This window comes from Vibrio sp. T11.5 (genome assembly GCF_027587155.1).
In the GTDB taxonomy this organism is placed as follows: domain Bacteria; phylum Pseudomonadota; class Gammaproteobacteria; order Enterobacterales; family Vibrionaceae; genus Vibrio; species Vibrio neptunius.
In genome coordinates this window covers 57,672-115,342 of sequence record NZ_JAPPTP010000006.1, presented here as the reverse complement: position 1 = coordinate 115,342, position 57,671 = coordinate 57,672, and the positions used below count along the sequence as shown (strand labels likewise).

General features: G+C 45.1%; 52 protein-coding genes (2 of these 52 cut by a window edge). 35 read left to right on the top strand and 17 right to left on the bottom strand.

Features of this window, described 5'->3' with window-relative positions; genetic code table 11:
* Positions 1-76 carry the 3' portion of a PilZ domain-containing protein gene (locus OH455_RS08745; RefSeq protein ID WP_269981106.1) on the top strand. Its footprint begins 704 nt before the window's first position, so only the last 76 of its 780 coding nucleotides appear in the window; its start codon lies off the left edge, out of view; it ends in the stop codon at positions 74-76.
* Between the two features lie 36 nt (positions 77-112).
* Here the strand turns inward: OH455_RS08745 and OH455_RS08740 are convergent, their stop codons facing one another.
* The 5 genes from OH455_RS08740 to nagB form a co-directional block, all read right to left on the bottom strand.
* The gene (locus OH455_RS08740) at positions 113-1,591 is read right to left on the bottom strand and encodes an Lcl domain-containing protein (protein ID WP_269981105.1); all 1,479 of its coding nucleotides are present in this window, start codon (positions 1,589-1,591) and stop codon (positions 113-115) included.
* A 132-nt stretch (positions 1,592-1,723) separates the two neighbouring features.
* Entirely contained in the window at positions 1,724-2,563 is an 840-nt protein-coding gene (locus OH455_RS08735) for an energy-coupling factor transporter transmembrane component T family protein (protein ID WP_269981104.1), read from the bottom strand.
* Positions 2,560-4,251, bottom strand: a complete 1,692-nt coding sequence (locus OH455_RS08730; protein WP_269981103.1) for an ABC transporter ATP-binding protein — start codon at positions 4,249-4,251, stop codon at positions 2,560-2,562. Before OH455_RS08730 ends, OH455_RS08735 begins: the two co-directional genes overlap by 4 nt.
* Before the next feature lie 6 nt (positions 4,252-4,257).
* Positions 4,258-4,806: an ECF-type riboflavin transporter substrate-binding protein gene (locus tag OH455_RS08725; protein ID WP_045974917.1), complete on the bottom strand. Its 549-nt coding sequence runs from the start codon at positions 4,804-4,806 to the stop codon at positions 4,258-4,260.
* Positions 4,807-5,060: 254 nt separating this feature from the next.
* Positions 5,061-5,861 (bottom strand): glucosamine-6-phosphate deaminase, encoded by an 801-nt coding sequence (gene nagB, locus OH455_RS08720; protein ID WP_269981102.1) that lies wholly within the window; start codon positions 5,859-5,861, stop codon positions 5,061-5,063.
* A 349-nt stretch (positions 5,862-6,210) separates the two neighbouring features.
* Here nagB and OH455_RS08715 point away from each other — a divergent pair, with 349 nt between their 5' ends.
* Together OH455_RS08715 and OH455_RS08710 are read left to right on the top strand one after the other, a co-directional pair.
* Positions 6,211-7,362 (top strand): tetratricopeptide repeat protein, encoded by a 1,152-nt coding sequence (locus OH455_RS08715; RefSeq protein ID WP_269981101.1) that lies wholly within the window; start codon positions 6,211-6,213, stop codon positions 7,360-7,362.
* A 294-nt stretch (positions 7,363-7,656) separates the two neighbouring features.
* Positions 7,657-8,553, top strand: a complete 897-nt coding sequence (locus OH455_RS08710; RefSeq protein ID WP_269981100.1) for a DMT family transporter — start codon at positions 7,657-7,659, stop codon at positions 8,551-8,553.
* Here the strand turns inward: OH455_RS08710 and OH455_RS08705 are convergent.
* The gene (locus OH455_RS08705; protein ID WP_269981099.1) at positions 8,510-9,019 is read right to left on the bottom strand and encodes a GNAT family N-acetyltransferase; all 510 of its coding nucleotides are present in this window, start codon (positions 9,017-9,019) and stop codon (positions 8,510-8,512) included. The genes OH455_RS08710 and OH455_RS08705 overlap by 44 nt on opposite strands.
* A gap of 278 nt (positions 9,020-9,297) precedes the next feature.
* On the opposite strand from OH455_RS08705, the gene OH455_RS08700 reads away from it, so the two are divergent.
* A complete protein-coding gene (locus OH455_RS08700) occupies positions 9,298-10,728 on the top strand; it encodes a methyl-accepting chemotaxis protein (RefSeq protein ID WP_269981098.1) in 1,431 nt (476 codons plus the stop codon).
* Positions 10,729-10,798: 70 nt separating this feature from the next.
* Here OH455_RS08700 and OH455_RS08695 read toward each other — a convergent pair whose 3' ends face one another.
* On the bottom strand, positions 10,799-11,536 hold the full coding sequence (locus OH455_RS08695) for a flagellar brake protein (RefSeq protein WP_269981097.1): 738 nt from the start codon (positions 11,534-11,536) through the stop codon (positions 10,799-10,801).
* A 172-nt stretch (positions 11,537-11,708) separates the two neighbouring features.
* Here OH455_RS08695 and OH455_RS08690 point away from each other — a divergent pair, with 172 nt between their 5' ends.
* Together OH455_RS08690 and OH455_RS08685 are read left to right on the top strand one after the other, a co-directional pair.
* Positions 11,709-11,996: a GNAT family N-acetyltransferase gene (locus OH455_RS08690; RefSeq protein ID WP_045974910.1), complete on the top strand. Its 288-nt coding sequence runs from the start codon at positions 11,709-11,711 to the stop codon at positions 11,994-11,996.
* Positions 11,993-12,967, top strand: coding sequence for a phosphotransferase (locus tag OH455_RS08685; protein ID WP_269981096.1), 975 nt, complete (start codon positions 11,993-11,995; stop codon positions 12,965-12,967). The genes OH455_RS08690 and OH455_RS08685 overlap by 4 nt, the downstream gene beginning before the upstream one ends.
* A gap of 19 nt (positions 12,968-12,986) precedes the next feature.
* Here OH455_RS08685 and OH455_RS08680 read toward each other — a convergent pair whose 3' ends face one another.
* Positions 12,987-13,490, bottom strand: coding sequence for a GNAT family N-acetyltransferase (locus OH455_RS08680; protein ID WP_206369272.1), 504 nt, complete (start codon positions 13,488-13,490; stop codon positions 12,987-12,989).
* Positions 13,491-13,702: 212 nt separating this feature from the next.
* Here OH455_RS08680 and OH455_RS08675 point away from each other — a divergent pair, with 212 nt between their 5' ends.
* Positions 13,703-14,881: an MFS transporter gene (locus OH455_RS08675; protein ID WP_269981095.1), complete on the top strand. Its 1,179-nt coding sequence runs from the start codon at positions 13,703-13,705 to the stop codon at positions 14,879-14,881.
* 136 nt (positions 14,882-15,017) lie between these two features.
* A complete protein-coding gene (locus OH455_RS08670; RefSeq protein WP_206369270.1) occupies positions 15,018-15,755 on the top strand; it encodes an RNA methyltransferase in 738 nt (245 codons plus the stop codon).
* A gap of 65 nt (positions 15,756-15,820) precedes the next feature.
* On the opposite strand, the gene fdxA is transcribed toward OH455_RS08670, so the two are convergent.
* Positions 15,821-16,144, bottom strand: coding sequence for a ferredoxin FdxA (gene fdxA / locus OH455_RS08665; protein ID WP_045974905.1), 324 nt, complete (start codon positions 16,142-16,144; stop codon positions 15,821-15,823).
* A gap of 205 nt (positions 16,145-16,349) precedes the next feature.
* On the opposite strand from fdxA, the gene OH455_RS08660 reads away from it, so the two are divergent.
* Positions 16,350-17,957 carry an NAD(P)/FAD-dependent oxidoreductase gene (locus tag OH455_RS08660; protein WP_045974904.1) on the top strand — a complete coding sequence of 536 codons (1,608 nt, stop codon included), beginning with the start codon at positions 16,350-16,352 and terminating at the stop codon, positions 17,955-17,957.
* Between the two features lie 222 nt (positions 17,958-18,179).
* Here the strand turns inward: OH455_RS08660 and OH455_RS08655 are convergent, their stop codons facing one another.
* Entirely contained in the window at positions 18,180-19,091 is a 912-nt protein-coding gene (locus OH455_RS08655) for a LysR family transcriptional regulator (RefSeq protein WP_269981094.1), read from the bottom strand.
* A gap of 105 nt (positions 19,092-19,196) precedes the next feature.
* On the opposite strand from OH455_RS08655, the gene OH455_RS08650 reads away from it, so the two are divergent.
* From OH455_RS08650 to OH455_RS08630, 5 genes are all read left to right on the top strand, one after another.
* Positions 19,197-20,411 (top strand): argininosuccinate synthase-related protein, encoded by a 1,215-nt coding sequence (locus OH455_RS08650; protein WP_269981093.1) that lies wholly within the window; start codon positions 19,197-19,199, stop codon positions 20,409-20,411.
* A gap of 12 nt (positions 20,412-20,423) precedes the next feature.
* Positions 20,424-21,167 carry a 2OG-Fe dioxygenase family protein gene (locus OH455_RS08645; protein WP_269981092.1) on the top strand — a complete coding sequence of 248 codons (744 nt, stop codon included), beginning with the start codon at positions 20,424-20,426 and terminating at the stop codon, positions 21,165-21,167.
* Between the two features lies 1 nt (position 21,168).
* Positions 21,169-22,074, top strand: coding sequence for a DMT family transporter (locus tag OH455_RS08640; protein WP_269981091.1), 906 nt, complete (start codon positions 21,169-21,171; stop codon positions 22,072-22,074).
* A gap of 258 nt (positions 22,075-22,332) precedes the next feature.
* Positions 22,333-22,761 carry a MarR family winged helix-turn-helix transcriptional regulator gene (locus OH455_RS08635; protein WP_269981090.1) on the top strand — a complete coding sequence of 143 codons (429 nt, stop codon included), beginning with the start codon at positions 22,333-22,335 and terminating at the stop codon, positions 22,759-22,761.
* A gap of 13 nt (positions 22,762-22,774) precedes the next feature.
* Entirely contained in the window at positions 22,775-23,773 is a 999-nt protein-coding gene (locus tag OH455_RS08630) for a succinylglutamate desuccinylase/aspartoacylase family protein (RefSeq protein WP_206369264.1), read from the top strand.
* Positions 23,774-24,002: 229 nt separating this feature from the next.
* Here OH455_RS08630 and OH455_RS08625 read toward each other — a convergent pair whose 3' ends face one another.
* Both OH455_RS08625 and OH455_RS08620 read right to left on the bottom strand, forming a co-directional pair.
* Positions 24,003-26,516: a hybrid sensor histidine kinase/response regulator gene (locus OH455_RS08625; RefSeq protein ID WP_269981089.1), complete on the bottom strand. Its 2,514-nt coding sequence runs from the start codon at positions 26,514-26,516 to the stop codon at positions 24,003-24,005.
* A 1-nt stretch (position 26,517) separates the two neighbouring features.
* A complete protein-coding gene (locus OH455_RS08620; protein ID WP_206373932.1) occupies positions 26,518-27,705 on the bottom strand; it encodes an acyl-homoserine-lactone synthase in 1,188 nt (395 codons plus the stop codon).
* Between the two features lie 414 nt (positions 27,706-28,119).
* Between OH455_RS08620 and OH455_RS08615 the strand changes: the two genes are divergently transcribed.
* From OH455_RS08615 to OH455_RS08595, 5 genes are all read left to right on the top strand, one after another.
* Positions 28,120-29,007, top strand: coding sequence for an ABC transporter six-transmembrane domain-containing protein (locus OH455_RS08615; protein WP_269981088.1), 888 nt, complete (start codon positions 28,120-28,122; stop codon positions 29,005-29,007).
* Positions 28,997-30,139, top strand: a complete 1,143-nt coding sequence (locus tag OH455_RS08610) for an efflux RND transporter periplasmic adaptor subunit (protein WP_269981087.1) — start codon at positions 28,997-28,999, stop codon at positions 30,137-30,139. The genes OH455_RS08615 and OH455_RS08610 overlap by 11 nt, the downstream gene beginning before the upstream one ends.
* Complete coding sequence (locus tag OH455_RS08605; RefSeq protein WP_269981086.1) at positions 30,136-33,225, top strand: efflux RND transporter permease subunit; 3,090 nt, start codon at positions 30,136-30,138, stop codon at positions 33,223-33,225. The genes OH455_RS08610 and OH455_RS08605 overlap by 4 nt, the downstream gene beginning before the upstream one ends.
* A 71-nt stretch (positions 33,226-33,296) precedes the next feature.
* Positions 33,297-34,196, top strand: coding sequence for a helix-turn-helix domain-containing protein (locus tag OH455_RS08600; RefSeq protein WP_269981172.1), 900 nt, complete (start codon positions 33,297-33,299; stop codon positions 34,194-34,196).
* Between the two features lie 293 nt (positions 34,197-34,489).
* A complete protein-coding gene (locus tag OH455_RS08595; RefSeq protein ID WP_040121942.1) occupies positions 34,490-35,863 on the top strand; it encodes a YjiH family protein in 1,374 nt (457 codons plus the stop codon).
* Between the two features lie 194 nt (positions 35,864-36,057).
* Here OH455_RS08595 and OH455_RS08590 read toward each other — a convergent pair whose 3' ends face one another.
* The gene (locus tag OH455_RS08590; RefSeq protein ID WP_269981085.1) at positions 36,058-37,905 is read right to left on the bottom strand and encodes a M3 family metallopeptidase; all 1,848 of its coding nucleotides are present in this window, start codon (positions 37,903-37,905) and stop codon (positions 36,058-36,060) included.
* A 389-nt stretch (positions 37,906-38,294) separates the two neighbouring features.
* Between OH455_RS08590 and thrS the strand changes: the two genes are divergently transcribed.
* Complete coding sequence (gene thrS / locus OH455_RS08585; RefSeq protein WP_333482724.1) at positions 38,295-39,572, top strand: threonine--tRNA ligase; 1,278 nt, start codon at positions 38,295-38,297, stop codon at positions 39,570-39,572.
* A gap of 60 nt (positions 39,573-39,632) precedes the next feature.
* Here thrS and OH455_RS08580 read toward each other — a convergent pair whose 3' ends face one another.
* Entirely contained in the window at positions 39,633-40,598 is a 966-nt protein-coding gene (locus tag OH455_RS08580; RefSeq protein WP_269981084.1) for a helix-turn-helix domain-containing protein, read from the bottom strand.
* A gap of 121 nt (positions 40,599-40,719) precedes the next feature.
* Between OH455_RS08580 and OH455_RS08575 the strand changes: the two genes are divergently transcribed.
* From OH455_RS08575 to OH455_RS08530, 10 genes are all read left to right on the top strand, one after another.
* Positions 40,720-41,133 (top strand): rhodanese-like domain-containing protein, encoded by a 414-nt coding sequence (locus OH455_RS08575; RefSeq protein ID WP_269981083.1) that lies wholly within the window; start codon positions 40,720-40,722, stop codon positions 41,131-41,133.
* Entirely contained in the window at positions 41,124-41,726 is a 603-nt protein-coding gene (locus OH455_RS08570) for a glutathione S-transferase N-terminal domain-containing protein (protein ID WP_269981082.1), read from the top strand. The genes OH455_RS08575 and OH455_RS08570 overlap by 10 nt, the downstream gene beginning before the upstream one ends.
* A gap of 124 nt (positions 41,727-41,850) precedes the next feature.
* A complete protein-coding gene (locus OH455_RS08565) occupies positions 41,851-42,033 on the top strand; it encodes a hypothetical protein (protein WP_084720196.1) in 183 nt (60 codons plus the stop codon).
* Positions 42,034-42,042: 9 nt separating this feature from the next.
* Positions 42,043-43,260, top strand: a complete 1,218-nt coding sequence (locus OH455_RS08560; protein WP_269981081.1) for an MFS transporter — start codon at positions 42,043-42,045, stop codon at positions 43,258-43,260.
* 75 nt (positions 43,261-43,335) lie between these two features.
* Positions 43,336-44,658: a DASH family cryptochrome gene (locus OH455_RS08555; protein WP_269981080.1), complete on the top strand. Its 1,323-nt coding sequence runs from the start codon at positions 43,336-43,338 to the stop codon at positions 44,656-44,658.
* A gap of 1 nt (position 44,659) precedes the next feature.
* Positions 44,660-46,204, top strand: a complete 1,545-nt coding sequence (locus OH455_RS08550; protein WP_269981079.1) for a cryptochrome/photolyase family protein — start codon at positions 44,660-44,662, stop codon at positions 46,202-46,204.
* 112 nt (positions 46,205-46,316) lie between these two features.
* A complete protein-coding gene (locus tag OH455_RS08545; RefSeq protein ID WP_269981078.1) occupies positions 46,317-47,045 on the top strand; it encodes a sulfite exporter TauE/SafE family protein in 729 nt (242 codons plus the stop codon).
* A 39-nt stretch (positions 47,046-47,084) separates the two neighbouring features.
* Positions 47,085-47,378: an antibiotic biosynthesis monooxygenase family protein gene (locus OH455_RS08540; protein WP_045974882.1), complete on the top strand. Its 294-nt coding sequence runs from the start codon at positions 47,085-47,087 to the stop codon at positions 47,376-47,378.
* A gap of 28 nt (positions 47,379-47,406) precedes the next feature.
* On the top strand, positions 47,407-47,832 hold the full coding sequence (locus tag OH455_RS08535; RefSeq protein WP_269981077.1) for a YccF domain-containing protein: 426 nt from the start codon (positions 47,407-47,409) through the stop codon (positions 47,830-47,832).
* Positions 47,833-48,089: 257 nt separating this feature from the next.
* Positions 48,090-48,860 carry a substrate-binding periplasmic protein gene (locus tag OH455_RS08530; RefSeq protein ID WP_269981076.1) on the top strand — a complete coding sequence of 257 codons (771 nt, stop codon included), beginning with the start codon at positions 48,090-48,092 and terminating at the stop codon, positions 48,858-48,860.
* Between the two features lie 30 nt (positions 48,861-48,890).
* On the opposite strand, the gene OH455_RS08525 is transcribed toward OH455_RS08530, so the two are convergent.
* Positions 48,891-49,664: an ABC transporter substrate-binding protein gene (locus OH455_RS08525; RefSeq protein ID WP_206373947.1), complete on the bottom strand. Its 774-nt coding sequence runs from the start codon at positions 49,662-49,664 to the stop codon at positions 48,891-48,893.
* Positions 49,648-50,766, bottom strand: coding sequence for a histidinol-phosphate transaminase (hisC, locus tag OH455_RS08520; protein ID WP_269981075.1), 1,119 nt, complete (start codon positions 50,764-50,766; stop codon positions 49,648-49,650). Before hisC ends, OH455_RS08525 begins: the two co-directional genes overlap by 17 nt.
* A 157-nt stretch (positions 50,767-50,923) precedes the next feature.
* On the opposite strand from hisC, the gene OH455_RS08515 reads away from it, so the two are divergent.
* Positions 50,924-51,799 (top strand): LysR family transcriptional regulator, encoded by an 876-nt coding sequence (locus OH455_RS08515; RefSeq protein WP_269981170.1) that lies wholly within the window; start codon positions 50,924-50,926, stop codon positions 51,797-51,799.
* Positions 51,800-51,807: 8 nt separating this feature from the next.
* On the top strand, positions 51,808-52,788 hold the full coding sequence (locus tag OH455_RS08510; RefSeq protein ID WP_269981074.1) for a ribonuclease Z: 981 nt from the start codon (positions 51,808-51,810) through the stop codon (positions 52,786-52,788).
* On the opposite strand, the gene OH455_RS08505 is transcribed toward OH455_RS08510, so the two are convergent.
* Positions 52,766-52,951: a hypothetical protein gene (locus OH455_RS08505; protein WP_269981073.1), complete on the bottom strand. Its 186-nt coding sequence runs from the start codon at positions 52,949-52,951 to the stop codon at positions 52,766-52,768. The two genes, OH455_RS08510 and OH455_RS08505, sit on opposite strands and share 23 nt — an antisense overlap.
* A 545-nt stretch (positions 52,952-53,496) precedes the next feature.
* Between OH455_RS08505 and OH455_RS08500 the strand changes: the two genes are divergently transcribed.
* The 3 genes from OH455_RS08500 to OH455_RS08490 all read left to right on the top strand — a co-directional run.
* Positions 53,497-55,836, top strand: a complete 2,340-nt coding sequence (locus OH455_RS08500; RefSeq protein ID WP_269981072.1) for a M4 family metallopeptidase — start codon at positions 53,497-53,499, stop codon at positions 55,834-55,836.
* Positions 55,837-55,920: 84 nt separating this feature from the next.
* On the top strand, positions 55,921-57,465 hold the full coding sequence (locus OH455_RS08495; protein ID WP_045974874.1) for a M28 family metallopeptidase: 1,545 nt from the start codon (positions 55,921-55,923) through the stop codon (positions 57,463-57,465).
* A gap of 18 nt (positions 57,466-57,483) precedes the next feature.
* On the top strand, positions 57,484-57,671 hold the 5' portion of the coding sequence (locus OH455_RS08490) for a hypothetical protein (protein ID WP_269981071.1). It continues 19 nt past the right edge of the window; the window shows 188 of its 207 coding nt (coding positions 1-188); it begins with the start codon at positions 57,484-57,486; its stop codon lies beyond the right edge, outside the window.

The following is a 57,671-nucleotide window of genomic DNA, read 5'->3' as shown; positions in this document are numbered from 1 at the left end:
AAGTAGCCTCGACCCCGTTGCTAGCCTAATTGAGGGACTAAACTTCTGTCAGCTGAGTCAAAAATTCACATTATGACTGAATGGGCTTCTGTACAACAGAAGCCCAGCTTTACTATCGTTTAGGCGGAATCTCGTCTGGAGTGAGATAGCCATCATTATTGCTATCTAATCGACTGAAATCTTGGGCGAGTTTACCCTTAACCTCATTTCGAGAAAGTTTGCCATCACCATTGCGGTCCATCCTAGGGGGTAAACGCCCTGTGGTAATTGGCATTGTATTCATGTGTTTCGCCTTCATTGAGCTTGTACTTTGTTCTTTGTTAATGAAGGCCTTAGCACTACGCTGACTCTGGATAGGGCTTTGTACAAACTCAACGTTACCTCCTGATACACACCTAACCATGTTCTCTACACGCACTGCATCACCTTGGGGGCCATGACCTGTTGGATACATGTTGGTGCTGCCAGACTTAGGATCGCTTCGTTGAGAACCCGCACCATGAACATCTATCCACTGATTATTCATGTATCCCATTGAACGGCCAAATGCGATATAGGCAGCGTTGGCACCATTACGCAAATTTTGGTGAGTAGTACTGCTCCAATAGTTGGCGTAGTCTGCTTGTCCTGCCTCATTGCTAATCATAGTGGCTTCGAAAATCGGGTCTATTGCTCCAGAATTGGATGTATTGGGAGAACGAGAATAATCGACAATGGACTGCAGCTCTTTGATGTTCGGCAAGCGCCAATCACTTCGACCTGCGAGTGATAAGTTTTGACAGTAACTCAAAGCTTCAGGGAATTTGATATTTTTTCTACTATCACTTTGTTGCCATAACAGTCCAGTTGCTGTGTCTTCTATCGTTCCGTTTGTATTGTCAGAGAATTGATTTTGTCCATACATTTTATTGCCACGTACCGCCAAAACGTAGAAGGTCTTTTGGCCACCACGTGGGTTTTCAATCCCATAGCCTTTAATTCGGCCATCAATAAAATTGACACCAAACACCGTCTCATCACCTCGCATCGTGGTGGAAACGTACTTGGTACTAGATACAAACTGGCTGTCGATTAAGCGCTCACCTGACTCAGTATCACCTGAGTTCATTGCAAAGTATTGGTGATCAATGAAGGGTATAAGATGAACAGTCCCTGATTGTCTGAAACCGCTGGGATCTTGGCCATCGAATAAAATCAAAGAGTATAGTTCCTTGATACTAGGTAAACGCCAATCGTCGTAACCAGCAAGACGTAACTTGTCTACATACTCAATCGCTTCTTGATAACTGAGCTTATCGTTGGCGTTGATCTTACCATCGTTGTTGATATCAGTGGTTGATGACCAAATTAGCCCAGTCATCTTATCCGTGACGGTGCCGTCGATGTTGGCTTGGTATGTGGGATGGTTACCAACGTATTGTGCGTCCTGACCGAAAGTGTCGGCAGAAGAAGTGGGGCAGGTCGAAGACGCTTGTTTGATGTCAAAACATTCTGTTTGGCCTGTATCAACAATGGGGTAGGTCAGGTTGGCTGAACTAGTCCAAGAGATGCTATAGGCCATCAGGGTGATGACCATGTAATTTATCTTCATGACGTATCCTTGCTCAATGATTTACATGATGAATTTTATCGTCAGATGTGTAAAGGAGAGTAGTGAGCGAGTAAAAGAACGTAAAGAGAGTCGATGATAAAAACCGGGCGAGTGCCCGGTTTAGAGGGAAATTTAGAATGGGTACCAGAACAATTGAGGCTCTAGTGCTCTTTTGGCTATGGCTAGAGTTACAATAATGAAGATGCCAATGAGACAGTATCTATCTGCACGGGACAGAGGTTTCTGGCTATACCAATTGCGGTGTTTGTGTCGGCCAAATCCGCGCAGTGTCATAGCGTTAGAGATTTCATCTGCTCGTTCTAAGCTGGAAAAGATCAGTGGCCCAAGGATATTGGCGACGTTTTTCATTCGGCTAAACAACGGTGCTGTTTTGGAGATATCCAACCCTCGTGCTTGTTGGGCGTGCATAATATTGATGAAATCTTTCTTGACTTCGGGGAGGTAGCGCAACGTCAGACTCACGGCATACGCTATCTTATAAGGTACACCGATACGGTTTAGGCTAGCAGCAAATTCCGTTGGGTGGGTCGAGAAGACAAATGCCAGCGCAATCGGGAACATGCTGAAATACTTAAGTGTGACGGTGACTAAGTAAAATAGAGTCTCTTGCGTTAGCGCGTAGTTGCCAGGAAAAGTCAGAAGCACAGTATAGCTCCCGAGCAATTGGCTACCTTGTTGAGGGGCAAGCAGAAACATAAACAGTGCATTGAGTAACAGCACACTGCCTGTACCAATTAACAGTGGCTTATACGTACCAAAAGGGACTCTGGTACTTTTCAGCAGCCATAAACCAGTAAAAATCAATGAACTAATCAGACGCAGATCAAATGTCGTTAGCACCACTGTGATCCAAGCGATGAACAGGATGAACTTGGTAATACCGTTTAACCGATGTAGTGGCGACTGAGTATCGATATAGTTGATACCAAACTTCATTTTTGTGGTATTCATGCGACTTGCTTCTCCAGTTTGATGAAGTACTGCATAAACTGGTTCTTGTCTGCAACGTCAAGCCTCTCCGCCATATCGTACAAACTGGTTGTCGTCAGGTTAGCTTGGTTGAGCAAGTCAGGTTGAGAAAATACATCGGTCATTGGAGCATCTGCAATCAAACGGCTATCCGCTATTACAATCGAGCGCTGAGTATGCTCTAAGACTAAGTGCATGTCGTGAGAAATTATCACAACGGTGATACCTAGTTTCTTGTTAAGTGTCTGGATAAAATCGAGCATTGATGTGTAGTTGCGATAATCTTGGCCAGCCGTCGGCTCATCAAGAATGAGCAACTCCGGTTCAAGAACTAGGATAGAAGCTATTGTGACTCGCTTTTTCTGCCCATAGCTCAGAGCCGAAATCGGCCAGTGGCGATATTTGCTCAGCCCGCACAGTTCAAGCACATGAAGTACTTTTTGCTCAATCTCGTTTTCATTCAAACCTTGGTTGTGAAGCCCGAATGCGATTTCATCAAAAATCATATGGTGTGAAATCATGTGATTTGGGTTCTGCATGACTACGCCAATTTTCTGGCTTCGCTCAAATATGGACAGTGTTGATAAATCTTGGCCACGCATTTCTATACTGCCAGCATCAGGTTCGATGACACCCATGATTAGCTTGGTGATCGTTGACTTACCTGAGCCGTTTTTACCAAGAATCGACATAAACTCGCCCTGATGAATATCGAAACTTACACCATCAAGCGCGTTCTTTTCACCATCATAGGAATAAGTCAAATTATCAATGGAAAGCAAAGGTGCTGTTGATTGTGCTGATGCTACTGCTGGATTGCATTGCCAATGAGAGAATTGCTTGGCATGTTGCTCAAGATTAATTCCACCTAATGTGGACGGCTTGTCCTCATCACTGAGAACAACGTTAGCTGCTTTAAGTGCAGACAAATATAAAGGCTCGCGGATTCCGTATTTTTCCAGAAGTGATGAAGCGAGTAGAGCATCTGGCGTCATATCTGCGACGATTCGGCCTTCCTCCATCAGGATGATTCGGTCGACAGGGCGATGGAGAACGTCTTCTAGCCTATGTTCGATAATTATGGTGGTTTTGCCGCTCTCTTTATGGAGCAGGTCTATGATCTCAATCGTTTTACGGCCTGTCTTAGGGTCCAACGCTGCAAGAGGCTCATCGAACAGTAGTGTGTCGACGTCATCGACGAGAATGCCCGCTAGAGAAACACGCTGCTTCTGCCCACCCGATAAATCATGAGGAGAACGGGTAAGCATATCTTCAAGTTCGACCATTCGAGCCGTTGATTTAACGACTGGGTACATGTCGATATTCGACATCAACTGGTTCTCGAGAGCAAAGGCGATGTCTTCACCGACACTCAGGCCAACAAACTGGCTGTCAGTATCTTGTAGAACAGTGCCTATCTGCTCGGTAAACTGGTGTAGTTCCCATTTTGAAGCGTCCTGACCATGCAAGGTAAAAGAGCCGGAAATCTCACCAGAAATGGAATGGGGAATAAGGCCATTGAGACATTGGCCTAGTGTAGATTTCCCACTACCACTTGGGCCAATAATGACGATTTTCTCTCCTTTCTCTATCCTTAGATTAATATGTTTTAGCGTCGGTCTGTCCAGTGACTCGTACTTAAAAGAGAAATCAGAAAATTCGATGGTCACTGTCTATTAAGCCTCTGTCAGATTACGGCTTTGTTTGTTTCGTTTAGCGACAGACTTAAGAATGAAATAGCCTACCACAGCAATCAGGACAGTGTTACCCGCAGCAATAATTGTCAGTTGGGTAAAGACTTTAGTGAAAGGTTCAGCGTAGAGAACTGTATCGAGAAATGCGGAACATCCGTAACCAGCAATGTTACCGATGAGCGCGAGAATGATGAACAAAGAGAAATCTTTGAGGCTGAATTCGCCCTTTGAAATTCGATTTTGGGTCAGGCGAGGGAAGAAGCCAATCACCATACCGACAATGCCAGAGCCCAATACCCAAGTTAGCCATACACCCCAGCCAGCAAATAGGTCTGTAACCCAATGGCCAATCAATCCAACTAAGAAACCAACCAGAGGCCCGAACAGAACGGAAAATAGAGCCAGGACTGCCATCGCGGGCTTTAGTGTGGTGTTTGCAAATACTGGGATACCAAACATAGGTAAGCCTCCAATACCGTATAGTGCAGCGCCGATAGCAATCACTACGACAGTTTTAGCTGAGAGATTCATAAGTAACCCTTTTGCCCTAAATCTTTAAACAACAGTCGCAAGCGATTGTGGTGGTTGAGTTTTGTACGTTTGCGAGCAGAAGGCGCGAATTATACCTGCTGGCGAGATGCTTGGAAAGCTAACTGTCTAGATGGCTAATCCTTTTATTGAGTAAACTAAAAATAATTGCGAGGCATGGAAAACGAATAATCCGACGCATTATGCATCGGATTTACTATCGGTTCGATGGATGTCTTGAGAGCGAGGAAATGGGGTCAGAAACCTTTGATGTTTTCTGCTTCAAGCTCAGTGAAGTATTTGACTGTCTTTACTTTCAATTCTTGAGTCGAAGGCTCGTCGCATACGATCACAGATTTAGGGTGCAGTTGAAGGGCTGAAACCGTCCATAGATGATTAACACTGCCCTCTACAGCGGCCTCTAGCGCTAAGGCTTTATTGTGCCCTGTAACGAGGATCATGATTTCTTCAGCGTCAAGTAATGTACCTACACCAATAGTTAGAGCATACTTCGGCACTTGATTGATATCACCATCAAAAAAGCGTGAGTTTGCGATGCGCGTATCTTCTGTTAGCGTTTTGATTCGAGTGCGAGAAGATAAAGAAGAGGCAGGCTCGTTAAATGCAATGTGCCCATCGTTACCTACGCCGCCCATAAATAAGTTAATACGGCCGTAAGATTTGATTTTATCTTCGTAGCGTTGACATTCGGCTTCATGATCTGTTGCATTGCCATCAAGCAGGTTGATATTTTCTTTTTGTAAATCAACATGGTTGAAGAAATTCTCGTACATGAAAGAGCGATACGACTCAGGGTGATCTGCTGGAATACCAATGTATTCATCCATGTTAAACGTCACAACATGTTTAAAACTGACTTCCCCAGCTTTGTAAAGTTCGATAAGCGCCTTATATGTCGCGAGCGGCGTACCACCAGTAGGTAAACCGAGTACAAATGGCTGATCAGCGCTTGGCTGAAAGTTGTTAATGCGTTTGGCTATATGTGCCGCAGCCCATTTACCGACCTGTGCGGCTTTGTTTAACGGGATTAGTCTCATTGGTTGCCCCTAGTATTGGAAATATGATGCTTTAAACATTATTTGCATTATAAAATAAGTTTGTTGGCACAGCTATTGTTTTTGATCTTTTTTCACTTTTCTTTTCGTTTTAGTCAATGTTGAGCCTATTTTTTCCTACAATTTTCTAAGTGCTGTTATATAAATTTAAGTTAAAAATTAAGCATGTAAATGTGTACTCCTGTGGCAGGATTTGTATTTTATTCATCAACGAATCATTGGAGTGAGGTACACTTAGGTAAAGACGGTATAAATTCTCAACTTTTGTTGTGGCTGGCCGACAAGAATTTCATACGACAAAACGCCAGTCGAAGGTGAAAATAAGATATAGATGAATGTTATAGGTATCGCCATTGGGGCAACCGGTTTGTTATTGCTTGGCATGTTCATTTGGATGCTTGCACTTCAGTTGCGAAAGAAAAGGCTGGAGCAAGAGCGAAAAGAGCGTGAGATCGCTTACCGGAAAGCAATGGAAAAAAATCGCAAGCAAGAACATGAAGATCGGATTCATAAGGCCGAAAGCGGCCACATCCCGACCATATTGTTTTTGGCAAAAGAAGCTGAACGTTCAAGATTGAAAGAAGCACTGTATTGGTACGACAAAGCGGCTCGGCTGGACAGTGTTACTGGCATGTACGGTGTCGTACGTATCAGCAACAAGATGAACCAGGACTTAGTGCTTAAAGAAGAAGCTAAATTTTGGCAGATATGCATTTCTGCCATGGAGGGCAGTGTCCCTCATAAATTTGAAATGGCGATGGCGTTCTTCTATGGTCGCGGCACGGACGAAAATATTGGCAAAGCGATACAGATATTAAAACAGGCAGCTGAACAGAATTATATCGACGCCCTGCTATTTCTGGGTGACTGGTATGCATCATCACATAACCCTGACCCTAAACCACGTCTTTCTACCGAGTATTATCACAAGGCAGCTGCGCTTCGAAGCAATGAAGGGCGCATGAAACTCGGGCTTAACTACATTCACGGTATTGGTGTCGCTGCTGATCATGCCAAAGGGTGCTACTGGCTAGAACGCGCCGCGGAAAAAGGGCATAGCGATGCTATGTATAATGCTGGGGAAGCCTGGATGAACCACAGGCCCAACGGTAATGCTATTGCTTATATCTGGCTGTTTCTGGCCGGCCATTGCGGCCATGAACCTGCTAGGGTACTACGTGATCAGGTAGCATTGAATATTGGTGTTGATACGGTTGTGGGTTTGCAATCCTTATCTAAACCGATCTTAAAGAAGATCAAGGATAAAAAAGTCAGTAAACATTCTGTGATCAAAGCTCTAAACAAGTTGTATAAGCGTAACATCCCCCTTGAGGAGAAAGAGGTACTTGGCAATCAGGTCACAGAGGAGATCGAATTAGATTTATTACAAGAGCCGCTTACTTCCTCAGATGATGTCAGTGAAGTTCAGCCCGACATCAAAGAGAAACTTGACTTTTCTCAATCCAATATCGATAAAGCATAAGATGAGCCCCTCAATTAAAATAGGGGCTTTGTTTTTATTGCGTCACCTTCTCTGCCCACTGACCTGTAATGATGAGAGTGAGGCCGTTATTTTTGTTGTAAGGTGATGAGTCCAATCAAATACGCTCAGGCTTACCTCACAAGCAGGCTTTCAAATCATGTTGCCAATCCTGAAACCCACATAGGCAATGCTTGAATTGATAAAGTGGTCATTTTCGGAAATGTAACACATTTAATGATTGATTCTGCTTAACTATTGATTCACATTAGGCGCAAAAAATAAGAGGGATAAACCATGTCTACCGCTAGTTTTCTGCGCCTAATCTGTCTCGCTGCAATTTGGGGAAGCTCTTTTCTGTTTATGAAGATGGCTGCCAATACGTTTGGGCCAGCGTATTTGATTGAGTTCAGAGTGGGTTTTGCCGCGATCAGCTTGTTTTTAGTCTCTCTTTATCTGCGCAAGAAATTAGCGTTCCGAAATCACTTCTCACATTTTATGATCATCGGCTTGTTTAATACGGCACTACCTTTCTTATTGTTTGCTTATGCGGCTCAAACACTCAATGCTTCGACCTTGTCCGTTCTGAACTCAACAGCGGCGATTTGGGGGGCGTTGATAGGAGTTTTCTGGCATAAATCCACTCTCAGCGGCAAAGCGATTTTTGGTATGCTGGTTGGTGTCAGTGGTGTAGTGGTGCTTGTTGGTTGGGACGCGGTGAACATCGGTGTGAGTGCAGCACTGCCCATTGGCGCTAGTATTATGGCTGCTTGCAGCTATGGCATCGCGACCAACTATACCAAGACAGCCCCTAAAGTGGCTTCATTTGAAAATGCGCATGGAAACATGTGGGCGGCTGTTCTGTGGATATTACCTTTGCTTCCATTTGTTCCGATGCAAGGTGAACCAAGCCCCCGTGAAATGCTCGCTGTGGGTGCACTCGGTGTCATCTGTACAGGCGTGGCTTATTTGCTCTACTTCCGGTTAGTTGCTGATGAGGGCGCCGCGTCTGCACTGTCGGTAACATTTCTGATCCCAGTGTTTGGCATTATATGGGGAGCCTTGATCCTTGATGAGCCAATAGGCATTAATACTTTTGCTGGAACCATACTTGTGCTGTCCGGTACTATGTTAGTCACTGGGTTCTCTCCTACTCGGATGCTGAAGAAATCACGAGTTGCTGAGCAGATTTAGGGGCATACTCGTTCAGATCGAGAGTCATAAAATGACTGTTTGGGTCCGGCTGGTAGTCAGCAAAAGGTAAGCAGTATTCAAAGCCAAATTTCTTGTACAGTTCTCTCGCTGGTTTAAAGAAAGACATCGATCCTGTCTCTAGACTAATCCGCTGATAGCCACTTAGTTTTGCTTGCTCAATGGCGTACTGAAGCAAAGCCGAGGCAACGCCTTGGTTTCGAACGCTAGGTGTTGTCCTCATTGATTTCAACTCAGCATGTGACTCAGAAAGCTGTTTAATGGCGATACAACCCAAGAGCTGCCCAGCTTTCCAGCCAGTCCAAAAAGTGACGTCAGGCGCTTTTAAGGCGGATGTATCCAGAGCGTGAACACTTTCTGGTGGAGAGGTCGCGTTCATATCCGCCAAGTGTTCTTGGAGTAAATGGGTAACATCAGGGTGGTCTAATTCGTTGACTTTTATCTTCATCACTTTTCCTTGTTGATGGTGTAGAAATAATCTAAATCTTTCGTAGCAATTTCTCAATCATCGCTAATCAATCAGTTGCTTAAATGTTGCGGATGTAACGAGTTATTGCAGAACCTTGTGTTGTATAAATAAGGTTTAGATCCCATAAATGACATTTCATTAGTATCACATTTCATTGTTACTTGATTCGTGTCTCATAAATAACTCTTATAGGCCGATATTTTTACATAACTAATATTCCGCATAGGGAGTTCTCGGTTAGGAGAGGCAGGGGTTGCATGAAAGAAGTAGAATTCAGAACGATAGATAAGCTTTTTATTAAAATGTCTATCAATGACAAGATGTGGGTAATTTTGGCGATTTTCCTTGTTGCTGTTGGCAGCATCGCTGGTGGAAATTATTACTCTACAATCGAACAAATTGAGAAAACAGCGATTTATGCCGCGAGTCGTCAACTTGATGGGATGCTGAGTACGGGTACAGAAGCGTCAATAGCTGGCCAAGCCAATATTGGCAAGGTGTCAAGCGTAAGTAAGCCTGTTTACAACAACGGCATTGTGACTGTGTCGCAAATTGGTAAGGATGGCAATGTCTACCAACTGACCTTAAACAACCAGTCTCATGATCAGCAAGCACGATCTCAAGCCCTATCCAGTTTCTTCTTTAGTTTTGTTTGGGTGATTCCTTTTGCGGTATTTTGCTACTGGGTTGCGACGTTTATTGGCGGCGCGTTGTGGGTGCTTTACACCACGACTCAAAAGATTGGTGAAGGTGATCTGACTTCGCGTTTGGGTTTTCATCCGGGGCGAGATGAGTTTGGTACTATTGGCTGTGCCCTTGATAAAGCAATGGATACGTTAACCGACTTAGTCAACAACGTTAAGGTAAATGCCAACACATTAAGTGAAACCTCGGCTTCATTCGAACAGGAGATGAAGTTGAGTGAGTCTCAGATCAGCAACCAATACGGCTCCTTAGATTCTGTGGCAACAGCGATGGAACAGATGACCGCTTCCGCGAAAGAGGTGTCCAACATTTCACAACAAGCAACGGGGCAAACTGAGCAGGACTCGCAGCATATTGATGGCAGTCACAAGCGTGTTCAGTCTGCGATCAACGAAATAGACAAACTGTCGAGCTACATTGAGCAGGCTTCGAGTTCCGTTGCCACTTTGAATGACAACACAACGCAAATAAATGAGGTGATCACGACGATCAATGCCATTTCAGAGCAAACGAATCTATTGGCACTCAATGCCGCGATTGAAGCGGCGCGAGCGGGTGAGCAAGGCCGCGGATTTGCAGTGGTAGCCGATGAGGTTCGTACCCTAGCTAGCCGTACTCAAGCGGCGACCGTTGAAATTCAGTCAATGATTGAAAAGTTGCAGGCTGAAAGTCAAAACATTGCCTCGATTACCGAACAGACTGTTGAGCAAGCTCGCACAAGTAGTGACTTGATTGAAGATATTGGCAATGATGTTCAATCAATTTCCGAATCGGCACGCGGTATTATGGACATGAGTATTCAGATCTCTACCTCAGCGGAAGAGCAGAGTGCGGTGGCCAATGACATTGCGTCTGAACTGAGTGATATCCGCACTCAATCGAATACCATACGCAGTGTGGCAGAACAGTCTTCTCAAGGGGTGGCAAATCTGACTAAAGCGTCGCTATCTCTCGCTGACATTCTTAAGCAGTATCGTACCTAAGGTTCGTTATACAGAAAAAAGGCTTGGACGATGGAACTCATCCCCAAGCCTTTTTTGTATTGATTAGGATCTAACGCAGCGTCAGTTTCGAACCATCGAATTTTAGGTTTGCTAATAAATGTTTAGCATTGGTTGTTCCAGCTTCATCAAATTGGACACCGTAGCGAGCGTAATGCAGAGAGCTTTGCAAATTACATATCTTACCGAACAAAGGCTCGAATTGATTCGATTTCCCCATACTAGGTTTTATTTCTAAAGCAATCTCATCGCCAACCTGAAACGCGCGACTTAGCGGTGCTGTGATAAAACGGCAACCACTTTTCGATAGGTCACGGATCTGACAGTCGAGCTTATGCGTTGAGGCATTAACACGAGCGTCAAGATTTACGTCATAACGGGGCTCTTTACGTAACTGGGTGACCTGCATGGTATGAGGGATGGTTAATGCGACCATGGGGACAGGTTCCGCGAACACATGCTCAATCTGGCTTCTAAAGTGAACAATAGCGCCTTCTCCACGATGGGAGATAGCACGTACTGCCGTCCAAAAACCCGATTGGAAAAAGAAGTCCAAATCGTCATCAGAAATTTTAGGTAATTCGGCTAGAACAAGGTTTACAGAGTGAGTACCTATAAAGGTAGATTTACACCGGAATGTGGTTCCAACTGGTGTGGTAATGCCCATGGTAAGCTCACCTCCATGTTCAAGCATGGCCAGAGCATCAGTGCTAGTAAGGGTTGACACACTCCTTTCTTTTGCTGCAACGGGTGAAGATTTGTCTTGGTTGGCAACTGCTTGAGTATTCATCTAGCCTCCATTTATCCTGCCTATTCTTATTTTTACTGCAGGTTTTATTTTCTCTTCAAGATCAAGAAGTGAGTGTTGTTTCTCAAACTGTTAAACTTCTTATATATCGTTATGGTTTTAAATATCAACATAGCAAATAATTGCGATGCATGTATCGCTTTTAGAGGTCAATATGTCACATAAGTTAACATTTGATAGCGCTAGCTCTCTTTTTCGCGTTCATTTAGAAGCGGATTATGAGGGTATTTTGAGGTTTAATGTGCAAGATGATGTCTATGTCATCACTTCTACAAAGGTACCTGAAGAGCTTAAAGGTAAAGGCTATGGCAAGGTAATGATGGAAACCATATTGCCTGAGATTGAGCGTCAAGGAGTGACAATTAGGCCAGAATGCTCTTATGTTGTGCATTATTTGTCACGGCACCCTGAGTGGTCTCACCTGCTTGCTGACCCCTCATGATACAACACCCTATTTATCAGAGTTTATGCCTAAGATTAGGGCTCGGTACATTGCACCGAGTAGAGGTTTTACAACCTTTGTGGGGCGGTTATGGAGAGCTGGTCAGAGTACATCTTGATCAAACGAGCATTGTGATAAAGCATATTCAGTTGCCTCAACCTTCCCATCACCCTAGAGGTTGGAATACTGCTCTCTCCCATCAGCGTAAACTGAAATCCTATCAGGTTGAGCTGCATTGGTATCAGAACTTTGCGCAAGCAGCCCATTGTCAATGTCCCCAACCTAAGCCCATTCTTGTTGAGCAGCAAGACACAGAACTCCTTTTAGTGATGGAAGATTTACATCAATTGGGTTTTACCGAAACGCATCAGTGTGCACAGCCGATGCAGATGGAGTCGGTATTAAAGTGGCTTGCTTGGTTTCATGCATCGCATATCGGAGAAAGGGGAGCAGGTTTGTGGGAGGTCGGCAGCTATTGGCACTTGGATACTAGGCCAGATGAACTGGAAGTGTTGGACGATCACGTATTAAAGCAAGCCGCGGCCCGCATGGACCAAGTCCTTCGCCAAGCTCCGTACCAGACGTTGATCCATGGTGATGCCAAGCTGGCGAATTTTTGTTTCACGCCTGCTGGTGAAGCTGCTGCAGTAGACTTTCAGTATGTAGGGCGAGGCTGTGCGATGAAAGACGTCGCTCTCTTTATGAGTAGTGCGGTTGAGCCGGAACAGTGCGATGAAATGGAAAGCTGGATTCTGGATACCTATTTTTCCCACCTTAAACTGGCACTCAACAAATTACAGCCTGACATTGATGCCAACGATGTCGAGCAAAGCTGGCGGCCGCTTTTTGCGATTGCATGGGCGGATTTTCATCGTTTCTTAAAAGGCTGGAGCCCGAATCATTGGAAAATAAACGCTTATACTGAAGCGTTAACACATGGTGCTCTTGAGTTATTAAAGGCTTACCCGTGAGGTAAGCCTTTTGCATGATTTAACCGAATGACTCATGCTTCATTCTCGCCATGTAATAGGTACTTTGGTACTTGCCCTCTCTGAACGTTGCATTCTTTGCCTCACCTTCGATTTCAAAGCCAAATTTCTTATAGCACGCGATCGCTGCTTCGTTATCCGTATTGACCTCTAGGTGAACGCGCTTTATTTGCAACCAGTTGTCTGCTAAATCAAGCACAGTTTCAATCAACCTACTAGCGATACCCATACCATGATAGTCATCATGTACACCGAGTCCAAAAGTACCACAGTGAGCGGTTCGCGGGCGCTGGGAGTGCTCGAAGCCTATGTTTCCGACCACCTTCCCATCCACTTCAGCAACAAAGCTATAAATCCCTGTCGGTATGTTTTCCAGTCGTTGTGCCCACATGGTTACTGATGGTTGAGGGAGCTGTAGAGTTTCACGTAGCGCTTTGGGTTGTGAATAAATTTCACACATTGCGGCTGCATCGCTCACTAGAGTAGGGCGAATTAGTATTTCCATATTATTACCTTCTCGACTGGTTAAACATGACTCAACCATAACGAGCAAATAAAAAAAGATAAAGCATTGTTTTAACTTATTTTAATAGGCCTAAATTTAGTTATGAAACGTTTGAAGCGTGAGCGGTGCCGAAGACGTATAAATTGTAAATAAGTTTGTTTATTTGTTGACGAAGACTTATGGTGTTTCAGAGCCCATAAAAGGAATAATAAATGAACACGTCGGCTGGCTGGAAAACGCCTCAGAATTTTTTGATCATCATTTCTATTGTGGTGCCCATCGCTTTTTCTAGTTGGATGGCGCTGCTTAACAACTTTGTTATTGAAAAAGCGAACTTTGATGGTGCTGATATTGGTCTTCTTCAAAGTGTCCGTGAAATTCCGGGTTTCTTAGCGTTCACCGCCGTATTTGTTCTGATGTTCATTCGCGAACAGAGGTTCATGCTACTCGCGCTTGGGGCGCTCACTCTGGGTACCGCTATTACTGGCTTTTTCCCTTCACTGTTTGGCTTGTTATTGACGACTTTGTTGATGTCGACAGGTTTCCACTACTTCGAAACGCTCAAGCAGTCGCTGTCTCTACAATGGCTTTCCAAAGACGAAGCACCAGAGATGTTAGGTAAGTTTATTTCTGTCGGCGCTTTGGCATCGCTAATCACTTATGGTGCGCTTTGGGTCTGTCTAGAGATGCTTAACATGGATTTTCAGTGGGTCTATCTGACGTTTGGCGGCATTGGTTTTCTACTGGTGATTTGGATGGCGTTTGCCTTTCCTCAGTTTCAAACCCAAGTCCAGCAGAATAAGAAGCTGGTGCTGCGTAAGCGTTATTGGTTGTACTACGCGCTGACGTTTATGAGTGGTGCACGCCGACAAATCTTTACTGTTTTCGCAGGCTTCCTGATGGTGGAAAAGTTTGGTTACTCGGCGGCAGATATCACCATGCTATTTCTGATTAACTACCTGTTTAACTTCTTGTTTGCAAAAAGAATTGGCAAGTTCATCGGTAAAGTGGGTGAACGTAAAGCACTGTTGTTTGAATACACAGGTTTGATCGTTGTCTTTATTGGCTATGGCTTGGTGCAAAGTGCGGAGTGGGCTGCAGCCTTGTACGTTATTGACCATTTATTCTTTGCTTTAGCGTTAGCAATTAAAACCTATCTACAAAAAATTGCCGATCCTGCTGACATGGCTTCGACAGCGGGTGTGTCATTCACCATTAATCATATTGCAGCGGTATTTATCCCGGTATCGTTTGGCCTCGTCTGGTTAGTGTCACCGTCAGCAGTATTCTACATTGGTGCGGCAATGGCAGTGGTTTCCTTCATTTTGTCGCTTAATATTCCTGCCAAGCCTGAAGAGGGCAATGAAGTACGAATACTGCGCTGGAGCTAGACAGAAAAGCGAAGGTTTAGCCTTCGCTTTTTTATGATGCCGGATTATGGGGATGAGACTCTTTAGCTCTGGGGTGCTTTACTCTATAATTGCCGCGCTTTTATCTGGGACATCCCGTTTTCACCTTGGATACATTATGATTTCGAAAAACCAACTCAAATTACTACGTGCTTTAGGCCAAAAGAAACAGCGCAAAGCGCACGGTCTGTTTTTGGTCCAAGGTGAAAAGAACGTACTTGAATTGGTGAACAGCGAGCTGCAAGTGAAACAGATTTTTGCTACCGGCGATTTTTTGGCTGCGAACCAAGATCAATTAGATGATTTTGAATGCATCGAAGCGTCATTAGATGATCTCACTAAAGCCAGTACACTGGTTAGTAATAATGCAGCAATTGCGGTGGTAGAAATTCCTTCGATCACGGTACCTCAAGCTCAAGGTTTGATGATTGCTTTAGATGGCGTGTCAGACCCCGGTAATCTCGGCACCATCATTCGCGTTGCCGACTGGTATGGCATCAAACACATTGTGGCGAGTAAAGATTGCGCCGACCCGTACAACCCGAAAACCATCAGTGCCACTATGGGCAGTTTTGGCCGTGTCACCGTCAGCCAACTGGATCTGCCAAGTTACTTAGAGCAGGCCAGCATTCCTGTATATGGTGCCTTTTTGGAAGGTGAAAGCATCCACAAAACGAAGTTTAACTCTGAGGGCATTCTTCTGATGGGCAGTGAATCTCATGGTATACGTGAGCAAGCGGCTCAGTTTGTTACAGACAAGATAACCATTCCCGCTTTTGGTGGTGCAGAGTCACTCAACGTGGCAATGGCTACGGGGATCATTTTAGATAACTTACGTCGCCAGCATGATGAATAAAAAGTCTTGAATGCAAAAAAGCGCAGTGATTTACTGCGCTTTTTTATATCTGAAGGTAGAGTGCTTTACTTCTCTAACATACCTAACTTGTCTGGTACACCATTCCACTTCTCAGCTTCATCCATTGCTGGCTTAACTTCGGTTTGCACGGGCCATAGTTCGGCGAGTTCGGCATTTAACTCAACGTAAAGCGTTTGGTCCTCAGGCACTTCGTCTTCCTGAAAAATAGCATTCGCGTCACACTCATCAACACATAAGCCGCAGTCAATACACTCAATAGGATTGATCACCATGAAGTTTGGCCCTTCGTGGAAGGCATCTGCAGGGCATACTGCGACACAGTCAGTATATTTACATTGAATGCAGTTATCGGTTACGACGAACGCCATGATGATCCGCTCTTAAGTTAGTCAAAAGTTGAGGAATGGGGATAATACTCATCCCAAGCGAAAATTCAATATCCAGCATAGTTATTGTTACTGATGCGGTCTGATTTAGTATGACAGACAATTCAAATTCTCGTAAAATGCGCGCCATTGTGAGCTGGTCGCTGAGCGACTCTGGCTAAGACACCTGATATTACGAGACATCAACATGATACGTTTAACTGAAATTAAACTCCCTCTCGACCATGAGGAAGAGGCACTGATTGCCGCCATTACCCAAAAACTCGGTATTTCTGAAGACCAAGTGATCTCTTTCAATTTATTCCGACGTGGTTACGATGCTCGTAAAAAGACAAATATTCTGTTGATTTACACGCTTGACGTTGTCGTTGAAAACGAGGAGCAACTGTTAGCGAAATTTGTTGATGATCCGCATGTTAAACAGACGCCAGACATGGAGTACAAGTTTGTTGCTACGGCACCAGAGAACATTACTGAACGTCCGGTGGTTATCGGCTTCGGCCCTTGTGGCTTGTTTGCTGCGTTGATTCTAGCGCAAAGTGGCTTTAAGCCGATTGTGGTCGAGCGAGGTAAAGAAGTTCGTGAGCGTACCAAGGATACATTTGGTTTTTGGCGCAAACGTACTCTAAACACAGAATCAAATGTACAGTTCGGTGAGGGTGGCGCAGGTACGTTTTCCGACGGCAAACTCTACAGTCAGGTTAAAGATCCAAACTTCTACGGAAGAAAGGTGATTACTGAGTTCGTGGAAGCGGGCGCTCCAGAAGAAATTCTATACGTCAGTAAACCACATATTGGTACCTTTAAACTGGTGACCATGATTGAGAAAATGCGTGCGAGAATCATCGAGTTGGGTGGTGAAATTCGCTTTAGCACCCGTGTTGATGACATCCACATGGATGGAGACCAAATTACAGGTCTAACGTTATCGAACGGTGAAGAGATTCAATCTCGCTATGTTGTGTTAGCTGTTGGACACAGTGCGCGTGACACCTTTGAAATGCTGCACGACCGTGGTGTTTATATGGAAGCTAAGCCGTTTTCTGTGGGCTTCCGAGTTGAGCATAAGCAGTCGACGATTGATGAAGCACGTTTTGGCCCTAACGCAGGTAACCCAATTTTAGGTGCTGCGGACTATAAGTTAGTTCACCATTGTAAGAATGGCCGCACTGTTTACAGCTTCTGTATGTGCCCGGGTGGCACAGTGGTTGCCGCAACGTCAGAAGAGGGTCGCGTTGTGACTAATGGTATGAGCCAGTATTCGCGCTCGGAACGCAACGCAAACAGTGCCATCGTGGTAGGTATTGATCCTGAGCGTGATTACCCTGGTGATCCCCTTGCTGGTATCCGTTTCCAGCGTGAGCTAGAGTCAGGTGCTTATGTTCTAGGTGGTGAGAACTATGATGCACCAGCGCAGAAAATTGGTGATTTCCTGAAAGGTCGCGATCCAAGTGAGCTGGGTGACGTTCAACCATCATTTACGCCAGGTATCCATCTGACAGATATTTCTAAAGCGCTACCGGAGTTTGCAATCGAGGCGATTCGAGAAGCCATTCCAGCGTTTGATAAGAAGATTAAAGGCTTTGCATCTGAGGATGGTTTGCTCACTGGGGTTGAAACTCGTACCTCGTCACCGGTGTGTATCAAGCGCGGCAAAGATTTCCAGAGCATTAACCTAAAAGGTTTCTACCCCGCGGGTGAAGGTGCTGGTTACGCAGGGGGTATCCTTTCTGCTGGTATTGATGGGATTAAGGTTGCGGAAGCTTTGTCCAAGGCGATGGTGTCTGATCTGTAAAAGGTGTCATTCACGTAAGCAAACTCTTCGGCTCTTCTGTACTAACAGAGGAGCCAACCTGTCGCTATCCCTTAGCTAATCTATGTTCCATCTAACACCCACATTGAATTCAACTTGACTGTCAACTCGGAGATATTCTGGTCTATGCATCGAATAATAGCGAGCGCTCATGCTTGTAGGCTAAAGAACAAAACCAGAACTTGTCTTGGGCTTTTGCTTGGGTTACTGATTAAAACGGTCTTGTAGATACTCGATAAAAGTTTTGATTTGGCTTGGAATATACTTAGATTGCGCATATTGAGCGATGATCTTACCTTGATAGTTTCCTCCTACATGCCAATCAGGTAACACTTCTATCACTTGCCCAGAGTCTATGTAAGATTGAATCGCAAATTCAGGAAACACTGAGATCCCGACACCACGCAAAACGGCTTCGCGTCTAATTTCACTGTGATTTACGGCGAATGATCCAGTGACGCTCATCGCTAGTTTTTTTTTGTTGTTGGTAAATTCCCACACTCTATCCTTCGGATTTTCTCCTAAACATAAACAATTGTGCTGATCAATGTCTTCGGGGTGAGTTGGCGTACCATTGCTTTGTAAGTAAGCAGGGCTGGCGCACATAACTAAACGACATTGACCGAGTTGCCTAGCAATCAAGCCCTCAGTAGGGTTATCGGTTATGTGGATTATGACGTCTACCTCATCACCAATAGGATCAATATAGTGATCAGCCACTTTGAGTTGTAAAGAAATATTGGGGAAATGGTCAATGAAGTCGAGAAGCATCGGCATTAAAACTTGCCGAGAGAGTGCTTTGGGTGCGGCCACACGCAAAGAACCTGAAATGTCGGTTTTATCTACCTGAGCCGCAGAGATGGCCATTTTCGCCGAGTTCATCATGTCGCTACATAAACTGTAGACCTCTTGTCCGGTTGTACTTAAGCGCATCTGTCTAGTGGTTCTCTCAAGCAGCTTTTCTTGCAACGCATTTTCCAAACGGGTGATGGAACGACTCACCGAAGAAGGTGACACCCCTAGCTTCTTAGCAGTTCCAGAAAAGCTTCCAGACTCGACCACATTGACGAAAATTGCCATCTCAGATAAGAGAGGGATTAGTTTATTTGTGTCCACAGTGCAATTATCCTTTGCATTTCGGCTATATTGTTTCGTCCAAGTTACTTATGGATACTAATTAAGTCAATTGACAGTATCGCAGAATGATTCAAGGACGGATGTGTGAAAAAAATAAGAAGCATCGGCGATGTTAAGACCGTTGCAAAGGTAGCTAATCATATCTTGACCTTATTTAGTGGTGGGCTAGACAGCTCTTATGTGCTGGATCTGCTAAAGAATTGTGATGTGAAGGTCACGGCGGTTGCCGTTGATTTGGGTGATGGGATAGAACACTCAAAGTTAAAATTTATCACGGATCACTATGGTTTTGACCTCAAGATCATCGATGCAAGACAGGAATTTGTTGAACATAGCCTAGTCTCAGCGATTCAAGCTCAAGCTATGTATTTGAATGACTATCCAGTCAGCTCTTCTCTTTCGCGACCTATCATTGTGAAAAAAGCAGTCGAGTTAGCGGACCTACTGAATTGTGACGCTATTATCCACACTGCAAATCAGTCGCAAAATAGCCTGCGTCGTTTAAACGGTGCGATTGAAAAATCGGGTTTTGGCGGTTATTACGGTTCGCCATATGAATACTCGGCACTGTCCCGTGAAGATAAAGCGCAGGCCCTGTTTCATTCCGGTTTAGTTGGATTCAAGTCCAGAAATATTAGCGGTGATTCCAACTTGTGGTGTCGAGAGTTTGAATCTGGCGTTTTGGACGATCCGGAAAGTTTTGTGGTTTCAGATTCTTTGTTTACCTGGTCAAAGTGGCAACCAGAGAAACAATTAGACAATGATCAAATTAAAATCGGTTTCAGAAAGGGCTATCCCGTTACACTGAACGATAAACCGATTAATTTACTCGAGTTAATTGCCTTCATTAACAACTACGTTGGCGCGTATGAGATTGGTCGTTTTGTAGGGTTCGACCATCTCGATCAGGATGAAAAGGTACTAGAGGTGCGAGAAGCGCCCGCCGCCTTAGTTCTGATAAAGGCTTATAAGTTACTGGAAACGGCAACTTTACCTACAGATGTTCTCAAAGCGAAGGCAATGCATAACGATATGTGGACTCAGGAGGCCGTAGAGGGCCGATGGGGAAGCCTGTTGCAATGTGCAAGCTATGCGTTCATCGCTCACACTGCCGAGTTCGTTTCTGGCAGTGTCTCTTTTCAATTGTCTAGAGGGCATTTCATGCCCTCTGGCATTGTGGCCGATGAGCCAAAGTATCTTCGTGATAGGGATGAATGGGAGATTGATGTAGCTCGCCAGAGAGCTCAACGTGCCATTGAGCTTACCGATCAATCTAGGTCAAGTCGTCAGTTAGCATAGGAACCGCGACCGATGAATTTTACTCAGGATGAAACAACAGAGATTCTCTCTGGCATAGCTAATACATTGAAAAATGATGATTATGTTTTTGTAACTGGTCGGCAAATGACAGTGTTGCTAGAGACCAATGTTGATGAGGTCGTGCGTTTTAAGCAATGCTGGAGCACATTGGAACGCGACAACTATATGGCAGACGGAGGGACCTATCGTTATCGGCGCTATGGTCAGTTTACGAAATTGGCGGCTCAACGCGAGATTAGCATGCTTCCTCATGAGCCTTATGTTCAACCAGCCTTTATCAATTCATTGAACGGCGATATTGAGCGTCATTTTGCACCGCTCAGCGATAAGTTTGTGACTTCCGTATTGTTGGAGAGACTACTGCTGATGTTGGGTGATATCTATGATGCCGCGTTAAATACATCCGCTAACTGGAACATTCGTCTACACCCGTATCGAATTGTCACTAATGGTTCGCAACAAGGGCAGCCGACACCTGAAGGGCTTCATCGTGACGGTGTGACCTTCATTGCTTCTCTGATGATCAATCGAGTGAACGTTATGGGGGGAGTGACCAAAATTACCGACGCGAGCCGATGTTTGCGCGAAGAGCTTATGTTGGACAAAACTTTTGATTTAGTGTTGGCGAATGATAAGCAGACGATGCATGAAGTCTCGCCGATTACACCCGTTGATTTGGAAAAGTGCGCCTATAGGGACGTACTCGTAATAGCATTCACACGGATGGAGGATTGAGATGACAACGGCTGCTGATTCGTTAAAAAAAGGAAGTGTGAGATTTCCCCTCACAGAGTTGCTACTTCTACTCGTAGCGTTATTTTGGGGAACGAGTTACGGCCTGACTAAAAGTGCTTTGGTCTATACGAGTGTTTTGTTGTTTATCTCGATACGATTTTCGATCACCTTTTTGTGTATGCTACCTGTGGTGATTCGAGACTTTCGCCGAGGATTGAATAAAGACTGGAAGATAGCGATTCCCACCGGTTTGATTCTATCGGCGATTTTTTTCTGTGAAGTGTTTGGGGTTTCCCAGACCTCAGCATCTAACGCTGCGTTTTTGATAAGTCTATCTGTCATTCTGACCGCTTTCGCCGAGCTGTTTATTAATAAGAAGAAGATCAGCAACACCTTATGGGTTTTAACGGTTTGTAGTGTGGTTGGCGTTTTGTTACTCACTAGCAAAGAGACGGTAGAGTTTTCTCTAAACAGTGGCGATTACTTTATTCTCACGGCGGCTTTCCTTCGTGCATTGATGGTCACTATGACCAAGCGGTTTACGGAAGGTAAGGCGATCACCACATCAACATTAACGTCACTTCAATCTTTAGTGGTGGCATTGGTGGCTATTGTCTGTGCAGTGACGTATTTACCCGCATCTGAATTTGTTATTCCTGCTTCATTTGAGTTTTGGCTGACAGTCACCTACCTCGTCTTGTTCTGTACCTTGTTTGCATTTTATGTTCAGAACTACGCAGTGCGCCGCACGTCTCCAACGCGCGTTTCCTTGCTGATGGGCAGTGAACCGCTGTTCGGCGCCATATTCGCCATGGTTTGGTTGCAAGAATCGCTCAGTACGATACAAATCTTAGGCGGGGCTCTGATTCTATTTAGTGTGGTGGTTACCTCGACAAAGGAATCTTAAAGCAAAGCGGACTATGGGGTCCGCTTTTTACTAATGACTTACACTAACCACATCCTATGGGCTGATTTTCAACAGCAGTTGAACCCAGTTATGCCTCTTATCGACGATACAGTGGTGTTCAGAAGAACGTGCTCCCGTCTTACTGTCATGTGTTTGTTTCTCAACTTTAAGCTTTGCTAGTGCTAGTTATAGCGACATCAGTTACCATGACAATTATTGCCTTTTCTTTATAAATTTACTGGTTGAGAGAACTCATCAATGAGTGAGATGTTTGATAGACAAAGCAGCTTTGGTTGGCTGATCAATGTAGTGGCGAATGATGCTGCGAAAAACTTGGACACGGAACTAAAGAAGCATGGGTTAACACTTGCCCTTTGGCCGACACTTATGTGTTTGTGGGAAGAAGAAGGCGTGACTCAACGCGATATTGCTCAGAAATCTAAAGTGGAAAATTCAACGACAACTCGTACTCTTGATAAGTTGGAAAGTTTAGGTTTGGTTGAGCGTCACACTGACCCCAACAGCCGTCGCGCTTTTCGTATTTATTTGACCAATGAGGGAAGAGCGTTAAAGGATACCTTGGTCCCTATCCCTATTGCGATTAATCAAAAGTTGCTTAGCGTGCTTGAACCTGAAGAACGTGGTGAAATCATTCGCCTACTGCAAAAAATGGTCGTTGCTGTTTGAGGGAGAGGAATTAATGACTAAGCCACTAAATGAATGCATTGTCCCTATGTATCCAACAATACAAGCGTTGGACGTGAATGCATTGGAACCTGGGGAGCACAAGTTTTGGTTTGCGGTAGCCACAGATGCTATTGGTCATCCGCAGACATTGCCCGTACGTGTGTTTAAAGGTGATAAGCCGGGTAAACGTATCATGATTACCGCAGGTGTTCATGGTGACGAGCAAAATGGAATTCTAACAGCACAAAAATTGGCACGTGAGCTGGAAGGTCAATCTATTTGTGGCTGTATTACCATAGTGCCTACCGTTAATCTTTCTGGCATAGCAAGGCATAGCCGAGACTTTCACTCTGCAGCCCCCGATAGCTCTTCGGCCAACCTTAACCGTGTGTTCCCTGGTAACCCAAATGGTGATGATGCTAGCCGCTATGCGAATAGTCTTTGGGAGAACTTGCTGAAACCCAATGCGGATTTGGCTATCGATCTTCATTCTCAGACTAGTGGCTCTGCTTATCCCTTATATGTTTTCGCTGATTATCGCTTGGATGATTCGATTCGTATGGCAAGGCTTATCAACTCTGATGTGATTCTCAATGACCCTGGAGATCCTGGCATTTTAGAAACAGTGTATAACCGAGCTGATATTCCATCCATCACCATTGAAGTAGGGATAGGTCGATACACGGACTTGGAGATGATTCAGCGTGCCACTAATGGTGTCCTCAACATTTTCAAAGATTACGCGCTGATTGACGGCGACCTTGCCATTGCGGACTTCCCTTGTCTTGAGGGAGAGCGAATTACCAGTGTTCGGGCGGAGCAGGGAGGGTTTGTTGTGTGCCATGTTGAGTTGATGGAGTTAGTCGAGCAGGGGCAGATTTTGGCAACTCAGTACAACAGTTTTGGCGATGAAATTCAGATCTATTACTCTCCAATAAGAGCGACAGTCATTAGTCACAATGTCGAATCCGTGCGAGCGCCTGGTTCATTGATTGTTCGTCTTATAGATTGATTATGACTTGCTATGATTATCGTCCCATGAACAGTGAGATTGAGCGGTGAAAACATCATCGCCTTTGCTCGTATGATAATAGCTACTTGGTAAAAAAGGCTTCTACTGTTATCCACTAGCGCTGATACCTGAATAAATATTGCGGTACTGAGTGTTGACCTTAGCTTGTGGTGTGCGTTAAGTCATCGTCAGGTGGAGCATAACTTGTTGTTAAACGGGGTCCGTAAGGTTAAGTTATGGCTTCGAATCGGTCCGCCAAAACATGTCTCAGAGCGGGTAGCGTTGTAGGCTTATCCAAGCGACCATCCATTAGGTGGTAAATCTTCTCCAGTTCTATGTCTCCTGTTTCGCCAGACAATGCGATAATGGGAGTCTCGGGCGAAAGTTGTTTGATTTTCCGACTTGCATCAAAACCGTTCATCACAGGCATCTGAATGTCCATTAAAACAAGATCGACTTGGGTCGTTTTAAATACGTCAATAGCATTTTTACCGTTATTTGCTTGTATGCTATTGATTCCAAGCTGATTCAAGTACATTTGTGCAAGGGAGCGTTGGACTTTTTGATCATCAACGATAAGTACGGTCGGTCCATCGTTGTGAACATCAACGTTTGCCTCGTGTGACTGTTGGGAATTGCGTTGAGTTTTAGGGTTGTTTGCCAACTCAGGTATATCGAATGTGTCTAAAGCAGGAGCATTTGGTGCGATAGGAAAATACAAATGAAATTCTGTAAATTCTCCTAGCTTTGATCGACACTCGATTTTGCCTCCAAATGAGCGCATGACGCGCTGACAATAACCCAGACCGAGGCCACTTCCGCCACTCTTTTGGTAAGAGAAGAAATCATCGAAGATCTTATCTGCAACCGACTCATCGATTCCTGGTCCTGTATCCCGAAAAACAAGTACATTTCCATACAACTCTGTATGGGTGCTCATCTCAATGCAGCTATTTGGGTATTCTTCAAAATAGTAAACCGCATTGCGGATCAGATTAAAGATAACGAAGTTGAAGAGTGTTTCGTTCACTTTAATTACAAAATCAGTGTGTTCAGGGAGTTGGATTCTTTCCATGAGCACACTATTTTCAAAGCCGTATTGATCTACGGCATACTTAACCGCTGTGTGAATAGAAGTAAATGTTGTTAAATCATGTTCTGTGACAGAGCTGTTGACCTCTCGAAGAATCAGGTCGATCAACTGTCGACCTCGGAGTATCGCTTGTAAGCTATCCTCTATATCAATCTGGGTCTGTTCTATTGGTCCATTGTTATAAATACGCTGTTTTAGTGCCTCTAACTTCAATTGCACTTGTGCGAGAGGATTACGCATCTCATGAGCGATAGAATGAGCGAGTACCCGGTTTTGGTTAATTTTTTGATCGGCTTCAATCGAGCTTTGTATGCGACTTAAAAGTATTTTTAGGGCTGAAATCTCTTCACTGGAGAAAAGCTGTTTGTTGATTTTGTGCGATGAAATGAGCAAGTGCGTTATCGATTGACACTGATCGGAAAGGGGCATAACCAAAGCGATATTATTGGAAGTCATCTCATCACATAGTGCTTTTACCGGGCTCTTTAAATCACGTCTATTTTCATTGATTTCAGACAGTTCATCTAACAACAATATTGAGTCATTGGAAGATAGAAAACCTTTGTAGCTGGAATCAGCATCATCACTGGTGACCAATCGTAACTTATCGTTAGGAATATTGAGTAAACAACTCAAACGTTCCATCGCATCGTCAATGGATAACTTGAAGTCTTCCTCTAATGCGAGAATTTGCTGTACTAGAGTATTCTTGTTTCCATAGATAAGCAGAGAGACATAGCGACTGATGTGCTTGTAAAGTAAATGCCAAGTCATACCAATAAATGCAATCGCTGGGATCAAGAATAAGGCATCTTTGTGCACTAATGGGGCGAAAACATAGCTTAAAAAAACGGCGAAAATTCCGCTGACTAAAAGCGCACTTGTTGTTGTGTATACCAGATATTTAAAGCTGTAGAAGCGGGTTGTTAATAAGGCATAGCCAAAGAGTAGAGTTTCACTAATAGACAAAACTGGAGGTAGCCACGTTAGAGAAAAATCGCCAAAGAAATAGGTAACACCAAGGTGTATGATTACGGTAGATATCATAAAGATTAAAATACCAGCAATCATGTAGTTGTTTTTGGCCTGCGCGATTCTGCCTATATTGCTTCTCATTGCCATCAGGTTTACTAGCGTAAGTAACACAAAGAGCACTAGAATAATAAAAAAGTAAAAGGTATGAGGTCCAAAAATTAAGACAAACTGACTTGGCCCCTCGATTTGTATGTTTTTTACGGTTAGTCCTGATTGAACATTAATATATATGGCATATGCAGAAGCAATCATGAAAGTGGTTTTTTGCCACAGTGGTACTTTGGACTTCTTCTTATCTGCGACTAGTTGGCATGATAGATAGTAAGCAAAGGCGAACGCGAAAAAAGAGGCGAGATTCGCCAGTTTAGCCATGAAAACCCCCATATCATGACCTAGATAAGGAAGAAGTCCGGTATGAAAGTAAAAATTACAGCCTATCCACGAAATAATACACAGAGAATAGGCAATATAAGAGGCATGATATGAGCCTATGATTTTTTCATTATTTTTGACTCTAAAGCAATAATAAATAATCCATAGTAGCACTGCGGCTATTACAATAATCAGGGTTATTGCTTTAGGGTAAAGTATAACAATTGAATCTAAGTCAGACATATCATTCATTTAAGGAACATAGTTGCTTCTGTGAAAACACGGCTCGTTTATATTCACGGAATTGAGTATTGTTTAATGCTTCCGCCATCTTCTCAAAATTCCAGAAACCACGGTAAGTGATTCTATGGTCGTCATTTATATCACAATAACCCGCATGGAAGTATGCATTTTCACTAATTGATTGGTAATAGTTTAGCATAAAAACCTGCTCTATAACTGTAAAGCCAAATTTGTATCCACTCTTATGCATTAAGTTCATGAGTTTTTTCTGTGCTAAGTATAAAAAGTAGAGCTTTTGCTGGGTGCTTCCATTGACGGCTAAACGTAAAACTTCACATACTTGCTCTGTGTTTGATAGCGTACGCTTAAAGTAATGGTCAAACTCTGAAAGAGAGTCACAAGATGGTAACGATTGGTTGTCAAATAGCCGGTAGTGATAAAATTCATAGTAGGCTTGATTGGGTAAGCAAAATGTCCATTTGTTATTAGTAAATTGAGGAGTGTAACTTAGCCAGTTAGTTTGATTGTCCCAATCTTGTACGAGTGCAGAAGCGACCAGAGTAGGGTATGGTTCATTAGGGTTGTCTTTATAGAGGATAAAGTGTTTTCCTTTTTGTGATAAGGAAAGTAGAGGCAGCATCTCATACCACTTCTCACCCTTTACAAATTGTTCTAGGTTACTAAGGGTAATTGCATCTTTAAGCGACATAATGTTGGCATAACCGGGCATTTTGACGATTAGTCCTGAATTCTCGATTTTGTCAACTAACATACAAGCATAATCATTATCGTCGAATGATATTTTGTTATCTGAATTAACTTGATTGATAGCCGTAGAATCTTTTTTTATCGCTTCTATTTCACATTGACACCAAAAGTCTAGCCAGTGAGAGAAACAACATGAAGCTTGATATTCTAAATTACGGATATTTTCAGGAAATGAACTAGGATACTGTGTTATTAAGTCATGATAGTCCATTAATTCAAATAGTGTTGAAAGGCTTCGCAATCTATATTTTGGGAACAGAGTAACCAACTGCTTTTTACGCATGTTAGTTACGCTAAGAAAAATTTCAGCTCTTTGTTTTTTGCTACAATGAGTAAGAACAAGGTCAATCAGACTTTGTTTCTTTTCTTTAATGGGCAAATTTTTATTCGATAGAACATCCAGATTAAAATCAAGCGTCATGACGTACCTTATTGATAATATTAATAATTTTATGTTTTTTATAATTTTCAAATATATCATGAGGGTGTGCGTGTTGCCATGCTAAGAAAAGCGACGTGAGCAGCATTTTTGGTAATAGTTTTAATTTTAGTGTACGCCATATTACCCATTCAGTTGACCCGCAAGTGAAAGTAAAATTTAAGCGAAGTTAATTCTTAGAGAGCTGTGTATATATTACCATTTCCTGTTTGCCTGTTAAGGTATCAAATATGCGACGCGATATAATTATAATGACAATGCTATCACTATGATGAAATCTATTAGTGACGAAAATAAAGTAGTTTTCTAAGCGGGGCGACCAAAACAGCAATTTGGGACACTTTTTCTGATTAATAATTGGTAATACTGGCATCACATTTATTTGTGGGGTCAATAATGCTGTTCAATCAACCCATCACACTTCGGTCCGTTATCCGGCTGAGTCCCATTAAAGTCATGCTGACTTGGCTGATGGTACTGGCTGAGAACGTATTTATGATTTTGCTGCCGCTGTTTATTGGCTTTGCTATTGATGGTGTGCTCAAACAAAACTTGCAGCCGTTACTTATGTTTGCAGCGATCTTATTTGTACTGGTGGTACTCAGTGTTGCCCGTCGTTTTTACGATACTCGTGTTTATGGCGGGATCCGAGTGCGGTTGTCCAATTTGGTTGAGCGTAATTTGCGTGGTCAATCAGTCTCAGTCAAAGATGCCCGACTGTCCATGTCCCGCGAGCTGGTGGATTTTCTAGAGGAAGATTTACCATCGCTGATTACTGCCGTTGTGCAGTTGGTCGCTACGGTTGTCATTCTCGCCACTTTTCACATCAAACTTGCATTATGCGTGTTGGTCGCAGGGCTGAGTATGCTGCTGATTTATGCTCTGTTCCATCAAACATTTACGCGACTTAACGGCGCGTTAAACGATCAGTTAGAGCAACAGGTACGCGTGCTCAGCGGACAGCCTTTTGCGGCGATTAGAACGCACTTTGAACGCTTGAAACGCTGTGAAATCAAACTGTCAGATACTGAAGCGCTGGTGTATGGGCTGATCTTTATTGTCTTATTTGCCGCAGTCCTAACCAACCTTTGGATGGTCAGCATCCTTACTGATCCTACAGTAGGTCAGGTTTTTTCCATCGTAACTTACTCACTGGAATTCGTGGAAACGGCAGTGATGTTGCCTATCACACTGCAAACCTTGTCGCGCCTGATGGAGATCAGCCAACGACTAAATCAAAACTCCGCTCAATTGGCTGCAGAGGAGAAGCCTTATGAAATTTAAAAAGACTCTTGCAATATTAGCTGGCTGTGGGGCAATTTTCGCGGCATTGGTGGTTGTGGATGTTTTAGAGCCTCAGCCAGTTGTGATTGAGCAAAAAGCGCCGAGCAAAACCCCGGTTTCGGTACTGCAAGTGACGCCGGAAGATCACGATTCCAATTTGACTTTGCTGGCAACCACCACAGCGCGTTGGCCGATCCAGCTTAAGGCTTCAAGCAGCGCTCAGTTGGCGTGGTTGAACCCAGATATCGAACCGGGTGTATTGGTGAAAAAAGGTACCTTGTTGGCGAAGCTCAACACCAGCGCTTTAGAGTCTAATTTGGCTCAGGCGAACAGCAGCGTTATGCAGGCAGAATTAAACCTTAAACAGGCACAGCACGAACAAACGGTTGCGCTAAAAATGCTATCACCTACCAAAAGTTCACCGTTTGCTCGCCGTGAGCCACAGTTGTTGGCAGCCAAGGCAGAGTTGGCGCAGGCAAAACAGGCTTACACCAGTGCAGCAAAGTTGCTTGAGGAAGCGAGTGTTGTTGCGCCGTTTGATGCTGTGATCATGCGTCGTAACATCAGCCCCGGTGAATGGTTGGAAGCTGGGCAGGTGACTTTTGAACTCGCCGCCAGCGACTCAATGGATGTCGAGCTGCCTGTTTCAGAACTTCATTGGCAGCAGGTGCAATCCGTGTTGAGTCAACCTGAGATTACAATTGTGAATCGAGATGGCAGCGAGTGGCAGGCACAAGTTCGATATGTCTCACCGCAGGTTGATCCAACCACACGTCAGCGACAAGTGGTTTTGTCTGTTCGCGAACCTTATCAAGGAATGACTCGTTTACTGCCTAATCAACAGGTGAAAGTCATCGTTAGTCTCGGCTTACGGCCTGAAATTGTGAACTTGCCACTCAGTGCGATCACACGAGATGGATACGTCTGGACACTTGATGAGCAAAACCGATTGCAGAAAGAGTGGATTACGCAAATAGGGCAAACGCGTAATCAGGTTTATGCTCGCTTTGAACAGGACAGCGCGAAGGTACGTCAGGTGGTGGTGTACCCACTGCAGTCGATGTTGCCGGGGAAGCAAGTATCCCCGCAAGTTGCGCAGATATTGGTCGCGAAGCAGGAGGGTAATCAATGAGCTGGATGACTAAGTGGTTTATCAACAATCCAGTAGGTGCGAACCTGTTGATGCTCGCGATCATCGTCAGCGGTATTATGGCGTTTGGTCAACTCCGTGTGGAGTCCTTTCCGCAGATTGCGCCGTCATCGGTTGTGATCAATGTTGCCTACCCGGGAGGTACAGCTAAACAGATTGATGAGAGTGTTACGCAGCGAATTGAAGAGTCCATCAGTGGTATCTCTGGTATTAAACAGGTGACTAGCCAGTCTAGCGCAGGAATGTCGAGCGTTGTTGTACGCAAAACCAGCAGCGCCGACCTCAACAAGCTGCTGGATGATGTACGTAACCGAGTGAATGCGATCAATGGTTTTCCTGCTCAAGCTGAAAAGCCTCAGGTGGTTAGAAATGAATTTACTAACTTGGCCGCTTTTGTTGTCGTTTCGGGGCCACGCAGCGATGAGCAGCTTCAACCCATCGCAAGACAGGTTGAGCAAGCGCTAAAAAGTAATCCCAAGATTTCTAAAGTATCCAACTGGGGAAGTCGCAAACCACAACTTATCATTGAGCCAGATCCAGCGCAGCTCAAGAAACTGGGTTTGAGTCTGGAAGATTTAGCCAGCACCATCGGACAGATGTCGCTAGAGTCTCGCACCGGTGAGTTAATCAGTGATAAGGGCCGAATGGTCATCCGTGGTGATGGCTACGCCGATGACGTACAAAAGCTGCGTCGTCTTGCGATCGTCTCTCGCCCATCTGGTACCGTCTATTTAGGTGACATCGCTAAGCTGAGTCGTGGCTATGAGCGTAGTGGCTCCATTGTACGTAATAATGGCATCAATGCTATCGCTCTGCTGATCAGCACCAGCCAGACCGACAACCTGCTCAAAGTGAGCGATGCAATTAAGGATACCTTGGCGGAGCAACGCAAAATCCTGCCTTCAGACATTGAGCTGAATACCATGGCAGACATGGCACCCTATATTGAAGAGCAACTGTTCAGACTCGGTGATAATGCGTGGCAAGGCCTTTTGATTGTGGTGGTGCTACTGGGCATTTTTCTTGAGCTGAAATTAGCATTTTGGGTGGCTGTGGGTATACCGGTCGCCATCGCGGGTACCTTAGGGGCGATGCAACTGGCTAACTACAGCATCAATGACATCACGCTGTTTGGCTTTATTTTGGTACTGGGGATCTTAGTCGACGATGCCGTTGTCGTAGGTGAGGCCATTCATGAACAACGAGGTAAACATGCGAGTGGGCGCAAAGCAGCGTGGCACGGCGTGCACTCGGTTTCAGTTGCAACGGTATTCGGTGTTTTGACCACCATTGCGGCATTTTCGCCAATGCTTTGGATTAACAACGATTTTGCCAAGATTCTGGCTGGATTCTCCGCTGTGGTGATATTTGCGCTGATCTTCTCTCTGATTGAAAGTAAGTTCATTCTGCCATCGCACCTAGCACAGTTGTCCGTGATTAAAAAATCTAATGGCATTTTCTCTAGCATTCAGTCTGTGGCTCAAGGCGGTTTGGAGTGGTTCAATTTCAGAGTGTACAAACCTACCTTGGAAAAGGTACTGGATTATAAGCTGGCGTCACTGCTGGGCTTTGTCGCCGCTATCGTACTGGCGTATGGCATGTGGTCTACTGGGACGATTCGAAGTGCCATTTTCCCCGAAATCCCCGGTCGATACGTTACCGCGAAAGTTGAGCTAGAAGACGGCGCCCCTTTGCCGTTACAAAAGAAAGCCTTAGATCAAATCGAACAGGCGATGATCAACGTCGAAGACGAGCTGATGCAAGACTACCCGTTGAGCCAGCCACCCGTGGTAAACCTGCTTGCGTGGTCCGATGGTTATGGAGAGGTGGAAGTGACCGCCGAGCTAACCAGTGAAGCCTTGAGCCTCTTGCCGAGTAATCTACTGACCGATAGTTGGCGTACTCATACTGGGAGCATTGAAGGAGCGTATTCAGTTCAGTTTAGTGCGGCTGAAGCGCCTGCTGGTGGAACATTCATCTCGATATCATCCAGTGACCGTGAACTTGCTAAGCGCGTCAGTAGTCAATTGGAGGACAAACTGGCTGCTTTGCCTGGCGTAGCGGATATATATGATGACGGTAAAAGCGGCCAGCCTCAGGTGCGGTTAGTGCTTAATGAATACGGTCGGCAGCTCGGATTGACGCAAGACAAGTTGGCGCGATTGGCGGGTGAGGCATTTGGTGAGCGAGAAATTCATCGCTTGTTGGAACAAGGCCAAGAAACCAAGGTGCTGCTGCAGTATCCTCGTTCAGAGCGCAAGACCCTCGCTCAGCTTGAGCAGACGATGGTGTTGCTGTCTGAAGGGAAGAGTGTCTTACTCGGTGATATTGCTGAATTTCGTCATGAGCAGGAGCCTCAAATACTCTACCGACGTAATCGTGAGCAAGTAGTAAACCTCTATTGGAAGCAGAACCGAGACGTTCAGGCGCCTGAGCAGACTATGGCTCAGCTTAGCTCTGAGATCAAAACGCTTCATCAGCAGTATCCAGGAGTTCGGATCAAAGCAGGCGGCGAATTTGAAGAGATTGGTGAAGTCTCAGACGGCATCCGCTTCGCGATGATTTTGACCATTCTGCTGATTTACATCTTGTTGGCGGTTCCGCTGAAGTCTTACTGGCAGCCGTTCATCATCATGGCAGTGATTCCATTTGGTTTTGCTGGTGCTATCTTCGGTCACTACCTGATGGATTTGCCAATCAGTTTGTTGTCTATGTTCGGCATGATGGCAATGACGGGAATAGTGATCAATGACTCATTGGTACTGATCACGCGCTTTAATGCTGAGTATCGCAGCGGTGTGCCGCTTAAACAGGCTTTAGTGACGGCTGGTAGCAGTCGATTGAGGGCGATTTTCCTCACGACTATTACTACGGTATGTGGTTTGCTGCCGCTACTCAGTGAGACCGCTGAGCAAGCGCAGTACTTAAAACCTGCAGCGGTTTCATTGGTGTTTGGTGAGCTATTTGCCACGGCGGTAACCCTGCTTCTGATCCCAATACTGCTGGGGATGACCAGTCGTAAATCGGCAAAGCCTGTCGAAGATGAAGTGGCATTAGAGGGAGCCTAATGCTGAGCGTGATTGATTTTATCCGGTTGAAGGGCGATAGTGATCCTGTCGCCCCAGTGAGGCCTGTATCTATGTCACAGCAAGAGAAACCTACATTTAAACTGGTGCCCGAAATTGCGTTATTAGAACCGCTGCCAGAGCATCTTAGAAAGCGCTTTGCTCACGCATTGAAGTTGATGCATGACGAACTGGCAGAACACAGAACGTGGGAGCAAATTGCTACAGAGAGCGCTATATCTCCTTATCATTTCCATCGTCAGTTTAGCGAATTGTTTCATGAGACGCCGGGGCAGTATCTTAGCCGATTACGACTGCAAGTCGCGGTGAATCTGCTGCTCAATGATGAACCTTGGAGTGTGATGGAGGTAGCTCACTATTGCGGATTCTCTTCTTCACAAGCTTTAGGCAAGGCTTTAAAGAGAGAGCTTGGAGTGACGGCGAAACAAATTCGCCAAATGGGTTATGACTCCACACCGCGAGAGACTGCTGATTTTATCGCTAAGCTTGCTCACCCCGGTGCTCAGCAGTCGATTGAGACAGAGCTGGCCAAGTCTATGCCGACTGAGTTGATTTGGTACCCTCAGCGAGGTATGAAAAAGATCGCTCTGGAAGATCCTGACTGGGATTCGGTGATCGAAATCTATGGCAAAAAAACTGTCAATCTACTCGGCGCAACGCCGATTAACCAACTTGAAAAAGTATGGGACCAAATTGAGACATTTATTGGTGATTGGCAAGTCGACGAAGCTCTCTACGATTTTGTGATTCCTGAAGGGTACTACCTGTGCGCTGAGGTGTATCTGATTTCTGATGTTGCTTACAGTGCGGCTTTAGAAGCGCTGTTTGAGATCGTACACGAGCAGAAGTTGGAAATTGATGGTAGTGCTTTTTTGATTGAAATGGTTCGTGATATTGAGTTGACCTTAGCAGGGGGCGCAACGTTTTCATTTCAGATACCTATTACCCGCTAACTCTATTCATCGGGCCTACTCGAATCACTTTGCTTATGGGTGCTGCATAAATAGTCATATATATGCTCGATATAAAAGGGGATAACTAAAGAGTCTGTGGTTATTGTTAAAGCACGTGCGTACAAAATGCCACCAATTGCCTTAGCTCCATAACGTATTGATTTATATTATTATGCGTTTTTAGTGAATTATTTTTCATTATTTGCTTGAGTGTGAAATCTTTGTCGTTATAATTGCGGCAAAGAGAACTTATTCACTAATTGTGAAAATATAATCATCTAGGGAGCAGTCAGATGAGTGATACACTTTTAGCCGAAGAGAACCACAAAAACAGTCGCAACATATTGATGTTCGCAATTCCGTCTTTGTTGGGTCTTTTCTTTTTTCTTGCACCATTAACCATTGATGGCAACTTCACCTTTCCGCTAGCGCTCATGGCGAAAGGCGTCAAAGCGGTCCTTGGGGATGCGATTTTACCAACCGTCACCGCTGTGATTTGCTTCTCTGCGGTCGCTTCTATTCTTGCCAGTCTTATCAAGCCAACTTTTGTGACTCAATCTGCATTGATGACAAGACTGTTTGTTCTGACGCCAGTTTGGCTAGTCGTTCGAGTTTTAGGTGCAGTATTCACTCTCATGGCTTTGCATCAGATCGGGCCTGAAGTGATTTGGAACGGCAACACCGGTGGTCTGGTGCTTAATGACCTTCTGCCTTCTTTGCTGGTGACTTTCTTCCTGGCCGGTTTGCTGTTGCCACTGTTACTCAACTTTGGTTTGCTTGAGTTGCTCGGTACTGTTCTGAGCCGTTTTATGCGCCCGGTTTTCCGTTTGCCAGGTCGTGCTGCGATTGACTGTATGTCCTCCTGGCTAGGTGATGGCACCGTTGGGGTGATTCTGACCAGTAAACAATATGAAGACAAAAAATACACTGCGCGTGAAGCAGCGGTTGTCGCGACTATGTTTTCTCCGGTTGGGATTTCTTTCTCGCTGGTGGTATTAACTCAGGTTGGCTTAGAGAATTTCTTTGTCCCGTTCTACTTCTCTATCTGCTTGTCTGGTGTGATTGCTGCGATGGTGATTCAGTATCTGCCACCGTTATCGTATAAGAAAGACCTGTACATTGATGGCACTAAGCCTAATCGTAATGATGAATTGGTGCCTGCGGGTCAGTCGGTTATGGGCTTTGGCTTGAAGTTGGCACTGCACAGAGCAAGCAAAGTGAAAAGCCTTGGGGCGGTTGCTAAAGAAGGTGTGCACAATGCACTGGACATGGTAATCAGCGTGCTACCTGTGGTTATGGCGATCGGTACTTTAGGTCTGGTTGTCGCTGAAACGACGCCATTATTCTCATTACTGGGTGCACCGTTCATTCCGCTGCTAAACGCGTTGAATGTTCCGGAAGCAGCAGCCGCTGCGGAAACCATGCTAGTTGGTTTTGCTGATATGTACGTACCTTCGATCATCGCAGCGTCGACGATTAATGCCGATCTGACCAAGTTTGTTGTGGCAGCGTTGTCTGTAACTCAGCTGATTTTCATGTCAGAGACTGGTTCTGTGATTCTAAGCAGTAAAGTCCCTGTGAACTTTTTGGAGTTGGTTGCTATCTTCCTGCTAAGAACGCTAGTTACGCTGCCAATCATTGTGTTGGTCGCACATTGGATCTTCTAATGCGTTGATTGACACTGCCTAATGAACTAGCCCGCTACGTCTGACCTAGCGGGCTAATTTGTTTATGGGCTACTTATCATCAAAGCTGGTACAGATTTAACTCATGCCCGAGAGCTAGGGAATACGATGTTTATTGGCATTTGTATTATGCGGAGCTGCTTGAGCCAGCTCTTAGACTGACTCATTATGGATGATCAACAGCCGTATGTTTTTTCTATATAAAGCTCAAACTGCTCACACATCAGCTCATCAGAGGTATCGTTATCAGCTAAACAATTGGCGCCATCAACGATGCTGATCTTTGCATTCAACGGTGCTGCATTGATTTGTTCACGATCATTTAAGTCGGCAATTTTTTGCTTTTGAATTTCCCACGCTTGATTGGCAGTGAGGCTGCATGCCTCGGCAAGATATTTGGCATTGAAGCCTTCTCCTGTCAGACTCTTGATGGTGTCATTGTGAGATAAGTGATTGCCTGCACGCCAATAATGTTCTGCCAGTAAGGGACCGATTTCAGGATTGTCAGTCAGATACCCAAACCTGTCGAGGAAGTAAGCTCGTGTTTGATACACTGCCATGTTTGCTAGCAAGTAACCGTGATATGCACAGGATGCCTCATCAGAAAGTAAATGAGGAATCGCCATCAATGGGCGAGGACTGCACTCTAGTCCCAGGATCTGCTTCTCACACTGACGTGCTAAAGCCGTAATGTGTTCCGCCGTCAATTCCTCATCGCTAAGTTGATACAAAGCTTTTTCGAAGTAAGGCACCACTAAAATGCTGCGTTCCTGATACGCCTTAAACGGCTGGCTACAATTGATCATCGATTGAATGATCTCGTCTGGAACTGGATTACCGTCCACATCTAGAGCGTATTGTTTCAGCCAGTCAGCATCATTCAGCAGGCTGTCACAGAACATGGATTGAGTTTCGGCGTAAGCCATCGACGTCGGTGCAAACTCTTGAGAAAAACAAGGCGAGTTCATCTTGACGTTGGCAAAGTGCGCGGCATGACCACCTTCATGGAAAAGGGTGTTGATACCATCATAACCGCTGCCAATCTGATCGGGTTTTGCATTACTGGTGAAATTGACCTTGGCCGCGACCCATTGCCCATCGTCATAAAACGAAGGAATAGGGCCGTGGCAAAAACCATTTTGGTATTTTCCTTGACGATCCAGCAAGTCCAAAGTGAGCTCTGCGCCAGAGTAATCAATGTTCAGCCGGCCAAAAGATTCTACCCAGCGTCTGAGTGACTTGGAAAACGGTACATATGGATCCAGTTCACGCATCGAATCGCCAGAAAAGGAGTAATTGAAGTTGTAACCTGTGAGCGCATTTTGGCCTTTTTCACTAGCGAGTTTGTCTAAACTGGTGAGATTGACTTGTCTGGTTCGCTGCTCGAAATCATCCAGAATGGCAAACAACTCAGTGGTGGTCATTTTTTCGTTTTTAAGCACTGAGTAATCGAAGAAATTGTCGTACCCCAAAGAGCGGGCAAACTGGTTGCGCAGTTTGACTAGGTCAATAAAGCCATTACCGAGGAGCCACTGTTCAAGATCTAACAATGCTTGATGTGCTGACTGGCGTACGGCTTCATTATCGTTTGCCATTATGGTTGAGCGCAGTGCCGGTAAAGAAGCGTCAACTTGATCTCCCTGTTCGTTGACGTAAACCAGCGCATGGTTTTGTTTTTTCTCAAACAGTGCAGTTTCAAATGCGATCAGTTCCGTCTTAAGAGCCTGAGCTTTATCTCCTTCGATAGCGTGTGAGCGAAAAGTGGCTAGCCAGCCTTCAAGCCCGATTTGAGTTTGGTTACGTTCTTCTGTATCGGCTATTTCATTGAGCGTACTGAGCTGTTGTTCGATAGTAGCAATCTGCTCAGCATTACTTAGGAAGTGAGTCCATGCGGTTTGCGCAGCCGTGTAACGATCATGTTCATTACTGATCCCCATATAGGTGTCCCAGAATAAATCTTCTTTGGTACGATGAACGTCTAGGTAACGCTGGTTGAGATCTTTGAGGTATTGAGTGGCAGTCATTTCAGTCCATAAAATGTGGGTATGAAGTAGTATTATCACATAACTGATTTAATGGAATCAGTTACATATGTTGCATTTTTGTGTTTTCTCAATTTCTAACGTTAAGTGAGTTTAGCTCCAAAACTCACCAACATACTGTTGGTGATTTCTTCCATAAAATTGGGCGTTGCAGTCAAACGGGGCCATTAGGTTTGGTTGAAGTAGACGATTATCAATCGGTTGAAATATGTGCTTGCAGTGTGTTTTGAAACTTGTTAAAAATTAGATATGAAACTGATTTACTCAAGCGCTAATCAAACTACCACCACCACGAGATTGCTCGGGGGGTAGTTTTTAACGTCTATAAAAAAACCTCTGAGCGAATTCTCCGCCAGAGGTTTTTTTATACCTTGGTTTTGCTTTTCGCTCAGAACACACACAAGGAAAACGATATGAATACTCATCGCGAAATTGCAGAACAACTCGATTTATTTCACTCCGAACCCCAAGCTCCGGGGATGATCTTCTGGCATCCTAGTGGTTGGCGATTGTTTCAGACTATTCAACGCCATATGCGTCGTGTATATCGCCAAAATGGCTTTCAAGAAGTCAATACGCCAATCTTTATGAAGCAAGAATTGTGGCAGACTTCAGGCCATATTGACATGTTCGCTGACAATATGTTTTTCGGTGGTGGCTCGGACGATAACAACGGGTATGTGTTAAAGCCAATGTCATGCCCTGCACATATTCTGATGTACAAACGAGGTGTTCATAGCCACAGAGACTTGCCGTTGAAGCTGTTTGAGTTTGGATTGGTGCATCGAAATGAAGCTTCGGGTTCACTGAATGGCTGTTTACGAACTCGTCAGTTCACTCAGGATGACGCACACGTCTTCTGTCGATGGTCGCAAGCTGAAGAGGAAATTTGTCGATTTCTGCAACGCGCAAAGCAAGTTTATGGTGATTATGGCTATCGAGAACTGGGAGTAAAAGTGTCGACTAAGCCAGAAAAAGCACTAGGGTCGGGTGAGTATTGGTCGAGAGCACAAGCGCTGTTGGCCTCCGCTTGTGAGCATGAGGGGTTACGAGCAGAATTTCAGCCGGGAGAAGGGGCTTTCTATGGGCCTAAGATCGAGCTGTCATTGATGGATTCTATGGGGCGTAGCTGGCAATGTGGCACAATTCAGTTCGACTTCAATTTAGCCGAGCGGTTTGACGTTCAGTACACTAATGAGCAAGGAGAATTTGAAGCCCCTGTTATTATGCACCAAGCAATGTATGGCTCTATTGAACGTTGGATTGGCGTGTTGTTGGAATCGTCTCAAGGACACCTTCCTGATTGGCTGCATCCTATGCCGATTGCCATTGCGTCGGTGAGTGATTCTGACCATGACTTCACTCGCCAGCTTGAAGCCGTTTGCATCGAGCATGATATCCCTGTTTCGGTCGATCTGAGCTCGAGTTCAGTAGGGCGAAAGCTTAAGCGATTCCATAAGCTCAGGATACCCTATGTGCTTGTAGTGGGAGACAAAGAGCGAGCCGAAAACAGTCTAGCGATAAAATGTCGTGAGGACGGGACAATTACTCAGGTAGCTGTTGATGAACTCATTGTTTATCTCAAGGAAAAACTAAGACAATCACACCAGAAAGGGGGCTGTTCGGAGGCGACACTTTCTTTGGCTTAGTTTTGGTCGATGACAGTGACAAATGAGGTAGGCCAACAGGCCTACTTTTGTATGGCTGACTTAGGCTTCATCGCCTAGACTTTTACTACTCATCTTACCAAACTGCGCTCTGTACTTCTGCGGGGAAACACCCACCAAGCGACGAAAGTGATGGCGCATAGTCACGGCGTTATCAAACCCGGCTTGGTTAGCCAATTGTTCGATAGGTAAGGACTCGGTTTCCAGCAACCCTTTTGCTCTTTCGATGCGCTGTTGGATCAGCCACTCTTTGGGGGAAAGGCTAAAACTGGCGCGAAATTTACGATCAAAAGTACGTCGAGACATGCTGGCTTGCTGCGCCCAGTCTTCAACCGTGATGGCTTTATCCAGATTCTCAGATGCCCAGGCGATCGCTTGTGAAAATGTGCCCGGAACTTTGAGCATGGGTGTTTCAACAAACTGCGCTTGTCCGCCTGTTCGATGGGAAGATATGACCAGCCTTTTCGCGACCTGATTGGCAATCTGATAACCGTAATCGTGACGGATAATTGCCAGACCCAGGTCAAGTGCTGAAGCGCTTCCGGCTGAGCATCCAATTTGTCCATCGACTACGTACAGTACATCTTTCTGGTATTCGACATCAGGAAATTGCTCACGAAATGCATTCTCATACATCCAGTGTGTGGTGGCTTTACGCCCTCTAAGCAGCCCGAGTTTCCCCAGTAAAAAAGAGCCTGAACAAAGTGACAAAACGCGTTTACCCTCGCTGACAAACTGACGAATTTCGCGCTGAATAAGTGGAGGAATATCGTAGTCTCCAGCCGGCCAGCCGGGAATGATCAATGTGTGATAACTCTTTAAACTCTCGACGAATTTCGTCTTGAGCGTAATACCGCCTGTGCTGTCAAAATCTTTATTCTCCATATTAATGATCTCGCAGTCATACCAAGGATCGAACTCAGGCCGTGGTAAGGCAAACAGTTCCGCAGCGCAGGACATTTCAAACAAGGTGATGTGAGAGTGGGCAAGAATGGCAACTTTGATCATCTGGAAACTCGTTAGTGAGTGATAGTCTTTGGCTGATTGTTATCGAATATTGACTTTTAGGCCAGTGTTGAGTTGCTTATTTGAACGCAATAATGTTTCAAAAGACAAACAAGGAGACGTTATGACAAGTGCAGTAACTAGAGTTCCAGCCGCTAGTAGTGAGCGAGCGCTGGAATATTTCAGTCGACTATTGGAGTTTGAAACAGACTGCTGGGATGTTCATCATGCTATCACCAATGAGCGTATGGACTTTGTGTTGCTTGATGTCAGAGGAGAAGAGCTATTTGCGCAAGGACAGGTAAAGGGAGCGATTAACATTCCTCACCCGAGGTTGAATGAAAAGAGCCTGAGCGCTTTTCCACCAAATACACAGTTTGTGGTGTATTGTGCCGGGCCACACTGCAATGGTACCGAGAAGGCGGCTATTCGTTTGGCAAAATTGGGTCGACCTGTGAAAAAAATGATTGGTGGCGTCGCAGGCTGGCTGGATGAAGGGTTTGAGCTGGTCAAACAGGAGGCTGAAGCATGCGCTTAGTGGTTGGAACAGATTCTACTTGGTCTTTGCGCGCTTGGATATGTACGTACATTGCAGGGGTAGAGATGGAAACTCAGGTGATCGATCTAACGAAACCTGAGGCGAAAGAACAGCTTAAATTGGTTTCTCCGACAGGGCTCGTACCAGCACTCATTATTGATAACAACAGCGTGATCCATGATTCGCTGGCCATTAGTGAGTATTTAAACGAGCTATCGGGAGGAAAATTGTTACCTCGAAGTGATTTTCAACGATCAGAAGCACGGAGTTTATGCTGTGAAATGCACTCAGGTTTTGTCGCACTGAGAACGCATTGCTCGTTTACTCTGGATAAACCGGAGGTTGACTCACTTCCTATGCAAGAGCTGTCCTCTGATCTTACGCGTATCAATACCATTTTTGCCAAGGCTCGGCTGCCGTTTATGTACGATGAACCGACCATGGTTGACGCCTTCTATGCGATCTTAGCTTATCGTCTCGAACGTTACGGCCTTTCTCTTCAAGGCAAAGCGGCGGAATACCAAAGAAGCTTGCTTGAGTGGCACGGGTTAACTTATGCGATTGAAGCAGCCAAACAGTGGCGTAACGGGTGATTGAGGAATCCACAATAACTCTATGACTAACATGCATAGAGTCATTGTGAAAATGTCATTTGAGTCATCACGAGAGGCTCAATACACTTCGCGCTCTTTTGTTTTCTTGCTGAGACTATGAATTATGTTTTCTCAATCACTTTTTGCTCAGCTCGTGAGAATGACGATATTGCTTTGCCTAACTCTGTTGGCCGTCCATCAGTCACCGCGTCTGATGGAACTGTTAGCGGAGCAGGCGATCAATAGCGGTTGCCACCAGCAAAGTCACGATATGTCCGGTGACCATTCTCATCATCACCATCATTAAGGTCAGTTCATGAGCATTTTCCGTTTTCCAGCAATGGTCTGGTTAGGTATCGCCATTCTGGTTATCTGCCTAGGTATCAGGCAATCTTTTGGTATTTTCATGATGCCGGTTTCAGATTACTTTCAAACCGGACGTGAATTTTTCAGCTTTGCTATTGCGCTGCAAAATTTGCTGTTTGGTGTCTTTCAGCCTTTTGTCGGTATGGCTGCTGACCGATTCGGCGCAAAACGCATCATCATCGCAGGCGCTATCGCGTATGGTGTTGGACTGTATTTGACCTCTATCGCTGTCGAGCCTTCAACACTTTATTGGACGCTGGGTGTTCTCGTTGGCTTGGGCCTGAGCGCAACCAGCTATGTCATCGTTCTTGGCGCCGTTGCTAAAGTTGTCCCTGCGCAGCACGCAGCAAAAGCATTTGGCTTGACCACTGCTGCCGGCTCTTTTGGTATGTTTGCTATGATTCCCGGAGCGCAGATGCTGCTGAGTGATTTGGGATGGCAAGGGGCGCTTCAGGGCTTTGCTATGCTTTGCTCAACAATGATTGCATTTGCATTGTTTATGCAAGCGCCGAAAACCGCAGCCAAAAATGAAAACTCTGCTAGTGAGATGAAAGAAGATCATTTAACGCTTAGTCTGGCGTTAAAAGAGGCGTTGTCTCATAAAGGTTATTGGCTGATCCATCTTGGTTTCTTCGTTTGTGGCTTCCACGTGATGTTCATTGCTACCCATCTACCTAGCTATTTAGCCGACAAACAGTTACCTGCCTCAACGGCTGCAATGGCACTTGCTTACGTCGGTGTTTTCAATATCTTCGGTTCTTATTTTTGGGGAGTAATGGGCGATAAATTCAGTAAACGCCATGTGATGTCTGCGCTGTATCTGATGCGTACTTTGGTCATTAGTGCGTTTGTGACATTACCAGTTACGGAGCACACAGCATCGATATTTGGTGCAGCTATTGGTTTTTGTTGGCTAGGCACTGTGCCATTGACGTCTGGCTTAGTGAGGCAGATCTTTGGCGCTAAGTATCTGTCGACGCTTTATGGGCTGGTCTTTTTCACTCATCAGGTCGGTAGCTTCTTAGGCGCTTGGGCTGGTGGCCGTATTTACGATTACTACGGTTCTTATGAGCCTATTTGGTGGTCGACGGTTGTTCTCGCGTTTGCTGCGGCGATTATTCATCTGCCAATCAACGACAAGCCTGTTCGACGGTTTGCGGTAGCGTAATAAATTCATTCGCCACAAGTCTTAGTTCCTGTTTCTCACGTACTAATGTAAAAGAGAAAAGTCAGGAGCTGAGGCTTGAAACAAAAAGTTGGTCTTTACTGGTTCACTTGCGATCTTCGCATCCAAGATAACCCATTACTATGGCGGGCGAGTCGTGAGGTCGACAGCCTGCTTTGCATCTATTGTTTACCTCAAATGGACAGCTATCTGGTCCGCTATTCACAAGAGCAGAGTTTAGGCTCTGACAGATTGGCATTTCTACAGCAATCCGTGGCCTGTTTATCACAATCTCTCGAAAATATGGGCCAGCAGTTGATCGTATGTGATGACCGCCCCGTAGACGTTCTCCATCGTTTTATCCGAGATTATGATGTCACGCATTTGTACTGTGACCTATTTTCCAGTGTCAATGAGCAAAGCGTAGTCGACAGATTGTCTCAGCTTCACTCTGATCTCACCTGTATTCAAGAGTCAGTTAACACACTCTTCAGTCAGCGCCTTCTTTCTTTTACGTTAGGCGAATTACCCAGCACTTTTACGAAATTCAGAAAGCAAGTCGAGCATCTTCCTATCGGTGTAGAATCAAGCCTGTCTTTGTTACCTGAACAACCTGCGCAGGTAATCAGCACATTAAACATAGAAGAGGCACCATGTCAGCTATTCGCTGGAGGAGAAACTCAGGGGCTCGCTCATTGTTTAGGTTACTTTGCTACATCTTTAGCAAGTCACTATAAACAAACTCGCAACGAGCTTGATGGTTTTGACTTTTCGACTAAGTTTTCTCCGTGGTTAGCCGTAGGATGCCTGAGTCCGAGGAGAATCTTTGTATTGCTTAAAGAATATGAGCAGAGGGAAGGAACCAACGACTCAACGTACTGGATTTTCTTTGAGTTGCTGTGGCGGGAGTATTTTCATTGGTATGGAAAGCAGTGGGGAAGACGTTTGTTTAAGTTTTCTGGCGTTAAAGATATCGCACCATTGACAAGCTTTTACAGCTACCGGTTTCAGCAATGGAAACATGGTGAAACGCAATACCCAATCGTCAATGCGTGCATGAAACAGCTTAAAGCGACGGGGTACATGTCTAATAGAGGCAGGCAACTCGTAGCAAGCTGTTTGATTCATGAACTTGGTTTGGATTGGCGCTACGGGGCCGCCTACTTCGAGACTCAACTCGTTGATTATGATGTCGCTTCGAACTGGGGGAATTGGCAATATTTGGCGGGCGTGGGCGCGGACCCCAGAGGTTCTCGTCACTTTAATTTAGCGAAACAAACTGAAATGTACGATCCGGATAAGATTTTCATAGAGCGGTGGCGCGGAAATAAAGCAAATACGCCAAGTGATCATGTTGATATGGTCGACTGGCCACTCTCTTGTTCAAAAGGAGATGAGTAAGATGACGTTTAACACTATCCGCCTTATTCTCGGCGATCAGCTCAATATGCGTCACTCTTGGTTTAAAGAATCAGACAAATCTGTGTTGTACTTGATTGCAGAGCTCCATCCTGAGGCGACTTATGTTAAACATCACATACAAAAAGTGTGTGCATTTTTCGCAGCAATGCAGGCTTTTGCGCATGATCTTCAGCAAGATGGGCACGAAGTGCTGCACCTCAATCTGGACCAAACTTTGGCATTCTCTGATGTCTCGCAACTCGTCCGTCACTATGTCAAAGAATCTGGTGCAACCGTGTTCGAGTATCAAAGACCAGATGAGTTTCGTTTAGCAACGCTCCTCGATGAAATAGAGATACAAGGCTGCCGTATTCAACGTACAGAGAGTGAACACTTTCTTCTGCCTTTTGAGCAGATTGAACAGCATTTTCCTCCAGGAAAGCATATTATGATGGAGCATTTCTATCGTAAAATGCGAAAAAATTTCAGCATCTTAATGGAAGATGGAAAGCCCAAAGGTGGAAAGTGGAATTACGATGCGAACAATCGCAACAAACTCAAAATAGCGGATATAGAGCGTTTGCCAACCCCGCTATTGTTTGGCAATGATGTCACTGAGATTAGAGCGTCGCTTGAGCGGCACAATATCAGCACTATAGGGCAACTTGAAGGCCCATTGTTGTGGCCGATCAACCGCAATCAAAGTCTGACGCTACTTGCCCACTTTTGCTCCGTATGCCTACCTAACTTTGGCCGGTTTCAAGATGCAATGACCCAGGCGCATGCATCAAAATGGTCGCTTTACCATAGTCGATTATCCTTCGCCTTAAACAGCAAAATGCTTCACCCTCTCGAAGTGATTGATAGTGCATTGTCAGCGTATGAGTCGAACCCAGACATAGATATTTCTCAGGCTGAAGGCTTCATACGTCAAATTCTCGGTTGGAGGGAATACATCCGAGGCGTGTACTGGGCCAATATGCCAGATTATGCTGAGCACAACCACTTCGACGCTAAACGCGACTTGCCTGAATATTTTTGGTCTGGAGAGACGAAAATGGCATGTATGAAGGAAGCCATAGGGCAATCGTTGGATTTCGCCTATGCGCATCATATTCAAAGACTCATGGTGACAGGCAACTTTTGTTTGTTGACAGAGATTGCCCCAGCCCAGGTTGATGAATGGTATCTCGGTATCTATGTGGACGCGATTGAATGGGTAGAAATGCCTAACACCCGAGGTATGGCTCTATTCGCCGATGGTGGCATTGTGGGAACGAAACCTTACGCTGCGAGTGGTTCGTACATCAATCGAATGAGTGATTACTGCAAAGGGTGCCATTATAACCACAGCAAAAAAACGCAGGACGATGCTTGTCCATTGAATAGCTTGTATTGGCGTTTCATGCACAAACACAGAGAAACGCTAACGCAAAACCCGCGTATTGGCGTTATTTATCGGTCTTGGGACAATCTTGAGGAACAGGCACAAAGTGAGATTTTGCAAAAGGCAGAGTATTATTTGGCGCATATTGAAAATTTGTAACTCAATCTCTAGCGTGATGGGAAATAAAAATGTGCCAGAGGGTATTTAGGGAACCGCTTGAGAATAAAATGGATTATGATTAAGACCTTTGATCCCAACGGTCTTTGTTTATATGTATGCGGAATGGATAACCACAGAGGCGTTACTCGCTGCTTTGCTGATTTTTCTTGGCTCGTTCGTGCAGACGGCGATTGGTTTTGGTTTAGCGATTGTTGCCGCACCGCTGCTATTTCTTATCTCGCCAGATTATGTTCCTGCTCCTATCTGCTTGGTAGCGCTTTATATCTCAATTCTCAATGCACTGAAGCATAGAGATAGCGTAGAGATTGGGGGGCTTAAGATGGCATTAATTGGTCGAGTACCGGGCTCTATCGCGGGTGGTGTGCTATTGGTGATGGTATCGACCGATTTGCTGGCGCTATGGCTTGGCTTGCTGGTATTGTTTGCAGTCGCAGTGAGTCTACTTCCTTTTCGCATTGAGCCTACACCAGCCCGCATGGGCGTAGCTGGTTTCTTTTCTGGTTTTTTCGGCACTAGCTCTGGTATTGGTGGGCCGCCGATGGCTTTGTTGTTACAACATCAGGAAGCGAATCAGCTGCGAGGCAATTTGTCGGCCTTTTTTGTATTCAGCTCAATCATTTCATTGATTATCCAAATGCCTGCGGGCTTTTTGACGACGCATCATCTGTGGATCAGTATTCCGCTTCTTCCTGCTGCGTGGTTGGGGTATAAACTCGCCTTAGCAACGACTCAATCTCTGCCCAAAGAAAAGATTCGCCTTGGAGCATTGATGCTGTGTACCGTCAGTGGTGCGACGGCAGTCTGGCAGGGCTTGGTATAACTCATTTTATTGACGTTCATCTTAGGTTAAGGAAAAAACATGATACTAGAAGTCGCCATCTTGGATGTGAAGCCAGATATGGAGAAAGATTTCGAGCAAAACTTTGCAAAAGCTCAGGCCATCATCTCAAGTATGAAAGGCTATGTTTCACACCAGTTGCAACGTTGTATTGAGAATCCGGGGCGCTATATCTTGTTAGTGAACTGGCAAACATTGGAAGACCATGAAATCGGGTTCAGGCAATCTGCTGAGTACCAGGAATGGAAAGCACTTTTACATCATTTTTATGATCCATTCCCGACCGTAGAACACTATGAGAGTGTGTTCGATTAAGGTTTTCTAAAAGGAGAAACAACAGGTTATGAGAACGATAGGTAATATAATTTGGTTTTTGCTGGGCGGAGTTGTCATGGGCCTGATGTGGTGGTTCTTCGGCCTGCTAGCTTTTATCAGTATCGTTGGTATCCCTTGGGGGCGGGCCTGTTTTGTGATGGGCAATTTTTCCTTCTTCCCGTTTGGTCAGGAAGCGATTGCCCGAGATGAGCTGACCAATGAAATGGATATTGGCACTAGCCCATTGGGCCTAGTCGGCAACGTCATTTGGTTTGTGTTTGCAGGTATCTGGTTAGCGATAGGTCATATCCTGTCAGCAGTGGCATGCTTTGTGACCATCATTGGTATTCCATTTGCTATTCAGCACCTTAAACTGGCGTACATCTCGCTAGCTCCGATTGGTAAAACTGTGGTGCCGAAAGAGCAAGCGGCGATGGCTAGGTATTGTAAATAATGAAAGCCCCAATTGGGGCTTTTCTGCTTTCAGTCAAAGATTAAGTGACGCCCGCCTATATTATAAGCGTTAGTGAGCTCCTCGCTCAGTTGTCTAATAAAAGAGATGGCTTAACCCGACAGTTTGGACCTGTATGACATTGACCCGATATAAATGTCATTTATAGTAGTGCGCTAAATTAGCTACTTAGAAAAAAGAATAACCCCTTAATGCTGCGCTGGATAACAAAAATAAAAACCTTCCTCTGCGCGTCAAGTTTGATCGTATCTACAATCAGCTATGCGAATCCCCAGGCTGTAGAACTGGAGCTCTACACTCAGGAATTTCCGCCCCTACAGGTGGAAGTAGATGGTGTGGCTGAAGGTTATGTGGTCAAGTTTGTCGAAGCTGTTGTACAAGACGCTGCTCGAACCTTTCCAATGCAAGTTCATCAGATTCATTTCACGCCTTGGAAACGAGCAATGCGAATCACACAAAATCGTAAGAACGCCTTGCTGTTTTCCATATCGCGTACGCCAGTCAGAGAAGACAAATTTCATTGGATTGGTGAGGTCTCACCCTACGAAGTCGGGATCTACCGCCATGTTAATGGGCCAAGATTAGAAACGGATCAACTGCAGGCGCTCAAAGGCTTTCGTTTTGGTGCACAAACTGAGGGGTCGTTTGAAGAGTTGATTCAGTCTCTGGGTTTTGAGCGGATTATCCCAGTCAACTACGGTAAGGATGCGATTCGCTTGCTGCGTGCGAATCGGGTCGACTACGCGCCTTTGGTGACGGTCAGCTACCCCTATCGGATGGAACAATACGGCTTTGAGCCTGAAAATTTTGTTGAAGTGATGAAGGTAAAGCCATTGTGCAAAGCATTGTGGTTAGTTACGGGCAAGCAAACGTCTCCGGAGATAGTTCATGCTTTAACTCAAAGCTTTGATACGTTGAAAAAACAAGGCAAGCTCGCAGCTTTGATTGACGCTTATCAACCGGATAGCGCTGTGATGCTTCGTTATCGAAAACAGGTGGCTAAGCAATAATAATGGGCCTGATGGCAGGCCCAAATGGAGTTACAGTTCTTCGCCATAGATGTCAAAAGAGAAATATTTTTTCGCAATCTTGTCATACGTACCGTTGGCGCGAATAGCGACAATCGCTTTATTGAATTTCTCAGTCAGTGCTTTGTCACTCTGGCGTAATGCCAATGCTGTCCCTTCGCCTATGTAGGCTTTGTCGGTCACAGGATTGCCGACAAACTTGAACCCCTGTCCAATCTCTTTGGCTAGAAATGCTAACGCTAGCTGATCAGAATTACCAAAAGTCAGATCCAAGCGGCCGTTTACCATGTCAATGTAGACTTCATCCTGACCGGTATAGCGTTTGATCTCTGCGACGTCGCCGAATTTGTCCGTTACATAACGATCGTGAATTGTACCCCCTTGAACACCAATGACTTTGTCTTTCATCCCTTGCGCTGAAATGTCGACTTTAGCGTCCATCGCTGTGACAAAACGAGCCGGAGTTTGGTAATACTTGTTGGTAAACAATACACGCTTTTTGCGCTCTTCGGTGATACGCATTGAAGCCATGATGACATCCGACTTTCGTGCCAACAGGCTTGGGATGAGTGAATCCCAGTTCTGAGCGACCCAGGTACAATCGAGTTTGGCTTCAGCACACAGTGCATCGGCAATTTCGATATCGAATCCAGTTGGGTTACCGCTTTGATCTTTGTAGTTAAACGGCGGGTAAGTGAAGTCGGATGCCAGACGTACTTGCTTTGCAAAAGTAGGCGTAGACAGAAGAGCTGCAGTACAAGCAATGACACTAAGCACTTTTTTCATGTTCGAAATCCTTATCTTCGTTTTTCATGGATACTGGGTCAGCGAAGTGGCCAATGATGGTAGCGACTTCCTGCATAGATTCTTGTGAGCCAATCGTGATTCTCACGCAGTGATTCAGGCTCGGTTCGTGTGATTGGTTGCGGGTGACGATTCCAGCGTTAAGCAAATAGTTGAACAGATCGATATCCGGTCGGGTGCGAATCAGCACGAAGTTGGTGGAAGAAGGGTAGATCTGCTCAATCCAACCTAATGACTGGATCTGGTCAACGAACCAACGTTTAGTGGCGATCAACTTCTGGGTACTTTGTGTCACTTTGGCCAACCCTTCTTGGCTCAGTGCGTTTAACACGATTTCGGCTGAACTGTCTGGCATTGGGTACGGGGGGACCATTTTATATAGGTAGTCCATCACGGATGTATCAGCGATAATGAAGCCACATCGGACAGCAGCAAGGCCAAAGGCTTTAGAGAGAGTACGAACAACGACCAGATTTGGGTATTGCTCGATTAAGCTGATAACGCTTTCTTCAAGTTCAAAATCAATGTATGCCTCGTCCACGACAATCAGTGCTTGATCTTGTGTTTGTTCGAGCACAGACAGTACATCTTGTCGACTCAGCATCTGGCCTGTCGGGTTATTGGGTGAACAAAGAAACACCAAGTTTGCCGACTCCGCCGCTTTTACAACACCGTCTACATCCAGAGCAAAATCCGGCGCAAGCAAAGGGATGTCGATGGTTTCAACGGCAAGTGAATCAGCACAAAATTCATACATCGCATACGTAGGGCTACAGATAGCGATGCGACTTTTTCCCGGTTGGCAGAAAGTGCGCACGAGAAGATCAATCGCTTCATCAGCGCCTCTCACTGCGAGAACGGGCTGTTGGGTGTGGCAGTAATCCTGATAAGCGCAAGCGATGTCCTGAGGCAAAAAGTCAGGATAACGATGGTAAGCATTTTGTTGGTCGCTGAAATGCAGTGGTTGCTCTAACTCGTTGGCGTTTAGCCACAACCGACCAGACCCTCCAATGCGTCGTGCAGATTGATAAGGTATTAATTTTTTTATGTTATCTGGTGCGATCTTGTCTGCCAGTGACGTCATTTCAATATCCCTTTACTGCATAATAAATCAATAATAAAACGAATTAATAAGTAGAATTTCTTATTCGATAAAAACATAGTCAAAAATCCATTTGAGTAGAATCGAAATAAAGGCATACTAGCTATGCAAAAAACGCATAGCTAGTAGGGTGGTAATGATGCGCTTACCTTCGACGAAAAACTTACAGGCATTCTTAGCAACTGCTGAATACCTTAACCTGACCCATGCCGCTGAGTCGCTCAACATGACGCAAGGTGCGGTCAGCAGGCAGATTCAGTCTCTCGAATCTTTGATGGGAGTGAACTTGTTTTATCGCCGTGCTCGAGGACTCGCCTTGACGCCTGAAGGGAGTATGTTCATGCCACTCGCACAAGATATTATCAAGCGCTTACAACGCTCAGTCAGAGAAGTGTCTGAAAGTGCCAACCGTGTAAAGCTATTAGCACCCAGCTGTATTACCACCTGGTTACTGGCGCGCTTAGCCAATTTTCAGCAGACCAGCCCTGATGTGAATGTCGAACTGACTTCAACTACTAAGCACCAGTTTCATCCAGATTTTGACAGTTTTGATATGGTGATCGTTTATGGTAAGCCAGTGCGAAGTAAACAGGTTTCCCAAACCCTGTTGTTTGATGAAATTCTAGCGCCCATTTGTTCACCTCAGTTGTGGTCACAGTGCGTCGAGCGGAATGAACCCTTACAAGACGTTTTGGTCAATCGCTTTACTTGGTTACATGCAAACCCTGAGCAGTCTGACTGGATGCTGTGGTGCAACAGTTGTGACGAATCTACACTTAAAGGGAAAGGGAATCAGACGTTTGCTACGTTAGATCAGGCCATGAATGCCGCTCAACAGGGTTTTGGGATGGCCGTGGGAGATGTCACCTTGGCGGAGCAGGACATTAGGTCAAATCGCTTGCTCTGCCCGTTTGATAAACGTATCCGATCTGGCAATAGTTACTTTCTGCTTTCAGCCAATCAAGAGCCGAATGAATCGGTCAAAGCGTTATCTGACTGGCTGGAACAACAATAAGGTAAATGATGGAAATTTGTTTATTAGGGACATCATCAGGTACACCAACCAAAGCAAGAAACGTCTCTGCTACGGCTGTGATGGAAAGTGTAGGCAAAGGCTGGTTTCTGGTTGATTGTGGTGAAGCCACCCAACACCAGTTGCTGCATACGCCCTTGTCGCTCAATTACCTCAAGGCGATTTTCATTACTCACTTACATGGTGACCATTGCTTTGGTTTGCCGGGCTTACTTGCCAGCGCTGGAATGAATCGTCGTTCAGATCCTTTAATCATTATTGCGCCGAAAGGGATCCGAGAATGGCTTGAAGCGACAATGCAATTTACTAAGCTTCACTTGCCTTACGAGCTTCAGTTTGTCTCTGCTGAATCTTTGCCCTCAATGACGATAGGCCAATTCACTATTTCGTTGTGTGAATTAGAGCATCGTGTGCCTTCTTTCGCCTATTGTTTTACCGAAAGTACGGTAAAAGCTTATCTAAATTTTGACAAGCTGGCACAGCAAGGTGTACCACAAGGCCCGTTATGGGGGCAGTTAGTCAAAGGGCAAAATGTCGAACATCAAGGCAAAACGCTGATCAGCGAAGAGTTCACTTATTTGGAGCATGGGCCAAGAAAGCTTGTTATCGCTGGTGATAATGCCGAGCCTGAGCTGCTCAAGCACTTATGTGAAGAATGCCATTTGCTGGTTCATGAGTCGACTTATGCCGAAGCTTTTGCCAAACAGGCGAAAGCGTTTGGCCACAGCTACGGAAAGTTGGTTGCGGAGTTTGCCGAAGTCGCTGGTATCCCTAACTTGATTCTTACCCATTTCAGCCCACGTTATCAGCGACACCCTCAAGCAGAGTTGTCAGTCGAGATTATTCGCTCAGAGGCTGAGCAGGTATACTCTGGCAACTTATTCCTTGCACAAGACTTACTACGCTATCGAATCGACAAACAGGGTAAAGTGACGTTAGTCGAGCCACCTATTTCATCACCACCTGATTGAAGTCTATCCAACCGTTAGCAAGCAGTGCAGGTGCTGTCACGGTGTCTGAGATATTGAGATTCTGTTCTACATGAAAGAGTGGTTGATAAATGCCTTGTTTGATTAAGTTTTTCTCAATCTTTTCAAACTGTTTGAGCCTCGTGGCTAGTTTGGGTTTTGCCATATATAGTTGTTAGCTTTGGTGAGCAAGCGGTATTCGTTACATGCTTTATACTTCAGTTGCTGGTCGCGATAATATTGGTATTAATCCGAGTTCGATTTATTCAGTAATCATCACTATTGAACGGCTTTATATTTTTAAATTTGTCATAAAATATAAGGGTATAAATATTACTTTTCTCATTTTTTAAATTTAAAATATCTGAAAAATGACTATGAATGACTTTTTCTTCATTGTAATGAACTATGTTTTTTATAAATCACTGTTTCTATTGATTATTATAAATATAGTTAGTTTTATCTATAGGGAGATTTGTATAATACAAATCTCCCTATAGTTTCTATCAATTAATAGGTTTTATACTTGACACTAACTGATTTTGTTTGAAATAAATTGGTTTAATTTATGATTGATAAAATAAATACTGTTGATATTGTGCACTTGTTTGGTTTATTAAATAATTGTTAAAAATGGTTTGTATTAATTTAAATTGTTAATGTTATGTTTATCTCCGGCATTTATAAAATGCCACGATAAGGAGAATCATAATGAAAATAGCCAAGCATTTTTTGGCAGTAGCCGTAGCGAGTGCGATGTCACTATCTGCACATGCCGGTGAGTCAGTTTATTTAAGCAAACCAATCAACTTTACATCATTTTCCGGGCTGAACTCTCAGCTTGGTGTAGACAATGCCTCCAGCTTCAAAATGGTAAAAGAAGTCAACCTGAAGAAGCGTGGTATCTACAAAGTCAAAGTCCAGCAAAATATCTGGGGAGTGCCTGTTTGGGGTCACTACCTAAATGCAACGCAAAGTGCCAAAGGTGGTGCCCTAAAAGCCGTTCAGGGTAAATACGTTAAGATGGCCGGCGTTGATCGTAAGTTCGTAAAACCTTCTCTCAACCGTGCACAAGCACTAGAGCTGGCGAGCAAAGATCTTAAAGCTGGTGTTGCAGCGAGTCCATCTTTAGCGAACGCCAAAGACGACCTTTACGTATATCAAGACGGTGATAAAACTCGTTTGATTTATGTGATTTCTTACCTAATCGAAGGCAAAGCTCATCCGTCGCGTCCGTTTACCATGTTGGATGCCCACAGCGGTGAAATTATTGAACGTTGGGAGGGGATTGCCCACGCCCAAATTGGTACTGGCCCTGGTGGTAACGAGAAAACAGGCCAGTATGAGTACGGTACTGATTACCACTACCTTGATGTGACGGAAAACGGCACTGAGTGTGTAATGGAATCCGATAACGTTGTCACCGTGGATCTGAACGGTGCGACATCAGGCTCTACGCCTTATTCCTATGAATGTCCGCGTAATGCGCACAAAGAAATCAATGGTGCTTTTTCACCGCTGAACGACGCACATTACTTCGGTAACGTTGTATTCGACATGTATAAAGACTGGTTTGATACGGCACCGTTGACGTTCAAACTGATGATGCGTGTTCACTATGGAAACGGTTACGAAAACGCTTTCTGGGATGGCCAGGCAATGACCTTCGGTGACGGTGAAAGTTACTTCTACCCTCTAGTGAGTTTGGATGTATCCGCGCACGAAGTCAGCCACGGTTTTACTGAGCAAAACTCAGGTCTTATTTATGCAAATCAGTCTGGTGGTATGAATGAAGCCTTCTCAGATATCGCTGGTGAAGCCGCTGAATACTACATGAAAGGGACTAACGACTGGATGGTCGGTCGTGACATCTTTAAAGCAGACGGTGCATTGCGTTACATGGATGATCCTTCACGTGACGGCTCTTCTATCAATCACGCTTCTGACTACTACGATGGTCTTAACGTTCACTACAGTTCTGGCGTATTCAATAAAGCCTTCTACCACATCGCGACCACACAGGGTTGGGATACCAAGAAAGCATTTGAATTGTTTGTTCTGGCCAACCAGATCTACTGGGCAGAAGACAGTGATTTCTGGCAAGGCGCCTGTGGTGTGAAAAACGCTGCAAATGACCTAGGCTACAACTCTGAAGATGTTGTGGCGGCATTTGGTCTGGTTGGTGTTGAGCCATGTGCTGAGCCACCTTTGCCACCTGAGCCAGAGTATCAACGTCTCGAAAACGCTCAAGCAGTGACGGTTGCTGGTGGTACAGGCTCGAAAACTTACTTCGATATAGAAGTGCCAGAAGGTAAAGATAAGCTAACGGTAGAACTTGGCGTGTCAACTGGCGACCCAGATATCTACGTTGGTCTTGACTACGCACCGAGCTCTCAGGAAAACATCTGTAAGAGTGAGTCGGTGACTGATGAAATCTGTGTCATCGAAAACCCAACGGCTGGCCGTTATACCGTCAATGTATTTGGCTACTCTGAATATGCAGATGCAAGCCTTAAAGCATCGTTTGATTCCGGTAGCACTAACGTTCCACCAGTAGCTTCATTCAACCACGTTGTCACGGGCAAGAAAGTTGACCTAACCAGCACGAGCAGTGATAGCGATGGCGAGATTGTTTCTTACCAGTGGAATCTTGGTGACGGTAACTCTCAGTCAGGTGCTGTGGTTAGCCACACTTACGCAGCAGCTGGTGATTACGTTGTGACTCTGACGGTAACAGACAATGCTGGTTCTGCGACGTCGACTAATAAGACCATCACAATTGAAGATACGGCAACAGACGCGTTCCCACTTAAACTGCAATTTGGTAACAAGCAGCCTAATGGTAAGGCCCGCGTTAAGCTAGCTTGGGAATACCTAACAGACGATTACTTTGTTGTGAAACGCAATGGCAAAGTGGTGGGTGCAACTGAATTTACCTCTTACGTCGACAAGTTCCGTCACAACGGCACGATTGATGTTGAGTACCAGGTATGTACCTCAGGTGACGTTTGTTCTGAAACGAAGCGTTACCGCTTCATCAAAGCCAACTAGTCCATTCTAAAAACGACGGGGCTCCTTATATGGGGCCCTGCTTTTTATCAAGCCTAAAGAATTTATAAGGAACTCAGTTCTGCTATGAAAAAGACATTACTAGCTTTAGCTCTATTTGGGAGCGCTTCCGCCTTTGCTGCTTCAGATGTCAACGTACTGAAAGATGGAGAAGTGTGGATTACCACAGATGCAGATGCGCAACATTTGGTTACGCAGCACGGGGCAGCGGTAGTCAGCGGCTTTGCAGCGAATCCAAATGCTGTTGTCGCCAAAATTAATGAGAAGCAGTTGGCGGCGCTTTCCAGTCATATGCACGAAGCAAAACACCGTTGTGGTGGTTACATGGTGCATGCAGACAAGGCAAGCGCAATGAAAGCAGCGGGTATGCCACTGTCGATGAGTACGTTTGAGAAGCCGGTGATCAGCCACCACGATACGGTCGAGTCGTTGATTGCGCAGGTTGAACCAAACAACATGGTTACTACCATTGAAAACCTAACCAGCTTTACTAACCGTTTTTATACCACCTCTACGGGTATTGCTGCTTCGAACTGGTTGCTAGAGCGCTGGCAAGAAGAGATTAAGGATGTACCTTATGCCTCAGCTCAGCAAATCTCACACAGTGATTACCCACAGAAATCGGTTGAAGTAACTTTAGTCGGTGCCAAGCACCCAGACGAGATCGTTGTGGTGGGTGGTCACCTAGATTCAACAGTTGGGTCATGGACAACCGAAGGTACAATATCACCGGGAGCCGATGATGACGCTTCGGGTATAGCGACGGTGACGGAAGCACTTCGCCTGATGATCGCCAGCGGTATCCAGCCAGATCGCACCATCAAGTTCTACGGCTATGCTGCAGAAGAAGTGGGCTTGCGAGGTTCTCAAGACATCGCTCAAACGCTGAAAGGCGAGCAGGCTAATGTTGTCTCTGCCTTGCAACTGGATATGACCAACTACAACGGTTCGGCTCATGATATTACTTTCATCAACGATTACACCGACGCGAATTTAACGCAATTCCTCAGTGAACTGATTGACACCTACGCGAGTGAAATTACTTATGATTTTGACCGCTGTGGCTACGCCTGTTCTGACCACGCTTCATGGCATAACGCTGGTTACCCGTCAGCAATGCCGTTTGAAACCATGTTCAATGATTACAACCCGCATATCCACACTGAACACGACACGCTGGAGAATTCCGATCCAACTGCAAGCCATGCGAGTAAATTTGCTAAGTTAGCGATCGCCTACTTGGTTGAAACCAGTTTGGATGATGTTGAGTCGCCAGTGAAGGAGCTGGAAAACGGTACGCCAGTGGAGAATCTGACGTCTGGTTATTTTGATGAACAGTTCTTCGTTTTCCGCACCACAGAGCCAGGTGAGGTGACGATTTCTATTACAGGGCCACGCAGTGGTGATGCAGATTTATATGTGACCTACGAAGGTTCGGTTTCGAAAACAGAATATGACTGTCGTCCATTCCAGAATGGCAGCAATGAACAGTGTGTATTCAATAAACCAGCCGGTGAGTTCAACATTATGATTCGTGGTTACCGTAACTTTGATGAAGTAGATATTGTGGCTAGCTTTAGCCCAGAAAATGCACAGGATCAGAAGCAATAACAGAAAGAAGTCCACCAAATGGTGGACTTTTTTGATGATGAGTCGTCACTGAATTTTGGTTTAGGGCAAACCAATAGGATATCTGGCGACCGACATTCGTCACTTTTCCCTACCTATATACTGGTGCAAAGAATCCTGAATAAGTGTGTTCAAGGGCTCGTGATCGCTAGCTTCGAAGTAGATATCTTTCTGGTGAGTTACCCTCG

What these genes read in the sequence shown, in the direction of transcription:
- OH455_RS08500 (WP_269981072.1), top strand. Translation starts at nt 53,497, where the DNA reads ATGAAAATAGCCAAGCATTTTTTGGCAGTAGCCGTAGCGAGTGCGATG.
- nagB (WP_269981102.1), bottom strand. Translation starts at nt 5,861, where the DNA reads ATGAGACTAATCCCGTTAAACAAAGCCGCACAGGTCGGTAAATGGGCT.
- OH455_RS08625 (WP_269981089.1), bottom strand. Translation starts at nt 26,516, where the DNA reads ATGTCTGACTTAGATTCAATTGTTATACTTTACCCTAAAGCAATAACC.
- OH455_RS08600 (WP_269981172.1), top strand. Translation starts at nt 33,297, where the DNA reads ATGTCACAGCAAGAGAAACCTACATTTAAACTGGTGCCCGAAATTGCG.
- OH455_RS08660 (WP_045974904.1), top strand. Translation starts at nt 16,350, where the DNA reads ATGATACGTTTAACTGAAATTAAACTCCCTCTCGACCATGAGGAAGAG.
- OH455_RS08605 (WP_269981086.1), top strand. Translation starts at nt 30,136, where the DNA reads ATGAGCTGGATGACTAAGTGGTTTATCAACAATCCAGTAGGTGCGAAC.
- OH455_RS08735 (WP_269981104.1), bottom strand. Translation starts at nt 2,563, where the DNA reads ATGAATACCACAAAAATGAAGTTTGGTATCAACTATATCGATACTCAG.
- OH455_RS08565 (WP_084720196.1), top strand. Translation starts at nt 41,851, where the DNA reads ATGTTTTCTCAATCACTTTTTGCTCAGCTCGTGAGAATGACGATATTG.
- OH455_RS08695 (WP_269981097.1), bottom strand. Translation starts at nt 11,536, where the DNA reads ATGAATACTCAAGCAGTTGCCAACCAAGACAAATCTTCACCCGTTGCA.
- OH455_RS08680 (WP_206369272.1), bottom strand. Translation starts at nt 13,490, where the DNA reads ATGGAAATACTAATTCGCCCTACTCTAGTGAGCGATGCAGCCGCAATG.
- OH455_RS08630 (WP_206369264.1), top strand. Translation starts at nt 22,775, where the DNA reads ATGACTAAGCCACTAAATGAATGCATTGTCCCTATGTATCCAACAATA.
- OH455_RS08690 (WP_045974910.1), top strand. Translation starts at nt 11,709, where the DNA reads ATGTCACATAAGTTAACATTTGATAGCGCTAGCTCTCTTTTTCGCGTT.
- OH455_RS08550 (WP_269981079.1), top strand. Translation starts at nt 44,660, where the DNA reads ATGACGTTTAACACTATCCGCCTTATTCTCGGCGATCAGCTCAATATG.
- OH455_RS08535 (WP_269981077.1), top strand. Translation starts at nt 47,407, where the DNA reads ATGAGAACGATAGGTAATATAATTTGGTTTTTGCTGGGCGGAGTTGTC.
- OH455_RS08700 (WP_269981098.1), top strand. Translation starts at nt 9,298, where the DNA reads ATGAAAGAAGTAGAATTCAGAACGATAGATAAGCTTTTTATTAAAATG.
- OH455_RS08635 (WP_269981090.1), top strand. Translation starts at nt 22,333, where the DNA reads ATGAGTGAGATGTTTGATAGACAAAGCAGCTTTGGTTGGCTGATCAAT.
- OH455_RS08740 (WP_269981105.1), bottom strand. Translation starts at nt 1,591, where the DNA reads ATGAAGATAAATTACATGGTCATCACCCTGATGGCCTATAGCATCTCT.
- hisC (WP_269981075.1), bottom strand. Translation starts at nt 50,766, where the DNA reads ATGACGTCACTGGCAGACAAGATCGCACCAGATAACATAAAAAAATTA.
- OH455_RS08620 (WP_206373932.1), bottom strand. Translation starts at nt 27,705, where the DNA reads ATGACGCTTGATTTTAATCTGGATGTTCTATCGAATAAAAATTTGCCC.
- OH455_RS08715 (WP_269981101.1), top strand. Translation starts at nt 6,211, where the DNA reads ATGAATGTTATAGGTATCGCCATTGGGGCAACCGGTTTGTTATTGCTT.
- OH455_RS08610 (WP_269981087.1), top strand. Translation starts at nt 28,997, where the DNA reads ATGAAATTTAAAAAGACTCTTGCAATATTAGCTGGCTGTGGGGCAATT.
- OH455_RS08510 (WP_269981074.1), top strand. Translation starts at nt 51,808, where the DNA reads ATGGAAATTTGTTTATTAGGGACATCATCAGGTACACCAACCAAAGCA.
- OH455_RS08705 (WP_269981099.1), bottom strand. Translation starts at nt 9,019, where the DNA reads ATGAAGATAAAAGTCAACGAATTAGACCACCCTGATGTTACCCATTTA.
- OH455_RS08670 (WP_206369270.1), top strand. Translation starts at nt 15,018, where the DNA reads ATGATTTCGAAAAACCAACTCAAATTACTACGTGCTTTAGGCCAAAAG.
- OH455_RS08575 (WP_269981083.1), top strand. Translation starts at nt 40,720, where the DNA reads ATGACAAGTGCAGTAACTAGAGTTCCAGCCGCTAGTAGTGAGCGAGCG.
- OH455_RS08525 (WP_206373947.1), bottom strand. Translation starts at nt 49,664, where the DNA reads ATGAAAAAAGTGCTTAGTGTCATTGCTTGTACTGCAGCTCTTCTGTCT.
- OH455_RS08515 (WP_269981170.1), top strand. Translation starts at nt 50,924, where the DNA reads ATGCGCTTACCTTCGACGAAAAACTTACAGGCATTCTTAGCAACTGCT.
- OH455_RS08725 (WP_045974917.1), bottom strand. Translation starts at nt 4,806, where the DNA reads ATGAATCTCTCAGCTAAAACTGTCGTAGTGATTGCTATCGGCGCTGCA.
- OH455_RS08645 (WP_269981092.1), top strand. Translation starts at nt 20,424, where the DNA reads ATGAATTTTACTCAGGATGAAACAACAGAGATTCTCTCTGGCATAGCT.
- OH455_RS08595 (WP_040121942.1), top strand. Translation starts at nt 34,490, where the DNA reads ATGAGTGATACACTTTTAGCCGAAGAGAACCACAAAAACAGTCGCAAC.
- OH455_RS08505 (WP_269981073.1), bottom strand. Translation starts at nt 52,951, where the DNA reads ATGGCAAAACCCAAACTAGCCACGAGGCTCAAACAGTTTGAAAAGATT.
- OH455_RS08570 (WP_269981082.1), top strand. Translation starts at nt 41,124, where the DNA reads ATGCGCTTAGTGGTTGGAACAGATTCTACTTGGTCTTTGCGCGCTTGG.
- OH455_RS08495 (WP_045974874.1), top strand. Translation starts at nt 55,921, where the DNA reads ATGAAAAAGACATTACTAGCTTTAGCTCTATTTGGGAGCGCTTCCGCC.
- OH455_RS08545 (WP_269981078.1), top strand. Translation starts at nt 46,317, where the DNA reads ATGTATGCGGAATGGATAACCACAGAGGCGTTACTCGCTGCTTTGCTG.
- OH455_RS08560 (WP_269981081.1), top strand. Translation starts at nt 42,043, where the DNA reads ATGAGCATTTTCCGTTTTCCAGCAATGGTCTGGTTAGGTATCGCCATT.
- OH455_RS08640 (WP_269981091.1), top strand. Translation starts at nt 21,169, where the DNA reads ATGACAACGGCTGCTGATTCGTTAAAAAAAGGAAGTGTGAGATTTCCC.
- fdxA (WP_045974905.1), bottom strand. Translation starts at nt 16,144, where the DNA reads ATGGCGTTCGTCGTAACCGATAACTGCATTCAATGTAAATATACTGAC.
- OH455_RS08580 (WP_269981084.1), bottom strand. Translation starts at nt 40,598, where the DNA reads ATGATCAAAGTTGCCATTCTTGCCCACTCTCACATCACCTTGTTTGAA.
- OH455_RS08540 (WP_045974882.1), top strand. Translation starts at nt 47,085, where the DNA reads ATGATACTAGAAGTCGCCATCTTGGATGTGAAGCCAGATATGGAGAAA.
- OH455_RS08675 (WP_269981095.1), top strand. Translation starts at nt 13,703, where the DNA reads ATGAACACGTCGGCTGGCTGGAAAACGCCTCAGAATTTTTTGATCATC.
- OH455_RS08590 (WP_269981085.1), bottom strand. Translation starts at nt 37,905, where the DNA reads ATGACTGCCACTCAATACCTCAAAGATCTCAACCAGCGTTACCTAGAC.
- OH455_RS08710 (WP_269981100.1), top strand. Translation starts at nt 7,657, where the DNA reads ATGTCTACCGCTAGTTTTCTGCGCCTAATCTGTCTCGCTGCAATTTGG.
- OH455_RS08615 (WP_269981088.1), top strand. Translation starts at nt 28,120, where the DNA reads ATGCTGTTCAATCAACCCATCACACTTCGGTCCGTTATCCGGCTGAGT.
- OH455_RS08685 (WP_269981096.1), top strand. Translation starts at nt 11,993, where the DNA reads ATGATACAACACCCTATTTATCAGAGTTTATGCCTAAGATTAGGGCTC.